The organism is Ameyamaea chiangmaiensis (genome assembly GCF_013376175.1).
Classification (GTDB): domain Bacteria; phylum Pseudomonadota; class Alphaproteobacteria; order Acetobacterales; family Acetobacteraceae; genus Ameyamaea; species Ameyamaea chiangmaiensis.
In genome coordinates this window covers 1-47,737 of the sequence record NZ_JABXXR010000009.1, presented here as the reverse complement: position 1 = coordinate 47,737, position 47,737 = coordinate 1, and the positions used below count along the sequence as shown (strand labels likewise).

General features: G+C 62.1%; 58 protein-coding genes. 35 read left to right on the top strand and 23 right to left on the bottom strand.

What is annotated here, in order from left to right; genetic code table 11:
* Positions 1-139: 139 nt before the first annotated feature.
* From HUK82_RS02760 to HUK82_RS17310, 5 genes are all read right to left on the bottom strand, one after another.
* Entirely contained in the window at positions 140-1,909 is a 1,770-nt protein-coding gene (locus HUK82_RS02760; RefSeq protein ID WP_176612490.1) for a recombinase family protein, read from the bottom strand.
* A 32-nt stretch (positions 1,910-1,941) separates the two neighbouring features.
* The gene (locus HUK82_RS02755; protein WP_176612489.1) at positions 1,942-2,286 is read right to left on the bottom strand and encodes a type II toxin-antitoxin system RelE family toxin; all 345 of its coding nucleotides are present in this window, start codon (positions 2,284-2,286) and stop codon (positions 1,942-1,944) included.
* On the bottom strand, positions 2,279-2,542 hold the full coding sequence (locus HUK82_RS02750; RefSeq protein WP_075624185.1) for a type II toxin-antitoxin system RelB/DinJ family antitoxin: 264 nt from the start codon (positions 2,540-2,542) through the stop codon (positions 2,279-2,281). Before HUK82_RS02750 ends, HUK82_RS02755 begins: the two co-directional genes overlap by 8 nt.
* Before the next feature lie 107 nt (positions 2,543-2,649).
* Positions 2,650-2,898, bottom strand: coding sequence for a hypothetical protein (locus tag HUK82_RS02745; protein ID WP_075624186.1), 249 nt, complete (start codon positions 2,896-2,898; stop codon positions 2,650-2,652).
* 520 nt (positions 2,899-3,418) lie between these two features.
* On the bottom strand, positions 3,419-3,520 hold the full coding sequence (locus tag HUK82_RS17310) for a YXWGXW repeat-containing protein (protein WP_124296136.1): 102 nt from the start codon (positions 3,518-3,520) through the stop codon (positions 3,419-3,421).
* A 160-nt stretch (positions 3,521-3,680) separates the two neighbouring features.
* On the opposite strand from HUK82_RS17310, the gene HUK82_RS02735 reads away from it, so the two are divergent.
* Together HUK82_RS02735 and HUK82_RS02730 are read left to right on the top strand one after the other, a co-directional pair.
* Positions 3,681-3,962 carry a hypothetical protein gene (locus tag HUK82_RS02735; protein ID WP_086646694.1) on the top strand — a complete coding sequence of 94 codons (282 nt, stop codon included), beginning with the start codon at positions 3,681-3,683 and terminating at the stop codon, positions 3,960-3,962.
* Between the two features lie 35 nt (positions 3,963-3,997).
* A complete protein-coding gene (locus HUK82_RS02730) occupies positions 3,998-4,480 on the top strand; it encodes an Hsp20 family protein (RefSeq protein ID WP_176612488.1) in 483 nt (160 codons plus the stop codon).
* Positions 4,481-4,946: 466 nt separating this feature from the next.
* On the opposite strand, the gene HUK82_RS02725 is transcribed toward HUK82_RS02730, so the two are convergent.
* On the bottom strand, positions 4,947-5,504 hold the full coding sequence (locus HUK82_RS02725; RefSeq protein WP_077931518.1) for a phosphate-starvation-inducible PsiE family protein: 558 nt from the start codon (positions 5,502-5,504) through the stop codon (positions 4,947-4,949).
* An 81-nt stretch (positions 5,505-5,585) separates the two neighbouring features.
* Between HUK82_RS02725 and HUK82_RS02720 the strand changes: the two genes are divergently transcribed.
* Entirely contained in the window at positions 5,586-5,780 is a 195-nt protein-coding gene (locus HUK82_RS02720; RefSeq protein ID WP_176612487.1) for a hypothetical protein, read from the top strand.
* A gap of 45 nt (positions 5,781-5,825) precedes the next feature.
* Here HUK82_RS02720 and HUK82_RS02715 read toward each other — a convergent pair whose 3' ends face one another.
* The 5 genes from HUK82_RS02715 to HUK82_RS02695 form a co-directional block, all read right to left on the bottom strand.
* Positions 5,826-6,203, bottom strand: a complete 378-nt coding sequence (locus tag HUK82_RS02715) for a hypothetical protein (protein ID WP_176612486.1) — start codon at positions 6,201-6,203, stop codon at positions 5,826-5,828.
* Entirely contained in the window at positions 6,200-6,469 is a 270-nt protein-coding gene (locus tag HUK82_RS17305; RefSeq protein WP_246495744.1) for a hypothetical protein, read from the bottom strand. Before HUK82_RS17305 ends, HUK82_RS02715 begins: the two co-directional genes overlap by 4 nt.
* 1,109 nt (positions 6,470-7,578) lie before the next feature.
* Positions 7,579-8,136, bottom strand: a complete 558-nt coding sequence (locus HUK82_RS02705; RefSeq protein WP_176612484.1) for a hypothetical protein — start codon at positions 8,134-8,136, stop codon at positions 7,579-7,581.
* Between the two features lie 151 nt (positions 8,137-8,287).
* A complete protein-coding gene (locus tag HUK82_RS02700) occupies positions 8,288-9,313 on the bottom strand; it encodes an SDR family oxidoreductase (RefSeq protein ID WP_176612483.1) in 1,026 nt (341 codons plus the stop codon).
* 25 nt (positions 9,314-9,338) lie between these two features.
* A complete protein-coding gene (locus HUK82_RS02695; RefSeq protein WP_176612482.1) occupies positions 9,339-10,226 on the bottom strand; it encodes an SDR family oxidoreductase in 888 nt (295 codons plus the stop codon).
* Positions 10,227-10,320: 94 nt separating this feature from the next.
* Between HUK82_RS02695 and HUK82_RS02690 the strand changes: the two genes are divergently transcribed.
* A complete protein-coding gene (locus HUK82_RS02690) occupies positions 10,321-11,169 on the top strand; it encodes a helix-turn-helix transcriptional regulator (RefSeq protein WP_176612481.1) in 849 nt (282 codons plus the stop codon).
* On the opposite strand, the gene HUK82_RS02685 is transcribed toward HUK82_RS02690, so the two are convergent.
* Entirely contained in the window at positions 11,145-12,380 is a 1,236-nt protein-coding gene (locus HUK82_RS02685; protein WP_218061500.1) for an FAD-dependent monooxygenase, read from the bottom strand. The genes HUK82_RS02690 and HUK82_RS02685 overlap by 25 nt on opposite strands.
* Positions 12,381-12,470: 90 nt before the next feature.
* Here HUK82_RS02685 and HUK82_RS02680 point away from each other — a divergent pair, with 90 nt between their 5' ends.
* The 4 genes from HUK82_RS02680 to HUK82_RS02660 all read left to right on the top strand — a co-directional run bounded on the left by HUK82_RS02680 (position 12,471) and on the right by HUK82_RS02660 (position 17,309).
* Positions 12,471-13,070, top strand: coding sequence for a TetR/AcrR family transcriptional regulator (locus HUK82_RS02680; protein WP_176612479.1), 600 nt, complete (start codon positions 12,471-12,473; stop codon positions 13,068-13,070).
* Between the two features lie 298 nt (positions 13,071-13,368).
* Positions 13,369-13,845 carry a DUF2840 domain-containing protein gene (locus tag HUK82_RS02675; protein ID WP_176612478.1) on the top strand — a complete coding sequence of 159 codons (477 nt, stop codon included), beginning with the start codon at positions 13,369-13,371 and terminating at the stop codon, positions 13,843-13,845.
* Between the two features lie 1,085 nt (positions 13,846-14,930).
* Positions 14,931-16,712, top strand: a complete 1,782-nt coding sequence (locus HUK82_RS02665; protein WP_456304193.1) for a relaxase/mobilization nuclease domain-containing protein — start codon at positions 14,931-14,933, stop codon at positions 16,710-16,712.
* 162 nt (positions 16,713-16,874) lie between these two features.
* The gene (locus tag HUK82_RS02660) at positions 16,875-17,309 is read left to right on the top strand and encodes a ribbon-helix-helix domain-containing protein (RefSeq protein ID WP_176612475.1); all 435 of its coding nucleotides are present in this window, start codon (positions 16,875-16,877) and stop codon (positions 17,307-17,309) included.
* 1 nt (position 17,310) lies between these two features.
* Here the strand turns inward: HUK82_RS02660 and HUK82_RS02655 are convergent, their stop codons facing one another.
* Positions 17,311-18,894 carry an FAD-dependent oxidoreductase gene (locus HUK82_RS02655; protein WP_176612474.1) on the bottom strand — a complete coding sequence of 528 codons (1,584 nt, stop codon included), beginning with the start codon at positions 18,892-18,894 and terminating at the stop codon, positions 17,311-17,313.
* Positions 18,895-18,948: 54 nt separating this feature from the next.
* Between HUK82_RS02655 and HUK82_RS02650 the strand changes: the two genes are divergently transcribed.
* The gene (locus HUK82_RS02650) at positions 18,949-19,401 is read left to right on the top strand and encodes a MarR family winged helix-turn-helix transcriptional regulator (RefSeq protein WP_176612473.1); all 453 of its coding nucleotides are present in this window, start codon (positions 18,949-18,951) and stop codon (positions 19,399-19,401) included.
* A 201-nt stretch (positions 19,402-19,602) separates the two neighbouring features.
* Here the strand turns inward: HUK82_RS02650 and HUK82_RS02645 are convergent, their stop codons facing one another.
* Both HUK82_RS02645 and HUK82_RS02640 read right to left on the bottom strand, forming a co-directional pair.
* Positions 19,603-19,902: an EVE domain-containing protein gene (locus tag HUK82_RS02645; RefSeq protein ID WP_176612472.1), complete on the bottom strand. Its 300-nt coding sequence runs from the start codon at positions 19,900-19,902 to the stop codon at positions 19,603-19,605.
* Between the two features lie 221 nt (positions 19,903-20,123).
* Positions 20,124-20,567 (bottom strand): MarR family winged helix-turn-helix transcriptional regulator, encoded by a 444-nt coding sequence (locus tag HUK82_RS02640; RefSeq protein WP_218061499.1) that lies wholly within the window; start codon positions 20,565-20,567, stop codon positions 20,124-20,126.
* Positions 20,568-20,610: 43 nt separating this feature from the next.
* On the opposite strand from HUK82_RS02640, the gene HUK82_RS02635 reads away from it, so the two are divergent.
* Positions 20,611-20,997 (top strand): VOC family protein, encoded by a 387-nt coding sequence (locus tag HUK82_RS02635; protein WP_212648159.1) that lies wholly within the window; start codon positions 20,611-20,613, stop codon positions 20,995-20,997.
* A gap of 263 nt (positions 20,998-21,260) precedes the next feature.
* On the opposite strand, the gene HUK82_RS02630 is transcribed toward HUK82_RS02635, so the two are convergent.
* Both HUK82_RS02630 and HUK82_RS02625 read right to left on the bottom strand, forming a co-directional pair.
* Positions 21,261-22,931: a recombinase family protein gene (locus tag HUK82_RS02630; RefSeq protein WP_176612470.1), complete on the bottom strand. Its 1,671-nt coding sequence runs from the start codon at positions 22,929-22,931 to the stop codon at positions 21,261-21,263.
* A 12-nt stretch (positions 22,932-22,943) separates the two neighbouring features.
* Positions 22,944-23,138 (bottom strand): hypothetical protein, encoded by a 195-nt coding sequence (locus tag HUK82_RS02625; RefSeq protein ID WP_176612469.1) that lies wholly within the window; start codon positions 23,136-23,138, stop codon positions 22,944-22,946.
* A gap of 392 nt (positions 23,139-23,530) precedes the next feature.
* Between HUK82_RS02625 and HUK82_RS02620 the strand changes: the two genes are divergently transcribed.
* Positions 23,531-25,588: a ParB/RepB/Spo0J family partition protein gene (locus HUK82_RS02620; protein ID WP_176612468.1), complete on the top strand. Its 2,058-nt coding sequence runs from the start codon at positions 23,531-23,533 to the stop codon at positions 25,586-25,588.
* A gap of 94 nt (positions 25,589-25,682) precedes the next feature.
* Here the strand turns inward: HUK82_RS02620 and HUK82_RS02615 are convergent, their stop codons facing one another.
* A complete protein-coding gene (locus HUK82_RS02615) occupies positions 25,683-26,405 on the bottom strand; it encodes a hypothetical protein (RefSeq protein WP_176612494.1) in 723 nt (240 codons plus the stop codon).
* A 338-nt stretch (positions 26,406-26,743) separates the two neighbouring features.
* Here HUK82_RS02615 and HUK82_RS02610 point away from each other — a divergent pair, with 338 nt between their 5' ends.
* The 6 genes from HUK82_RS02610 to HUK82_RS02585 all read left to right on the top strand — a co-directional run bounded on the left by HUK82_RS02610 (position 26,744) and on the right by HUK82_RS02585 (position 33,367).
* Positions 26,744-27,301 carry a helix-turn-helix domain-containing protein gene (locus HUK82_RS02610; protein ID WP_212648160.1) on the top strand — a complete coding sequence of 186 codons (558 nt, stop codon included), beginning with the start codon at positions 26,744-26,746 and terminating at the stop codon, positions 27,299-27,301.
* A gap of 518 nt (positions 27,302-27,819) precedes the next feature.
* Positions 27,820-29,100, top strand: coding sequence for a hypothetical protein (locus HUK82_RS02605; RefSeq protein WP_176612467.1), 1,281 nt, complete (start codon positions 27,820-27,822; stop codon positions 29,098-29,100).
* A 254-nt stretch (positions 29,101-29,354) separates the two neighbouring features.
* Positions 29,355-30,551 (top strand): DUF932 domain-containing protein, encoded by a 1,197-nt coding sequence (locus tag HUK82_RS02600; protein WP_176612466.1) that lies wholly within the window; start codon positions 29,355-29,357, stop codon positions 30,549-30,551.
* An 83-nt stretch (positions 30,552-30,634) separates the two neighbouring features.
* Positions 30,635-31,063 (top strand): hypothetical protein, encoded by a 429-nt coding sequence (locus HUK82_RS02595; RefSeq protein ID WP_176612465.1) that lies wholly within the window; start codon positions 30,635-30,637, stop codon positions 31,061-31,063.
* The gene (locus tag HUK82_RS02590) at positions 31,063-32,109 is read left to right on the top strand and encodes a DUF7146 domain-containing protein (protein ID WP_176612464.1); all 1,047 of its coding nucleotides are present in this window, start codon (positions 31,063-31,065) and stop codon (positions 32,107-32,109) included. Before HUK82_RS02595 ends, HUK82_RS02590 begins: the two co-directional genes overlap by 1 nt.
* Positions 32,110-32,437: 328 nt before the next feature.
* Positions 32,438-33,367 carry a DUF2493 domain-containing protein gene (locus tag HUK82_RS02585; protein WP_176612463.1) on the top strand — a complete coding sequence of 310 codons (930 nt, stop codon included), beginning with the start codon at positions 32,438-32,440 and terminating at the stop codon, positions 33,365-33,367.
* 9 nt (positions 33,368-33,376) lie between these two features.
* Here the strand turns inward: HUK82_RS02585 and HUK82_RS02580 are convergent, their stop codons facing one another.
* Positions 33,377-33,586, bottom strand: coding sequence for a hypothetical protein (locus HUK82_RS02580; protein ID WP_176612462.1), 210 nt, complete (start codon positions 33,584-33,586; stop codon positions 33,377-33,379).
* A gap of 164 nt (positions 33,587-33,750) precedes the next feature.
* Here HUK82_RS02580 and HUK82_RS02575 point away from each other — a divergent pair, with 164 nt between their 5' ends.
* The 7 genes from HUK82_RS02575 (at position 33,751) to HUK82_RS02545 (ending at position 37,243) form a co-directional block, all read left to right on the top strand.
* Positions 33,751-34,191, top strand: coding sequence for a hypothetical protein (locus HUK82_RS02575; protein ID WP_176612461.1), 441 nt, complete (start codon positions 33,751-33,753; stop codon positions 34,189-34,191).
* Between the two features lie 601 nt (positions 34,192-34,792).
* Positions 34,793-35,119, top strand: a complete 327-nt coding sequence (locus HUK82_RS02570) for a DUF736 domain-containing protein (protein ID WP_041249219.1) — start codon at positions 34,793-34,795, stop codon at positions 35,117-35,119.
* Positions 35,120-35,460: 341 nt separating this feature from the next.
* Entirely contained in the window at positions 35,461-35,613 is a 153-nt protein-coding gene (locus HUK82_RS02565; RefSeq protein WP_173363360.1) for a hypothetical protein, read from the top strand.
* Positions 35,614-35,770: 157 nt separating this feature from the next.
* Complete coding sequence (locus HUK82_RS02560; protein WP_176612460.1) at positions 35,771-36,055, top strand: helix-turn-helix domain-containing protein; 285 nt, start codon at positions 35,771-35,773, stop codon at positions 36,053-36,055.
* Between the two features lie 11 nt (positions 36,056-36,066).
* A complete protein-coding gene (locus HUK82_RS02555) occupies positions 36,067-36,345 on the top strand; it encodes a DNA -binding domain-containing protein (protein ID WP_176612459.1) in 279 nt (92 codons plus the stop codon).
* A gap of 132 nt (positions 36,346-36,477) precedes the next feature.
* Positions 36,478-36,777, top strand: coding sequence for a transcriptional regulator domain-containing protein (locus HUK82_RS02550; RefSeq protein WP_246495749.1), 300 nt, complete (start codon positions 36,478-36,480; stop codon positions 36,775-36,777).
* A complete protein-coding gene (locus tag HUK82_RS02545; protein ID WP_264802143.1) occupies positions 36,728-37,243 on the top strand; it encodes a DUF2285 domain-containing protein in 516 nt (171 codons plus the stop codon). The genes HUK82_RS02550 and HUK82_RS02545 overlap by 50 nt, the downstream gene beginning before the upstream one ends.
* Positions 37,244-37,331: 88 nt before the next feature.
* Here the strand turns inward: HUK82_RS02545 and HUK82_RS02540 are convergent, their stop codons facing one another.
* Complete coding sequence (locus tag HUK82_RS02540) at positions 37,332-38,180, bottom strand: NYN domain-containing protein (RefSeq protein WP_176612458.1); 849 nt, start codon at positions 38,178-38,180, stop codon at positions 37,332-37,334.
* Positions 38,181-38,317: 137 nt separating this feature from the next.
* Here HUK82_RS02540 and HUK82_RS02535 point away from each other — a divergent pair, with 137 nt between their 5' ends.
* The 10 genes from HUK82_RS02535 to HUK82_RS02490 all read left to right on the top strand — a co-directional run bounded on the left by HUK82_RS02535 (position 38,318) and on the right by HUK82_RS02490 (position 45,309).
* Positions 38,318-38,611 carry a helix-turn-helix transcriptional regulator gene (locus HUK82_RS02535; protein ID WP_012222350.1) on the top strand — a complete coding sequence of 98 codons (294 nt, stop codon included), beginning with the start codon at positions 38,318-38,320 and terminating at the stop codon, positions 38,609-38,611.
* Entirely contained in the window at positions 38,611-39,666 is a 1,056-nt protein-coding gene (locus HUK82_RS02530) for a replication initiator protein A (protein ID WP_176612457.1), read from the top strand. Before HUK82_RS02535 ends, HUK82_RS02530 begins: the two co-directional genes overlap by 1 nt.
* Positions 39,663-40,301 (top strand): ParA family partition ATPase, encoded by a 639-nt coding sequence (gene parA, locus HUK82_RS02525; RefSeq protein ID WP_176612456.1) that lies wholly within the window; start codon positions 39,663-39,665, stop codon positions 40,299-40,301. Before HUK82_RS02530 ends, parA begins: the two co-directional genes overlap by 4 nt.
* Entirely contained in the window at positions 40,298-41,041 is a 744-nt protein-coding gene (locus HUK82_RS02520; protein WP_012222353.1) for a DNA-methyltransferase, read from the top strand. Before parA ends, HUK82_RS02520 begins: the two co-directional genes overlap by 4 nt.
* Positions 41,038-41,280, top strand: a complete 243-nt coding sequence (locus HUK82_RS02515; RefSeq protein ID WP_041249222.1) for a ribbon-helix-helix protein — start codon at positions 41,038-41,040, stop codon at positions 41,278-41,280. The genes HUK82_RS02520 and HUK82_RS02515 overlap by 4 nt, the downstream gene beginning before the upstream one ends.
* On the top strand, positions 41,277-41,741 hold the full coding sequence (locus HUK82_RS02510) for a DUF2840 domain-containing protein (protein ID WP_012222354.1): 465 nt from the start codon (positions 41,277-41,279) through the stop codon (positions 41,739-41,741). Before HUK82_RS02515 ends, HUK82_RS02510 begins: the two co-directional genes overlap by 4 nt.
* Positions 41,738-42,280, top strand: coding sequence for a S26 family signal peptidase (locus tag HUK82_RS02505; RefSeq protein ID WP_176612455.1), 543 nt, complete (start codon positions 41,738-41,740; stop codon positions 42,278-42,280). The genes HUK82_RS02510 and HUK82_RS02505 overlap by 4 nt, the downstream gene beginning before the upstream one ends.
* Position 42,281: 1 nt before the next feature.
* Positions 42,282-42,620, top strand: coding sequence for a DUF736 domain-containing protein (locus tag HUK82_RS02500; protein WP_176612454.1), 339 nt, complete (start codon positions 42,282-42,284; stop codon positions 42,618-42,620).
* Positions 42,607-43,308, top strand: a complete 702-nt coding sequence (locus HUK82_RS02495; RefSeq protein ID WP_176612453.1) for a lytic transglycosylase domain-containing protein — start codon at positions 42,607-42,609, stop codon at positions 43,306-43,308. The genes HUK82_RS02500 and HUK82_RS02495 overlap by 14 nt, the downstream gene beginning before the upstream one ends.
* 246 nt (positions 43,309-43,554) lie before the next feature.
* Positions 43,555-45,309: a relaxase/mobilization nuclease domain-containing protein gene (locus HUK82_RS02490; protein WP_176612452.1), complete on the top strand. Its 1,755-nt coding sequence runs from the start codon at positions 43,555-43,557 to the stop codon at positions 45,307-45,309.
* A gap of 58 nt (positions 45,310-45,367) precedes the next feature.
* On the opposite strand, the gene HUK82_RS02485 is transcribed toward HUK82_RS02490, so the two are convergent.
* The 3 genes from HUK82_RS02485 to pdxA are packed head-to-tail and all read right to left on the bottom strand — an operon-like array spanning position 45,368 to position 47,426.
* A complete protein-coding gene (locus HUK82_RS02485) occupies positions 45,368-45,730 on the bottom strand; it encodes a cupin domain-containing protein (protein WP_012553955.1) in 363 nt (120 codons plus the stop codon).
* A gap of 14 nt (positions 45,731-45,744) precedes the next feature.
* On the bottom strand, positions 45,745-46,425 hold the full coding sequence (locus tag HUK82_RS02480) for a type 1 periplasmic-binding domain-containing protein (protein WP_012553954.1): 681 nt from the start codon (positions 46,423-46,425) through the stop codon (positions 45,745-45,747).
* Entirely contained in the window at positions 46,422-47,426 is a 1,005-nt protein-coding gene (pdxA, locus tag HUK82_RS02475) for a 4-hydroxythreonine-4-phosphate dehydrogenase PdxA (RefSeq protein ID WP_176612451.1), read from the bottom strand. The genes HUK82_RS02480 and pdxA overlap by 4 nt, the downstream gene beginning before the upstream one ends.
* A 75-nt stretch (positions 47,427-47,501) precedes the next feature.
* Here pdxA and HUK82_RS02470 point away from each other — a divergent pair.
* The coding region (locus HUK82_RS02470; RefSeq protein ID WP_176612450.1) for a helix-turn-helix domain-containing protein at positions 47,502-47,737 on the top strand (236 nt) is incomplete at its 3' end.

Genomic DNA, 47,737 nt, shown 5'->3' with positions numbered 1-47,737 from the left:
GGGCGTCGTGGGAGAAGTGCGTCTGATCGAAAGGCAGTTCGGAGTTTACACATTCTGAACGCCCGAAATCTCCGGGGCCCTGCCGCTTATTCGAGAATTTGCAACAGAGCCATCGACCTTCGTAACGCAATCCATATCATTAAGTGAACGGTATTGAAGCTAGGGCAGAAAAGATCTTTTCAAAACAATTATCTAAACCCGCTTTGTTCTCACCTGGCGATTGTCGCAACTTGAGAAGCAATCCTGTCCCCGCAATATCCCATGACGACACTCCCGAAGCTCCGGCTTCGGGAGTGTTTTTCTTTTGGGCTAGTTTTCCGTGACTACGGGAAGCAGCGAAATCCAATAGCGTGCCAAGCTCGCCATGCAGCGTGGCGTGCATCTCGCCCCGAACCTTGCCCGGTGTGACAACGATCTTTTCGATCAGCGCACGGATGGCCTCGGATGCCTCCTGCCGGTCCTCGGGATGGTTCAGCGTTTCGGTCAGGCGTTCGACTTTCTGTTTAAAGATCGCCGCGACATTGGGATGGATATCCGGCACGTCCTGCGACTGGGCGGTGAGCAGGGCGACCAGTTCATCCTCGCGGGCTTCCATTTCGCGCATGCGCTCGACCATGCCGCGCGTGTAGCCGCCATCCTCGATGACCTGGAGCATCTGTTTCAGCCCCTTGCGCAGCTTCGTCAGTTCCGCCTGCCAGCCCGCCGTGCTGCCGCGGCGCTCATGATTGGCGCGGTTGGTTTCCTCGACATAGGCGCGCATGGCCTCGGCGGCGGCTTCCGGCGTCATCAGCCGGTCTTTCAGACCGGACAGCACCCGGTCTTCGAGTTCCGGGCGGCGGATCGTCGTCTTGTTGGTGCAGGAGCGGTTGTCCATGTGGGTGGAGCAGGCGAAGCGGTCACCACCCCGGATCGAGCAGGGGCCGCCGCACACGCCACAGAATACCAGTCCCGACAGCAGGGATTTCGGGCGGCGCTGGCCATTCAGCTTGTTGATCGACGCCCGGATACCCGCGCTGATGTTCGCGCTCTTCTCGGCGATCCGTGCTTGTCTCACTCGGACGGCCTGCCACAGGTCATCATCCATGATCCGCAACTCGGGAACGTTGGTGATGATCCATTCTGACTGTGGATTTAGCCGCGAGACACGTTTGCCGGTCTGAGGGTCTTTCAGGTAGCGCAGCCGGTTCCAGACCAGTCGTCCGATATACAATTCGTTATTGAGGATGCCAGTCCCACGCAGGGCGTTGCCGCGCAGGGTGGTGTTGTTCCACTTGCCGCCGGTAGGACTGGGGATGTTTTCATCATTCAGGCGTCCAGCGATGGCAAGCGCGCTGCGTCCGGACGCGAACTCACGGAAGATGCGGCGCACGATCTCCGCCTGAACGGGATCAACCTCGCGCTCGCCCCGGATCAACTCCCCCCGCGCGTCCATCTGATGCACGACACGATAGCCGTAGCACAGGCCGCCGCCGGACTTGCCGGCCTCGACCCGGCCCCGCAGGCCGCGATGGGTCTTCATCGCCAGATCCTTGAGGAACAGCGCGTTCATCGTTCCTTTGAGGCCGACATGCAGTTCGCTGATTTCGCCTTCCGCCAGGGTGACGATGGTTACTCCTGCGAATTGCAGCCGCTTGAACAGGGTGGTGACATCGGCCTGATCGCGGGAGACCCGGTCCAGCGCTTCGGCCAGCACGATGTCGAACTGCCCGGCCTGAGCATCGCGCAGCAGGGTCTGGATGCCGGGGCGCAGGATCATGCTGGCCCCGGAGATCGCAGCGTCACGGTAGTAATCCACCACCTGCCAGCCCTCGCGCGTGGCGCGTTCCTCACAGAGGCGGAACTGGTCCTCGATCGAGGCCGCCCGCTGGTTGTCCGAGGAATAGCGGGCATAGAGCGCGACACGGGTCATGGCGAAACTCCTGGCAAATGATTTCGTACGGTTTACCTTATGCGACGTTTACCGCTGGATGGCTTTGTCCGATCGGCTGGCGTCTCCGGGACGCGCCCGGTTGCCGCCATGTAGATTTCATTATCTTCACGGCGTCCTACTGCAATGATGAAGATGACGATCCGCTGTTCCACAATCTGATAGACGAGGCGGTAGCCGTCCTGGCGCAGTTTGATCTTGTAGAATCCGGCGAGATCGCCGTGCAGTTCGTTACCGGGAGAATACGGGTTCAGAATCAGTTTTTCGAGTTTCTTCTCGAACTTCCTGCGAATGCTGCCGTCCAGCCCATCCCACTCGCGGAGAGCGCGATCGTCGAACTCGATCGCGTATTCAGTCATCCGGATGGCGGGCCTTCAAGTCCGCCAGCGTCATGCGGTGGCGGGGGGCGGGATTGGCGAGGCGTTCGCGGACGATTTCGATCAGCCTTGCATCCTCGTCGGTCACAAGCCGCCGCTTGACCGGCGGTTGGCCGGTCTCTGCGATATAAGCCAGCGTATCGCGCAGGACATCGGAGAGAGAAAGGCCGTGCGCGGAGAGTTTTGCGACAGCGGCGGATTTGAGGGCGTCATCGACGCGGAACGTCACGGCGGACATGGCTTCCTCCTGATTGCATGACAAATGTAATACATTCGTACGAATAAAGGAAGCGCAAAACAGGTGATCCCGACGTGCCTGAAGTTACGCCCTGGTCGGGACACGCCTCACTCATCCGGTTCCTCTCGACTTGGTGTACTCCGGTTCGACGGATCGTTGTCGTTGGCGGCGTCCATCTGACCCAGCCGCCGTTCGAATTCCTCGCGGGCGATCTGGCGTCCCAGCATCCTGGCGAGGATGAACACCAGTTCGTCCATCCGCGCTTTCATCGCCGGATCGGACACGGTTCCCGGTGGATTATTATCGTTGGCCGGCGCGATCGGCCCGGCCTTCGTCCTGCGGTCCTTGTCCGTCATCGTCCTGCCCTTTCCGTCTGGAGAGAACCAGATCATGGGGCATAAAAAACGAATACCTCAAGGTGAGCACATTGTACTTTGGAGGTGAGACAATAGTACTGGTGTCGGCAATTGTCGACGTGTGCGTACTCTGGCGTATCCGGGCGTAATCCGGCGTACGACAAAAGGAGAACGTTCGGTGATATGATGAATAACTATTAATTATTCTGATATTTTTGTGAATGAGGTGAGGCGTCAGAAGCACAGACTCTTCCGTTGGGCGCCGCATAATTCACGGCGTTGCTACACCTGCTTTTGCCATGGGGCCGGATCGTGACGGGGCAGGCAAACCCCTTCGTTTTCCTGCCCCAAAACGCCGCCTGAAGACCAGGTAAGCCGAGCGCCGTGCTGGGCGTGGCCCAACTTGCATGCGATGCGGTCGCTCGCGTTGGTAGATGTTCCTCTCCGTTACGCGAGGCTCTTCATTCCGGAAAGCATGCAAGAGTTCGCCGGGTCGTCGCGGCATCACAGACGGCAGAGTTCACCAGCGCCGCCACCAGCCTCTTCGCCAGATGTAGCCGCGCGGAGTCCAGAACCAGCGGCCCGGCTCCCAGACATAGCCTCGGCGTGGCAGGGGCACCATTTCGTAGGGTGGCACCGGTGGTGGGGGGCGAATGATCGTGACGGGAGGTGGTGCAATCACGACAGGCGGAGGTGGCGGCGCGACCACGACTGGTGGTGGAACGACAACTGGTGGTCCAGCATAAATCCACGGCCTGGCCTCCGCCGGAGCCGCACTCAGCATGGTCGCGGCGAAAGCCACGGCCAGAAACTTCCATCTGACGCTATCAGGCATTGTTCTGGTCCACTCTGAACACGCGATGATGCTTTATAGCATGATGCTCGTGAAATGGGCATCGGTCCGTCTCACTCGCGAAGACGCGCAGGCAATGAAGACGCGAACGATAGAGGACGCCCAAACCTGCCCTTCTGCATTTTTGATGCCTCTTGACACCATGCATGGAGTTCCCAGATTGAATTTGCCGACCGCCGAAGGGGTCGGCAGACAGAACTATCAGTTTTGATCTTGTGTCCATGTTGCTCAAAGGAGGATATGGCTATGAGAGCCACCGTTGATTTTGCTCCCCTGTTCCGTTCGAGCGTGGGCTTTGACAGAATGCTCAATGCCGTTGATCTCGCCGGTCGAATTCCGACGGCCGATAACTGGCCACCTTACGATATCATCAAGACCGGTGAGGATGATTACCGCATCGACATGGCGGTTGCCGGACTTGCCGAGAACGACCTAGCGATCACCCAGGAGCGCAATACTCTTGTCGTGACAGGACGAAAGGCACCGGAGCCGCAAAGCGCCGCCGAATATCTCCATCGGGGTATTGCGGGCAGAGAATTCGAACGCCGCTTCGATCTGGCCGAGCATATGAAAGTCACCGATGCGCACTTCGAGAACGGACTTCTGTCCATTACCCTGAAACGTGAGATACCCGAAGCGATGAAGCCGCGTCGTATCGCGATTACGTCCTCTACGACACGCGCGGAGGAAGCCGTGCCCCAGATCGAGGCGCGGAAAGAGGCAGCCTGATGGCGTGACGAAACCTCTCCCCCGGCCATTCATCCGGCCGGGGGAGAGTCTCGAAAGGTCATGAGCATGAAGAGGATGAAAATATTTCTGCCGTGCGCTGCTCTGGGCTTGTCTCTACTGGGCCAGTCGGACGCACATGCTGCTGATCTTGCACGGGCGGCTGCAACATCGTTCGATGCGAGGGCGACTGAGGGAACGTCCACAATCCCCAAAACCGGAGCTCGCACTCATTACGAAGACGGCACAGGTGATATGCTGGTCGACAGCTTGAACGCAAGCCAGTTGGATCAGAATTACAAGGGGCCGGTCTATTATCCCGGACAACCCATTCCGCCGTTCCGGCCCATCGACACAGATCATCTGGCGCCGTCAGGGCCAGAGACGACGAAGAACACGCCCTCATCGCACGGGACGTAATGGGGCTTTGAGTAAAGGCGGCGTTAGAGACCGCCTTTACCTCGATTCTTCAGGATGAAGACCGTTCAGGCTCACAGCGGGCCGCAGGATTATCTTCGAGAGGCGCCTGTTCCCTGGCGTCGCGCGCGACACGCGCATCCTGCTCGCGAACCAGCCAGTAGACGATGCCCAGAGCCAGAACAGCCGCCGAGAGAGCGAACAGTTCCATGGCAGTCACATCATGCAGATCCAGCAGGATGAATTTGCGGGCAATCGCCAGGAGGGCGATCAGGACGATGGTTCTCACCCGGATAACGTTCTCATGCTGGGCAAGAACGACCAGCAGGGAGTGTTTGAACTCAAGAGCGATGATAACAGTAAAGATCGCGCCAAAAATCGCCTGGAAGATCGTCTGGTTGATCGGATCGATCCCGACATCGACGACCAGATGCCATACCGCGCCGATCAGATGAATCGTCGCGATGGCGGTTACCAGCATGATGAGCGCAATCAGGGTCAGAATGATCGCCTGTTCAAAACGCTCGTAGAATGTCAGGCCCCTGAACAGCTTGATGAGGCGGGACCAGTCCCTGCTCTGCCAGGAACGTTTCATGGAGAGGTCTTCCATAGCCGTTTTCCCATCTATGAATTGCGTTATAGTTCCCACGTCCTGGGTCTGGTTTTTCTTTTAGCGATGGAGAATGTCCCCATGCAGGACACGTTACGGATCACGGGCGCTCACCGCCCGTTCGAACCGCCTCCGCTTCCTTCTCGGGAGAAGGAGCAGCGCCCGCATCCGGCGCTTGCACCTGACGAAGAGGAGCCACCAATCGATCCGGACAAGGAAGGACTGGTCGAACCGCTCGATCCCTCGGATGTGGATGCGGACCCACATGCGGACTGAAACAGTCTGCGGAAAGACACGTGGTCGTTCCGGCGCACATCCGGGTCAGAGCCGGTGCCAGCGTGGCAGACGACAGGACAATGTTCTGGCATGATCTCGCACGGCCTTTGGCAAGGCCGATGTCAGCTGGTTTTCGAGGTCTCCCAACGACCAGCCCAGGGCCTTGGCCATGTGCGCGCGGTCAGCGACAGGCAGGAGTTTTCGGACCACGGCGACGGTCGTTGCTTCCGGGGCTGACGCGGTTCTCCAGCGAGAAACCCGATCGTAAACCCGGTGGTCAGCCGCCCGACGCATGAGGCCGTCATATCCCCGATCTCTTTCCTCGTCGCCAAGATAGTCGGCCAGCAGGACCGCCAGTTCTGTGCCGATCTGAACGGTCGGAAGCGACATAATTCTGTTCGGCCTGTCCGTGTGAAGAGTCATGATGCAGTCCTCAGGCTGGCGCGCGTGTCGCCCGATGTCAGAGCCGTCGCATCCAGAGGGCTGACGCTCAAGCCCGAAACAGTGGCGGTGACGTCGACATGCACGGACCCGAACAGATGGAGGAGGGCGCCCTGAGGCGTATAGGTGCCCTTGACGGCTGCCGAGGTCCGGCCGTCCATAAGGGGCGGGTCGACAAGGACCGGGCACCCGGTCTGCCGGCCCAACATCTCGATGGCGCGGGCCAGTGGCATGGATGGAATGTTCACCGGCTGCTTTTCTGTCTCGCACGACAGCACATCATGCGGCGCATGAGCTGATGTCGGCGAGGCCATTCCGACCAGCAGCATGAGGACGAGACCGACAGCGACGTGTGGTCTCTCCCTCTGCCGAAGGCGCCAAGGTTGCTTGGCCGTCTGTTCCGCTCGCTCCGTCTCTCCGGCGGAATGCGACCAAACTGGCCCCATCGTCACAAGTGAACGGGGCAAGGAGGGATGGTTATTCCAATAGTCCTGAAGCGCCTTCAGGTTGAGAAAATGGATAAAACTCGACATCTCCCTGTTCTCTCTGCTTTCGACCTCACCTTCAGAGACGCGGGGCCTCCGATGGAAGGCCCCGCTCCACCCTCTCATTCGTGCGGTCGTTCCAGAAAAGACGGCGTTTCCGCTCGGAGAAGGCGTTTCTGATCTACCCGGCGCGGTCAGTGCCTTACGCCGCGACCGGAACTGGCGGTGCGGCTCTTGCCCGCATGGGGAGACGGAACGCGAGATCAGAAGCCAGGGGATCACACCCGGCAGGGGCGACCGCGCCCGCCTGGACCAGGCGTTCCAGCGTGGAGCGAAGTCTGATCCCCGGTATACCGGTATGGGCCACCAGAGATGTTAGCGTCACGCCACGTCCGTCATGACCCAGGCGGCGGAGCACGGAGAGGACACGCGGAGCTAGCGGATCGTCTCCGAAAAGGGGGCGCGTTACCATGATACGCCTCCCTCCAGTCGGTTGCGCCATCTCCGGGCGGCTGTGCGCAAGGAGCGGCGATAGCGGGAATAAAGTCCTTTCAGTGTCGACATCCACATCCTCCGATTAAAGCAACATGGATTCCAGTTGTCCGGCTCAGGGAGCCTATGCCGGACCCGATGGCGTCCGGCGAAAGCAAGATTGGAAGAGATGCTTGCCTCGTCAAGAGGGCACGAAATGCAGATTCTTTTTCATGAATAATTTTATTATTTATGTTTGTATTTATTTTCTGTGGCGGTGTTGCGGGCAAAAATTACATGGGTTTTGTTGATTTTCGTTAACCATCATGGCGATGATCGCAGAAAATCAATATATTTTCCTTCTATGATGGTGGCCTGGGATTTTTGGGCCACCACCTGGCTTATAGAGCGCTTCCAGCGTGTCCGTTCGTCGGGACTTCCGTCCGCATCTCGACGGCGGGGGTGAGAGCCTTGGAACCAGTCTTTTGATCTCCGAGATTGTCAACTGCCATCGGCGCGGGGAGCGTCGCACAGGACTTGCTTCCGGTGCGTGACACATGAACGATTGGCGCCGCCTGACCGTTCGATGTGATCGTGATCGTCTGCATACAGGCGGTGGGTCCACCGGTGCTGACCGTTTCGAAACGCTGCCAGGACATGCTCTGCTTCGGGAGGTCGTGACCAACAGCCGGAACGGCGCGCAGGACGCCGTCCAACTGCGAGGCCAATGTCCGATCGGCCGCCTCCATGAGAGCCATATTGCGTGCCATCATGCGATCAACGGCCTCGAACATGTCGATATCGGGCATTGCCGCTGTCGTCGCGATGCCCTGGACCGGGACCAGGATACCGACCTGGTGTCCCCGTGCGTCAACGACGCGCAACGCATCTTGAGCCTGCGCAGGCAGTGCAGCCGCGCAGCAGGCCAGTGTAGCAACAAAGGCGCCGGCCTGAATCATACGAGAAAAATGCATTTTGGAATCCTCCGTGTCTGTTAAGCAGTGTCGGACGACGGCAGGAATATGGGCTGGGTAAATAGCGCCAGCAAGAGGTGGAAGAAGACTGCATTGATTGTCTGATCCGGGTATGAGCGTGTATCGTGACAGGGCCTCAAACGGCTCCGATCGTGATCAGGCTACGACCGCAATCGACGACCGTTTCTTCCAGCGGCCGGGCCTTCCAGCCGAGGACGGACTGCGCCTTCGCCGAGGAATAGGTATATCTGTGCCCCAGATAGCCGTTCATCGCACCGAGATCGCGATCGAAGAGGCCCACAAGGCGCAGCACGAAATCCGGTAAGGCGCGCGTCGGAACCTTGGCTGCCTCCGGCCCAAGCGCAGCTTTCAGGACTCTGGCAATGTCCGCCATCCATGCAAATTCGCCCGCGCCGATGAATCTCTGACCCGCCGCCGCCGGGTTGGTCATGGCCCGAAGATGCAGATCAGCAAGATCGCGCACATCAACGAATTCGAAGCCGAGCCGTGGCAGGCCCGGCACCTTGCCCGCCAGCAACCGCTGGACGAGCCCGATGGACGGGGAAAAGTCGCGTCCGAGCACCGGTCCCAGAATGACCGACGGATTGACGACGGCCAGCGTGGTCGCCCCGCCCTCCGCGCCGATGATCTCCCAGGCCGTGCGCTCGGCGATCGTCTTCGAGCGCGTATAGGCGTCCACACCGGGGGCATCAGGATCGGTCCACACGGTCTCGTCGTATTCGCAGTCCGGGCCGCCGACCCTGCGGCTTGCCGCCGCCACGGAGGACGTCATCACCACGCGCTCCGCACCCGCCCTGATCGCGGCCCGCAGCACCCGGGCTGCACCGTCGCGGGCCGGTCTGATCAGAACGTCCGGGTCTTTCGGCGCACGCACCAGCACGGGTGAGGCGACATGAAGGACGTAGCGCACGCCCTCGGCCGCCGCGTCCCAGCCTGCGTCGGCGGTCAGGTCGGCGGCGCAGACACTCAGGCGGTCGCCGGGATCGATTTCCTTGGCGACCATGGCGCGGACCTCGGGTTCCCGGCGGATATCCCGAACCGTTGCCCGGACAATGTAGCCGCGTTCCAGGAGTGAGATGATGCAGCGCGCACCGACATAACCTGAACCGCCCGTCACCAGCACCGTTCCCGTTTCGGTCATAAACCCTCGTCCTTCTCCGTAGGCATCAGTCGCCGACTTCAAGCTGTTCAAGATCGGTAATCAGTCCCGGACCCACAGCTTCCCATCCCAATGCCTGGCGCGTCAGTGCGCTGGAGGCACGCATGTCGAAGCCCGCGAACATCGCGAACTGCCCGAAAAAGGCGGCCGCTTCGTCCGGCGCGATGGAGCGGACCGGCAGATCCAGACGGCGGCCGAGCGTCTCGACGATATCGCGCATCGCCACACCCTCTTCGGCCACCGCATGCCAGGCGGCGCCCGTTGCCCCCTTTTCGATGGCCAGCCTGTAAAGACGGGCGACATCAAGCACATGCGCCGCCGGCCAGAGATTGCTTCCATCGCCCACATAGGCACAGGTGCCGTTCTGGCGGAACGTCTCGATCAGCGGCGTGATAAGCCCCTGCTTGGCTCGGTCATGGACTTGCGGCAGACGCACCACCGAAGCGCGGATACCCTGCGGGATCAGCGCCAGCGTCGTCTGCTCGGACACGCGCGGGAACGGAAAATCCGGCGGAATCACATCCTTTTCGGTCGCCACCTGGCCAGGTGGCGCCAGTCCCGCCAGTCCTCCCGTGGCCAGGAATGGTTTATCGGAACCGGCAAGCGCGGACCCGATCGCTTCGATGGCACGACGATCCGTTTCGCAACTCGCCGTGAAATTCGACCAGTCATGGATAAAGGCCAGGTGAATGACGGCGTCCGACGTTGATGCACCTTTTTGAAGGATCTCGGACTCCTGGATCGACCCGTGCAGTACCTCCGCGCCGACGGCGGCGAGCGATTGAGCCCCTTCCGCCGAACGTGCCAGGCCGAGCACCTCATGGCCGGCGGCGATCAGTTCCCTTACGGTCGGCATGCCGATGAATCCGGTGGCGCCGGTGACGAATACACGCATGAGCGAAGTCTCCCGCTTTCTGATGACGACAAATCTCGGTCCATGCCTTATTCTGGTAAAGTAGTGACTTTATCGTATTATAAAGACTAACAGGATGAGCGAGCACCAGCACGTCGAGAAGCGGCTCGGCACCTGGCTGAAGGACCGTCGCGCAAAGCTTGATCCGACTGCCTTCGGCTTTCCGTCAGACCGCCGCCGCACGCCCGGCCTGCGGCGTGAGGAGGTCGCGCAGAGGGCCAATATCAGCCCGACCTGGTACACCTGGCTGGAACAGGGGCGTGGTGGTGCTCCGTCAGCAGACGTGCTGGATAGGATTGCCCGCGCCCTCATGCTGACCGACGTCGAGCGTGAGCATCTTTTTTTGCTCGGCCTCGGCCGCCCACCTGATGCGCGGTATCGCAAGGGCGGCACGGTCACGCCGCGCCTTCAACGCGTGCTCGACGCGCTGGATCCCAGTCCGGCGCTAATCCGGACCGCGACCTGGGATGTGCCGGCCTGGAACCGGGCGGCGACCATCATGCTGGGGGATTACGGCGCCCTGCCGCCAACGGAACGCAACATCCTGCGGATCATCTTTCTTGACCCGCGCTCCCGCGCCATGCAGCCTGACTGGGAAAGCATGGCACGCTACGTAGTTGGCGTCTTTCGCATCGAGACGACGCGCGCTGGCGCGGCGGACGAGGTTACCCCCCTGGTGACCGAACTCTGCCGGCTCAGCCCCGAATTTCACACGATGTGGCATGAGAACAGCGTCACCGAGGCACCGGTCGACATCGTCAAACACATCGACCATCCGGTCCTCGGCTCCTTCGCCTTCGAACATTCGACGTTCTCGGTTGATGGTCGGCCGGATCTGACCCTGGTCGTCTACAACCCGGCAACGCCGGCAGACGCCGAAAAGCTCAGAACCGTCCTGTCTTACCGTAGCGAAGCTGACGCGTAGTCCGGCAGACGCAATGCGCTATGTACCGCCCGTTTAGTGTCGTCGAACATGCTGGCTGTCCCGTTCCGCGCGATTTCGGCGAGGATACGGTCGCGCATCTCGATATCTTTCTGCGTCCTAGGCAGGAAAAACGCCCCGTTGCCATCGGTCGCCAGCGCCTGGTTCGCCTCGACAAAGGGCCGCGTGAGACGTTCATAGGCGGCAAATGCATCTTCCGGGTTGTCATGGGTGGCCAGTTCGCCTGCCAGCACATACGCGCCCACAAGCGCCAGGCTGGTGCCCTGTCCTGACCGGAAAGACGGCGCGAATGCGGCATCGCCGACCAGCGCCACGCGCCCTTTCGACCAGCGCGGCATCCGGATCTGGCTGACGGAATCGAAATACAGATCGTCGGCCTGCGCCATCGCATCAAGCAGATGCGGAACCTCCCAGCCCATGCCGGCAAAGGCGGTCCGCGTACGCCGGATCTGCTCCTCCGCGTCCCGGATGGCGGAAACCGACGCTTCGTCCGTCGCAAAAGCAAGAAAACCGAAAACCCTTGGGCTGTCCTGCACCGCCCAGATACCGGCCGTCCGTCCTGGTTCGGCATGAACGATCCCGCCATGCGACAGGCCTTTGTCGTTGGGCATAGAAAAGAGATTGAAGCAGAAACCGAGGGAATGGTTGAACGGCTCCTCGGGGCCGAAGACCAGACGGCGCGTTCGCGAGTGCAGCCCGTCCGCGCCGATGACGATATCGTATCGTGCCTGCCGACCGCTGGCGAACCCGATATCGACGCCTTCACCATCGTCATGCAGCGTGTCGATCGAATCGTTGTAACGATAGCCCACGCCGCCGTTTCGTGTCGCGTCATGCAGTAATGTCGCCAGGGTGCCGCGCGGCAGTTCGACATCGCGCTCGGTGTCGCTGCCCATCGCCTCGTAGATCGGCACGCTGCCGATGACCTGCCCCGTTCGGTCAACGAAAGTCATCGCGCGGGAGGCGATATGGGCGGCACGGATCTGCAGCAGCAGACCCATCCGCTCCACCACGTCGATCGCCGTGCCGCGAACGTCGATCGGGTATCCGCCGGTGCGGATCGTCGGCGCCCGCTCGACCACCGTGACGTCGAAGCCATGACGGTCGAGCCAGAAGGTGAGCGCCGGACCTGCGATGCTGGCGCCGGAGATGAGGACGGACCGGCGGCGGGCTGGAATCGTTGGCGTGCTCATGATATCCACTCATAGATAAGATTCCTCTCGCATCTTATAGGGGACGCGAAGAGAAGCAATAAGATTCGCAATGCATCTTAACGGAGTGTCATGAGAGTTCGGGGACGAACGCGGCGGCGCGGGGCGGCGCTGGAAGAGGCGATCCTTGAGGCCGCCTGGGCCGAAGTAATGGAACGTGGTTACGAGGGCCTGACGATGGAGAATGTCGCCCGGCGCGCGGGAACCAGCCGCCCGGTGCTGCATCGCCGTTGGACGAGCCGCACGGCGCTCGCGACGGCCGCACTCGCCCAGCAATTCGCGCGGGCGAACATCGTCATTCCGGATATGGGCAGTCTGCGGGAGGAACTTTGTGTTCTTCTCCGCTGCATGTCGGATCGCGCCGGGTCCCGGGATCTGCAACTGTTCTTCGACATGCAGAAGGATCTTGTCGCCGAACGATCGAGCTTTGCCGATATACGGGCGCGCATCGTAGATGGCAGTCAGTTTCATGCCGTCCTTGGACGGGCCATCGAACGGGGCGAGATCGATCCGGCCCGTCTTACCCCCCGGATCGCATCGCTTCCGCTCGATCTGGCCCGGCACGAGATGCTGATGACGTTCCAGCCGCTCTCTGACGACACGATCCGTGAGATCGTCGACGACATCTTCCTGCCCTTGGTGTGCCGCGATAAGCCGTCTTCCCAGATGTGACAACTGGCCGCATGTTCATGATTTTTACCCCATCCCAGTATCAAAACGGAGAGATTTCCCCTTCGTGAAACCGACACAAGGTTGACAATCTATGGATGAGGTTCCTGATCTTTTGTTCTTCATGCTTCGATTCAAACGACTGTCAAAGATACCTGTGGCGTTCCGTCAGGTGGTGGTCCGGCGAGATTTATAGAGCCTTACGGAACATGGTCGTAAACTCGGGGGTGCTTTCGTAGCCGAGATTGTCGACAATGCCCGTTTTGGCGCACGAGTAGGCCATGAAGATAAAACAGACGCGATGACCGATAATCCGCTCGCGCTGATCACGACGGTCGAACTGACGTGGATCGAGAAGCAGGTGCAACGCTGGCTGCGCTTCGGCCGGCCGGTCACGGACACCATTCTGGACCGTCAACGGCGCCTTCTGAGCTTCGCCCCTGGCAGCGTGTTCGCCTTCGTGCGCTGGGCCTCCAACGAGTATGGCACAGTTGAATCGCACATCGACATCGTGCGCACGGTCGGCTCCGGCGAAGACTACCAGACCGTCCTATGCGTGCGGCCCGGCGGCGAGGTATTGCTGCACCAGAATTCATGGCCGCGCGTCCAGCGTGTGCTGGAAGCGATCGACGCGGTCGAGGCGCAGGACATCGACCCGATAGAGGTCAGTCCTGATTACTGGCGTCACCTGCACCATCGACTGGAGGCGCGACAACAGCCCGACACCTACACGAAGACACGCCATCGGGCATGGCTGCGTCGTCGCGCGTTGCAGTAAGCGTGCTACCCGCCGTTGGCCGACTGATGTTTTCCCGTGCCTTTTTCCTCTGTTTCCGGCCGCTTTACCATCCACCTGTCGCGTCCGTTTTGTGCCGGGACAACGCGGCGCTTCACGCCGCGAGCGGAAGGCGTCGGCTACGCCGCCGCGTCTCTTTCGTGTCGTCTTTGGTGCTGCTTTGGACACCATTGCGGCGCACAATCCGACGTTTAGTGACACGAGTTTTCCCGCATCCAGAACACCATCTGCGTGCGATGGAAGGGCGGCCCGAATGCACGCTGACTGATGGGGCATCGTCATCGGGAGTATCATCAGTTTGACGGTTTCATGTCATGTATGGATGTCACTTTCGATCGCGTCCGACGCATGATTTTGACGTGTGTTCGGCACGCCATAAGAGACATCGAAGACAGGTCGAGGCGCAGCGTTTTGTCGTCCTGTTCGCGTGGTGTCGGGAGGCAGTTTGTGGTAGGTTTTGCCAGTCACCCCGGTCAGGCTGCAAAGGGGGTGTCAGATTCGGAAAAGTCGAATTCAGAGGCCGAAAAGAAGAAAAAACGTGAGGGCAAGATTAAAGGAACCGGCACTCTGGCCGGCCCAGCCCTGCGGTTTTCTCTGTCTGCACATGGGGTTAGGGAAAGTTTGAGTGGCACTCTGGATTTCTGGCGTCTGAGCCGTCACTTTTCAGGAGCGAGGGTTTCCGGCCGTTTCTGACGGCACTGCCCCCCGAAAAGCCCTGTTTTCGCGAGGTCTGGCCCATGGCGCAGGATGATGACACCGCGTTCCGTCCCAGAGTTGGACGCCTCCGCGCGGAGGGCGGCCCGGAGCGCGGTCGCACCGACTTTCTGGCGAGCATCCGCACACAGGTTCGGCGGCAATCCCTGTCCCCCGGAAAGAGGGGCGGCAGCGGGTCGGGCGGCGGCAGTGGCCGCCGCTTTTCTTCTGAGTCTGTTGCGTCTTCGCGTGCGGGGAGCACGTCGCGTTCCGGTTCCACCCGTGGGGTGGGTCGCGGGCGTGGCGCGTCCTTCGTCCGGGCGCGCGGGATCGCTGGCTGGCGGCATCAGCTATCCGGTGCCCGGCGTGTGACCGTGAAGGCGCGTGTGGTGCGTCAGGCCGGGAAGGGAGGGGGAGCCGCCGCCCACCTGCGCTATATCCAGCGTGACGGCACGTCCCGTGACGGCGAGCGTGGCGTGCTGTATGGCGCGGAGACCGACCGCGCCGACGCGAAAGCCTTCCTCGAACGCGGGGTGGGGGATCGGCATCAGTTCCGCTTCATCGTCTCGCCGGAAGACGCCGACCGGCTGGAGGATCTGACGGACTTCACGCGCGAGCTGATGACGCAGATGGAAGCCGATCTCGGCACACGGCTGGACTGGGTGGCGGTGAACCATTTCAACACCGCGCATCCTCATGTCCATGTCGTGATCAACGGTCGCGATGACCAGGGCAAGGACCTCGTCATCGATGGCGGCTACATCACGCACGGCCTCCGCGAACGCGCCTCCGAATTCGTGACGCTGGACCTCGGTCCGGTATCCGAGATCGAGCAGCGGCAGAAGCTGGAAACCGAGATCGACCGTGACCGCTTCACCAGCATCGACCGTGCCCTGCTGGATCAGGCAACAGAAAACCATCTCGACATGCGCCCCGGCAGCGACACACCGACTTCTGATCTGGTGGACCGACGGCTGCGCCTGTCACGTCTGGCGAAGCTGGAGCGCATGGGACTGGCCAGTCCGACAGCGCCGGGCGGATGGACGCTCGATGACCGGCTGGAAGAGCGTCTGCGCAATCTGGGCGAACGGGACGACATCACGAAGCAGATGCACCGCGCCCTGAAGGCGCGCGACAAGGGAACAGCGCCGACACGCGACCCGGCGCATTTCCGCTTTCACGGCGAGGTGCCCGAGAAACCAGTGACCGGGCGGCTGGTGGATAGACATCTGACCGACGAACTCGGGGAAAAACTGTCGCTCGTGGTCGATGGCCTCGACGGACGGGTTCATCACCTTCGCGGCTTCGATCCCGCCCAGATGGAGGACATCCCCAGGAATGCGATCGTGGAGATCTGTGCCGCCCCGGTGCCCGACAAACCGCGCCCGTCCGACCGGGCGATCCTCGCCCATACGGGGGACGGGATCTATCACCCCTCGGCCCACTTGGAGCGGATGCAACTCGACCGCTGGAGCCTCAAGGGCACGCCGGAAGATCTGATCAAGGGGCATGTCCGCCGCCTGGAGGCGCTACGCCGGGCGGGGATCGTGGAGCGGCTAGACGCCGCCCGCTGGCGCATCCCGGAAGATTTCCAGCAACGCTCCATCGCCTATGACGCCGCCCGTGCCCCGAAGGCGACGGTGCGGCTGCTGTCGGCTTTCGATCTGGAGGCGCAGATCGGCTCCGATGGCGCGACCTGGCTTGACCGGCGTCTGGTGGCCGGAGTCGGTCGGGAGGGCGACCGGGTGGAGGCCGGGTTCGGGGGCGAAGTCGGCGACGCCCTGGCCAGACGGCAAAAAGCGCTGCTCGACCGTGGGGATGCCAGCCTGACCTCGGAGGGCATGGTCCGCTACCGGAAGAATCTGCTGGCGGCGCTGGAAGCGCGGGAGGTGGAACGGGTCGGACAGGCCATGGCTGCCAAGCGGGAAAAGTTGTGGCGGCCGCTTGATCGCTTCGAGACCATCCAGGGCACGCTGAAAGGTCCGGTCGATCTGGCCAGCGGGCGGTTTGCGGTGCTGGAAAGCGGACATGAATTCTCGCTGGTGCCCTGGCGACCGGAGATCGGAAAACAGCGCCAGAAGGAGATGACCATCTCCATGGACGAGCATGGCGGAATCTCGTGGGAACTGGGTCGGGGCAGGGGGCTTGGCTTGTAGTGCGGTACCCCTACGAGTCGTTGCGGAATGCAGACAAACACCGACAAAAGCCGCCAATTTTACGCCAGGCTACGCCCCGGTACCATGCCAATCGAACAAGGGCTTGCGTCAGGGAATTTTCAGCTCAATCTGTCATCACACCTCCAAACCAGGGGAACGGCGATGACCAGACGGCAGCGGATGAACGTGTATTTCGAGCCGGGCCTGCTCAAGCAGGTCGAGGCGCTGGCGGAGCGCCGGAAGGTGTCGAAATCGGCGGTGATCGAGGCGGCGGTGCTGTCGCTGGTCTCCGGCGAGGACGATGAACGCCGGGATGCTGCGCTGTCCAAGCGTCTGGACCGGCTTGGACGACGGATCGACGATGTGGACGAGGCCGTCGCCGTGCTGGGGGAGGCATTCGCTCTCTATGCCCGGAGCTGGATGACGCACCAGATCCCCATCCCCGCCAACGAGAACGAAGTCGCCAGGGATCGGGGTGCGGAGATGTATGCCCGGTTCAACGAGGTGCTGGTCCGGCGGCTGGCGAGGGGGCAGCGGTTTCTCAATGAACGTGTGCGGGATGTCGCAGGACAGAAAGAGGCACATATGGGAACATAGGTTATTCGCTGCGCACTTCCCGTGTATTGACGAGAACAGTCAGCAAATCTTCTTCAGAGAAAGTCGTTGTCCGCACGGCCTTCCACAGGACGAACCCGTCGGACCGGACAAGAACGACTCCGCTTGCGGAAATCCCGTAGGCCGCCAGAAACAGGGCGTCGGGATCCTTCACGTCACACCCCACAACATGACTGGACATTGGAATTTCGTGCTGCTGGCATAAAGCCTCCGCCTCCCGGCACCAGTCGGCCGCATCTGTCCCCGCCAGCAGCACAAGCCCGTCGCCGAACAGGTCGAGGCTGGAGAGACGCACGCCGTCCCGATGCAGCCAGATATGCGGCGCGCGTGTTCCCGGCTCGGCATGAAGGTTGCGCAGAGGCACGGCGATCGGGTTGGGCACGTTCCCGGCGTGGGGCAGGATCGGATAGCGATACCCCATGCTGATCGTTTCCTCGTCCAGAACCGGCTGAAGCGCCTCAAGGGGAAGCCGGACGTCCGAACGCTGCGCCAGTCGGGCCGTGGCCTGGGCGACAGCCAGCCGCACGACCGGCCCCCGCTCCACCTCATAAAGATCGAGCAGCGAGTCCGGCGCGCCGTGCCTGATCACGGAGACGAGCTTTAACGCAAGGTTATGGGCATCGTGAATGCCGGTATTGGCGCCGAACCCGCCAAGCGGCGGCGTGCTGTGAATGGCGTCACCAGCCAGAAAGACCCGACCTTTCCGAAAGCTGTCTGCATACCACGACGACAGACACCAGGGATGGATATCGACCACCTCGATCCGATCCGGCGGCATTCCAAGGCAGGAGGCCGCAAGCGACCGGCAGTTTTCCGGCGTGAAGCGCGCAGCATCGTCCGCGTCCATCGGGTTATACTCGACGCTCAGCACGACCGAGGTGAGATCGGTGCTCCATGACAGGAAAGCATTGATCCCGGCCTGCCGCACCCATGCAAAGCTGAGAGGCCGCCCGCACAGGGCGTCCCGAATGTCGCAGCGGAGCGTGATGCTCATGGAATGGACGAGATCACCCAGCCCTTCGGTCCGGATACCGAGACGATCGCGCACCATGCTCTTGTTGCCGTCGCATCCGATCGCGTAATCGGCGTGGAGTGTGGTCTCGGTCCCGTCGCCGGACCTGACGGTCGCGATCGCGCCATCAGGGTACGGGTCGAGCGCCGTCAGCGCATGATCGAAGAAGAGACGCGCCCCCAGACGCTGTGCCGTGTCCCGCACGATGCACTCCAGATCCTGCTGCTTGATGGACGAGGCCACGCAGGGCGAAGCCGCCGTCCCTTCAATGGCCGGAAGCGTCCAGCGGCGGATTTCCTCTCCTGCCAGGGAGTGGACGATCGCGGCATCGGTCAGCATGCCGGAAGGCGTTGCGATCTCCGGCTCGATGCCGAGCGAGCGATAGAGTTCGATTGTTCGCGGATAGAAAAACTTCGCACGCAGACGTTTCGACGGTGATGAGCGCCGTTCGACGAGCACGGCGTCTACGCCGTGTTTCGCAAGAAAGGCGGCAGCCGTCAGGCCGACGATGCCGCCACCGACGATGAGGACGGTGCAGGATGAGGGGATCGACATGGCGCGCACGATTCCTTAGAATATCTAACAATATACTTAGGATATCTAACCATAATGCCCGATAAGTCAAGCGACCGCTTTACGCGTTATGTCCCGACGATCCAGCTTTTTGCGGCCCGTCTCGTGCTGTTCCATCAAAAAGTGGCTGAACGCCTCGGCCTGACGGCGACCGAATTCAAATGCCTGCGGCTGATCGCGCTTCTGGGGCCGTTGCCAATGACGACACTGGCACAGGAGGCAGGGTTGCAACTCGGAACCGTGTCCGGGCTGATCGAAAAGATGGAGACACAGGGTTTGGTCGAGCGCGCGCGTGACCTATCCGATAAGCGCCGGGTTCTGCTGAAGACGAGCGGTTCCATTTCAGAACAGGCATCTACGCTCTATCGGGAACTGGGCGGCATGATGAGGCAGGAACTGGAAGGTTACAGTGAGAGCGAATTCGAGCTCATCATGCGCTTCCTCACCCGGACCGGAGACGCACTTGCAACGTCGATCAAGGCCCTCTGAACCGGGAGCGGAGACAAGGAAAAGCGTCGCGACGTTTTGCGTGAAATCCATCGTGCCCTCCTTCTCTCCTGAAGTTGGGTGCCAGGCCTGACGAAAGAAGCAGATGGGTAGAAGTCGCCATCATTGCGACCAGCAACTACGAGTTTCCAACTCCCCGAAAGCCATTGCCAGCATGGAGCATCCTCCCGCTCTCAGCAAATGTTAGCCCTGCAAATGTTCGAACTCCGCGAGGACGCCCATCGCTTCCGCGATCAGCCGTATGTCTATCTCGTCCAGGCGGCGTTTCGGTCCGCGCATCGCGATACCCCAGTTGGTTCCCTGATTGCGGGTCAGCCGGAGCCTGTCCAGCAGAGGTTTGATCGGAGCGGGCTGAGCGTTCTTCAGATAATCCACGTCAACCCGATATGGATGGAAGTTCATCGCCTGTTCGGCTCGATAAGGGGCGTCCGACGTCACGCGGCCGATGGTTGTGAATGCCTGAACCGTCTCCCCTTCACCCATGCTCCCAAACGGGCTCCAGACCCTCGGGGGGGACGGGCTCCCTTCCACCGCCCACTTTCGCACATCACCAACAGACAGGGGGGGAGTAGTAGACGATCCAGTCGCCCTTCCGGAGAGACTTCACCGCGATATGTTTGCCGTGCCCAAGTTGTGCAAAACCACCATCACGTCCGCCGCGCGCATGCTGTGCCGATGCGACACCCATCCAGAACGACATGATGTCAGGCCGCCTCAAGCGCGTCAGCGCAGCGCCGCAGCAGATCACCCAGCAGTCTGGCTTCGTCGTCGGTCAAGCCGATGAGCATCTGCCGCTCGACAGTCTCGGCCGCGATTATGCCAGCCTGTGCCGCTGCTTTGCCCTTTTCGGTCAGCTCCGTCATGATGATCCGCCCATGTTCGGGATGCGGCGTGCGCACGATGAACCCGTCTCGCTCCAGCGTGACAAGCATGCCCTGCATGGATTGCGGTGTCACGAAGGCAGCTCGCGCCAAAGAAGCATTCGAGATTTGCGGATTATTGCTTATGGCGAGCAGAACCGCATTCTGAGACGCGGAGACACCAATCCCGGTCAGTTCTGCCTCCAACCGTTGGCGCAGACGATGTTGAGTGATTTTCAGACTGTAACCGATCCAGGCCTCTCCGCTCGACGGATTCATTTTACGCATTGACATGTAAGGAGCCTGATATAAATATAAGGAACCTGATAATATGCTGGAACGCACAACAATGGCAATTCCAATCGGACCATCCTTCATCGCTCTGCAGGTTCGCGACCTCGCCGTGTCCGCCGCGTTCTACAGGGACGTGTTCGGTTTCACAGCAGGGGACCGAAATACGCCCGGTGCCGTTGTCTTCACCACCAAGCCCATTGCGCTGGCACTGCGAGAACCGCTGCGACCTCTGCCCGAGAATGGTCCCTTGGGAACTGGCATGGTGCTGTGGGTTGCCTGCGACGACGCAGATACGTTCCACGACTTGGTCGTCCAGCGTGGCGGGAAGGTGCTGACCGAGTTGCGCGATGGCCCGTTCGGCAGATTCTTTGTGGCCAGCGATCCCGATGGCTACGCCATCACGTTCCACACTGCGCAACGCTGAACTTTGGCGGTTAAGTGCCGTCCCGGCGACACGATCGCACCGGATGCCAGCACAAGAACCCGACGCCATGTCGGCGTCGTGAAGGCCGTCCGGAACCGTGCCAGCCACGAGGCTATCCCGCTGAACCCAACATTGTTGCCGCCTTCTCCCTCCATTGGTCATATCTTGCTTTCTTCGCAGCAGTGTCTCGCCCGCCCCAAGATGCACAGGAATCCTATGCGTCTTCACATCCGATTCATCGCTCAAAACTGCTTAAGTCCAGCTTAGACGGCAATGTGGAGGGAATGTCGGTATCGGCCAGACCGTGTCCCCGCAACCAACGATATTTGCGATACGAACGTATCAAGAACGCCACTGTCCGGATGGACCGTGGCGTTTTTCTTGTGCGCCGCGAACCGCAGGATCACCGCCAGGTCGCCGCGCAGGATGATCGCCAGTTCGCCGTCGGCCGGCTGAAGCGTGATCTGCGAGACGAGTGTGCGCAGGCGCTCGGCCGCCTCCGTCTTCGTCTCCTCGGCCTGAAGGCTTTCATAGAGAGACGCGATCCGCTGCTGATAAATCTCCGCCATGTTCGGATGGAGAAGGGGAGGCGGTTCCTCTGCATCTGTCAGAAGATGCATCAGCTCAGTCTTACGAGCTTCGAGGGATTCCATTTCCGCCTTCATGGAGGATTGGTACATGCCGTCCTTGATGGCCGTGATGATTCCCCTGATCTGCTTTTCGACCCTGACGAGTTCGTTACGACGCGCCGCGAGGTCCGCACCGTGCTCCATGCGCAGTCGGTTCACCTCGCGGGTAAACTCGTTGCAGAATTCCTTGAACAGGTCGGGTTCCATCAGATGCGTGCGCAGCCCGCTCAGGACCGAGGCCTCCAATGCATCGCGACGAATATTCAGGCGGTTGTCGCAGGTGCCCTTGTTGCGGGCCGTCGAACAGCCGAGCAGGTCTTTCGAGATCATGCTGTAACCACCGCCACAACAGCCGCAGCGGATCAGACCGGCAAAGAGATGGCGGGGACGCCGACGCTCACTGAGGGCCTCGTTTCCCCGTTCCGGCTGGCTGAAGGTTGTTTCGGCTTGGCGGGCCTTTACAGCATCCCACAGATCCTGCTCGACGATCCGCAGTTCCGGTACGTCCTGGATCACCCAGTCGGATTCAGGATTGAGGCGTGACACGCGCTTGCCGGTATCGGGATCCTTTAGATAGCGCAGCCGGTTCCAAACCAGACGGCCGATATACATCTCGTTGTTGAGGATGCCGGTGCCGCGTTCCCGATTGCCGTGAATGGTGGATGGGCCCCATTCGCGTCCCTGCGGGCCTGGAACGCCATCCCGGTTCAGTTCCATCGCGATCGTGCGCGAGGATTTGCCGCGCGTGTAATCGGTGAAGATCCGTCTGACCGTGCGGGCCTCCTCCTCATTGATGGTCCGGTCGCCCCGGATGCGCTCGCCTTTCGCATCGAACTGGCGCACCACGTCATAGCCATAGGAATTGCCGCCGCCGGACTTGCCGTCCTCGACCCGGCCACGCAGCCCTCGCCGGACCTTCTCGGCGAGATCCTTGAGGAACAGGGCGTTCATGGTGCCCTTGAGGCCGATATGCAGGTGTGTGACGTCGCCTTCGGACAGGGTGATGATCCGCACACCGGAGAAGGTCATCCGTTTGAACAGGCCGGCGATATCTTCCTGGTCGCGCGACAACCGGTCCATGGCTTCAGCCAGCACGATCGTGAAGCGGCCGCGCGTGGCATCCTGGATCAGTTCCTGAATGCCGGGGCGGAGCAGGGAGGCACCCGAGATCGCTCGGTCCGTGTAGCTGTCGACGATCGTCCAGCCCTGCTTTTCGGCGTGAAGCCGGCAGAGGCGCAACTGATCCTCGATCGAGGCATCACGCTGGTTTTCGGACGAATAGCGGGCGTAGAGCGCGACTTTCACAATCCCATCTCCCTAATCCTGGAGATCGCGTCGCCTCGTGGCCTCCACTTCAGCGTTGACGAAATCCCGTGCGGCCTGACGGGCCAGAAGCCGGACCAGACTGACCAGCCGCGGATCGGCTCCACTGCGCAATGGTGTCACGTTGGCGTCCGGGGCGTCGAGAACGAGCCGCAGCTTGCCAGCTATCGTATCGCGTTGGGGTGCCATCTTCCCGTCCTTTCTGCATGGACCTGTACCTGGCTCTGAGGGCACTGTGGATGTCGGACGGGATGGGCGTGAACAGAAAAATACACGGAAACAAAGGGATGGGTCATAAGAAGAGGGCTTCGGGATAGTCGCGAACACGCGCGGCTATCGCCGTCGGCACTATCACAAATTGGTGATGTCGCGACTATAATAGTCGCCATTTATCGCAGTGTGCATCGACTCGCAGGTTGGCTGGCACGGACCTGCGTTCCGTAAAGCCGTCTCTACGCGGTTCCGTGGAGGCGATCCGGCGTCTGGTGGGGCCGGAAGAGAGGAAGAGGGAGGTGGGGTTTTCGTGACGGATTCAGGGGTGGGAGAGAGGCTTCCGCCCGTCCGTCACGGAGTGTCCCGCCATGGCGAGCGCCATCCAGAAAATCGCTCTCAATGCGTCCCGTGATATCCCCTTCAACAAACTGGTGCTGTCGCAGTCCAACGTGCGGCGCGTGAAGGCCGGCCTGTCGATCGAGGAACTGGCCCGCGATATCGAACGTCGCGGGTTGCTGCAGAGCCTGCACGTCCGCCCCGTCCTGAACGGGGAGGGGGCAGAAACCGGCACCTATGAGGTGCCTGCCGGTGGCCGCCGCTTCCGTGCGCTCGAACTGCTGGTGAAGCAGAAGAAGCTGGCGAAGACCGCCCCGGTGCCCTGCGTCGTGCGCGAGGCCGGATCGGCCATTCTTGCCGAGGATGATTCCCTGGCCGAAAACGTCCAGCGCGTGGCGCTGCATCCGCTGGATCAGTTTCGCGCCTTTCGCGACATGCTGGGGAAAGGCATGTCCGAGGAAGAGATCGCCGCCGCGTTCTTCGTCGTGCCAGCCGTGGTGAAGCAGCGTCTGCGGCTGATGACCGTGTCCGACAAACTGCTCGAGATCTACGAGCAGGACGGCATGAAGCTGGATCAGTTGATGGCATTTTCCATCAGCGACGATCACGCCCGTCAGGAACAGGTCTGGGAGATTATTGCCCAGAGCCATAACCGCGAGCCCTATCTGATCCGCCGCATGTTGACCGAGAAAACCGTCCGGGCATCGGATCGCCGCGTGCGTTTCGTCGGGCTGGATGCCTATCTTGCTGCCGGCGGTCCCGTCATGCGCGACTTGTTCGAAGCAGACGATGGCGGCTGGCTGCAGGATCCGACCATGCTCGACCGGTTGGTCATGGAAAAGCTGTCGTCAGCCGCAGAGGATATCCGTGCCGAGGGCTGGAAATGGGTCGAAACGGCACTGTCTTTCCCGTGGGGACACACGCGGGACTTCGTGGAGATCGAGGGCACGCCTGTTGCGCTTTCGGACGAAGAAACCGCCCGTCTGACTGCGCTGCACAGCGAGCAGGAAACGATCGAGGCGGAATACGCGCAGGCCGATGAGTTCCCGGAGGAAATCGACGCGCGCCTTGGTGAGATCGAGCTGGCCATCGAGGCGCTGGAGGAACGCCCGGTATCCTTCGATCCGGTGGACACGGCGCGGGCTGGTGCCTTCGTCAGCCTGGATACGGACGGCACGCTGCTGGTCGAACGGGGTTTCGTCCGGCCGGAAGATGTGCCGGCGGAGCCCGAGGACGGCCACGGTGCTCCCGAGAGTGATGATGATGCGGTCGTCTATCACAGCGTGGGTGACGATGGCGAAGGGGGCCTGCGGGAAAGTGGTCCGGACGCCGAGCCCGAGGAGGAAGACGGACTGAAGCCGCTGTCCGATCGCCTGCTGACGGAACTGACGGCCTGGCGCACGCTGGCGCTGCGCGATGCGTTTGCTGGCAATCCGCACATCGCGCTGACCGAACTGCTCCACACGCTGGTGCGTGACGTCTACTGGCAGGTCTCGGGCGTGGACTGCCTGGAAGCTTATGTCCGGGAGATCCCGCTGCAGGTCCATTCCCCCGACATGCAGGGCAGCCTTCCCGCCCACGCGCTGCGCCAGCGCAACGAGGGCTGGAAGCACGATCTACCGGAGGACGAGGATGCACTCTGGCAGTGGCTCGACCGGCTGGACGACACCAGTCGCTTGGCTCTGCTGGCGCATTGCCTGTCCTTCGGGATCAACGCGCTGCATGAATCGTCCCATGGTCCGTCTCTGGCGCGTAGCGTCAGGGAGCGGCTGGCCCGCGCCGACCGGCTTGCCGCCGCGCTGAGGCTCGATCTAGCCGAAGCGGGCTGGCAGCCGACGGTGGAGAACTATCTCGGCCGCGTCACCAAGGCGCGCATCCTCGAAGCCGTGCGCGAGGCGCGGGGTAACGAGGCCGCCGACCGCATCGCCCATATGAAGAAGGGCGACATGGCGCAGGCTGCCGAGCGGCTTCTGGACGGTTCGGGCTGGTTGCCAGAGGCGCTGCGCACAAGGAACGTGGCAGGGCGGAGTGAAGGAGAGGTAGGAGCAGCTGACATGCCCGACAGCCTGGACGCGGTTGCGGCTGAGTAACATCTGTCCATTGACTGATATGGGCGGCTTCCGGTCTCCGGAAGCCGCCTTTTATATGGGAGCGATGGCGCGTCCGAATGGCTGTCGACGATGGTCAGTGACGGGTCATAGGCTGCAGGTGTCGATCTGTTTCGAGTTTGAGGGCTGCTGTCCACAATGCTGTTTTGGTATAGAAATCTCGCCTGTTGAGGCCGGTGCCGGTTCGGTGCTCGTTGAGCAGTCCTGCCCAGCACAGCGGACGCAGGACATGGACGTAAAGACTGGCGGTCAGCTTGAAATCCCGGTGACGGATATCCTCCTCTTCACCCCCGTAGAGAACCGCGCATAGCCGCTCTTCTGTGACGGCAGCCTGGGCCTCGATATTGATGACGTTGAGAAAGATATCCCAGTTGCCGAACAGCGGCTCATCGCTTCGGGTGTAAGGACTGTGGTCGACGACAAACAGGAGGTGGGTTGTCAACAGTATCCAGAGCCGGGCAGGCTCTGATTTGAGTTGTCTCGCTAGGTCGGTCAGCCGCAGGGTGCCCTTGAAATGCCGTGCGAGCTTCGCGCTGAGCAGAACCTCATGCAGGATCACCAGCGGCGGGAAATCATGCTCATTCAGGACTTTGTTGACGGCGTAGAGGTATTCGACCGTATAGGCTGGCCAGTCAAATGCCTCGGCGGCCCACGCGACAAAATAGCGCTTGAGCGCCTTGGCGGGCGTAAGGCCGATCGGGCCGTTCTCCTCAATATAGCCGATCGTCAGCAGCGCGGTCTTCAGGATGAGGGCATGCGACAGGGGAAGGTCGGTGTCGGGCGAACGAAACGGATTCATCACAGAAACAATGAACCAGCTCGGTGCGAGTTGCCAGTCTGGCTTTGCCACGCGGGGACGATCTCCGTCCCGCGTCCTTCATTGTAATTCGGTTATCGCCTTCATGCCAGCCACAAGAAACGACTTCCCTTTTCAACGGGAGCGGACATCGGCATACACGTTTTCCTCAAGCTATAAAGATGCTCTAAAAATCAGGCCTTTCCCTTCCCGCAATCTAGGCCGTGTGCAGGTTTCGCTTTCATAAATGAGAACCTTTGGGAGTTCCAAAAAAGAATCTTGACATTCCTATTGGGAACTTGATAGTGCTCCTTACTCACGAATAGAGCGAGGAGAGTCTCGTGGAGGCTTTAGAAACTAAGACCGCCTCATTCACCAACATCTGCCTCGTTCTACTGCGCGCGGTACGCATAGAGCGTGATCAGACGCAGGCTCAGGTCGCTGATATGTGCAGTATGACCCCCAGCGCCTGGACGAAGATCGAAACAGGCAAAACTCCACTATCGTTCGAGCATCTACTTCGATGGTGTGCAGGTATGTGCATTCAAGTGTCGACAATTATCGCGACCGCTGAGCGCTATACGGCATTAATGAGCGATAAGTGGCGGCAGCCGGACCGGATAAAGTGGACCATTGTTAGTTTACCTCTTGATATCGGAGAGGATGATTTTCTTACTTTTGCGCATCAATATTGGTCGTCTCCCGGATTTAAGAGCGAACGTCGCAAAAGAATTTTCTTTAACTCCGTCTTGGACGGTCCGACATACCATCTAGACGGTAGCATATCGATCGCTCCAGTATTTCAGTTTGCGCTCGATCCTAGCTTTCGTGCTGATCACCTACTCTCAGATGATGAGTATGAAAAAGCTTATCCCTCTTCTAGGAGGGCTATATGGTAAAAGGCTGCTCATGATTCACGAAAGGACGTTCATTAGAGCAGAATTGGCATCCATGCAGACGTTTTACTTAAGTATATAGAACTTAAATTCGTCTCATTGTCCTTGGGGCTGTCAGATACGTGCTCTGAACCACGCGGGGATAGGTGGTAGCGCCCGCTTCCGAGTATTCCTTTCACGGAGCCGCCATTCAGTTCTCTCTCCAAGCCGCCTGTTTGCTCCACTTGCTTAAGCGGACAGGCGGTAGTCGCCTCTTCTCCGACCTTGTAGGCGAGTTTCGCACTTCCCGAAAGCTGACATGACCGTACGGCGGGCGAAAGTCGATCTGCGCTGATCTCGGGGGGCACCTCCAAAGACTTTGTTGACGGCCTGTGGGTCTAGGAGCGCATCTCGCCGATCATGAGTGCGAGGCTATCGTCGATGCGGATTGGTGAGGTCGACCTGTCGCAGCCGATAGCTAAGTATCTCTTGAGCCCTGACGACCGTGCTCCAAATGTACACATTTCGAGGAGTATCGCGTAATGCCCTTATTTTCGGTCGACATCTTCACGAAGGATCGACACCACCGCTTAGATTTTCACGCCTGTGGCGAGTCCGACGTCGTAGCGTTCTTCGGTATCTTTGGGACGGTCAAGGATGGCCAAATAAACACCGAGGCGGTCCAGCGTGCCACCCCAGTGCTGAAAACCGCCATCGCTAACTTTTGTGCCGAGCGGCGCGCACAAGCCCCGCAGCTTGGTGCGTTCATTAAGCTAATTGGCGGGCTCGCCGACGGCGAGGGATTTGTTATCGTTCCGGCGAGGGAGTGGACATCGGAGCAGACTATCGTCTTCGAGATGTTGGTCGGGTGGTCGAATGGTACGGTGAAGGAGGAGGACATCACCAAACATGGGCAGTTGTTTGGTGGGCTTTTGAGCAAATATAATTGCTGTGTAGCGCGTACTGATCGGCGCACGCAGGTCGGCAACGCACAGATTGAGCGGCGCACTTGTCGGTTCTGTCGACGTTCCAAGGCGGATGGGGCCAAGTTCGTGAAACAAGCGCATGCAATCTCGCGCGCACTCGGGAACATTCACTTGATACTCGCAGACGAGTGTGACGATTGCAACGAGTTCTTCGGCAATGAGTTGGAGCCGCACCTTCTTGAATTTCTCAAAATCCAGCGTGCTTTCCTTGGAATTACTGGCCGCGCCGGAAACCTTCGCATAGTAAGTCATGGAGGTACCATCCTCAACGATGGCGAGAAAATGGTTGTCGCCGTGCCGACAGAGAAGCTTCGTAACGAAGACGGCGTGATCACGATTGATTTGGCTGGTGATTTGCCCATCATACCGGAACGCTGTTACCGCACATTAGCGAAGTTTGTGCTTTCGATCATTCCCGAGGACAACTTGGCCCACCTCACTCGGACTATAGATTGGGTGCGTAACGGAGTAGTGCCGTCTCCAGTCCGCGCTCTTCTACCAGTGCAGGCTGCAATCGTACCGCTTCCGCCAAATTCGTCTGCACAACTGACGGTCTACATCCGAAAGGACGAGAAGTCGCCGCTCCCGCACATCGTGGGTGAATTTCGGCTAGGTTGTTTTCTATTCGTTTTCCATCTTCCTTTCTCTGACAGGGATGTGAAAGAGCCAGATTTTATTGGAAGTCCGGTCTTTGACGATGTTTTCCAGCATTACGGAAATGTTGGGAGTTGGCGGCCATACGCTTTCGATAGCAGGGAACCTCTCGAAGGCCCTACGGTGATAAGGCTAATCCCCAATCCGAACTCGGCCCCGGCCGCCGACTCGCCTCCAGCATAGACTGAAGAGGTGAACCGCCTGAAGCGAGCGGAAACGTCTGCTTCTGAGTGGTTCCACTCGGAAAGCGGACTGCTCGGTTTTCCCCCCACCCATTGCTGTCGTGATTTCTGGTAGGCGAGGGGAACGCCGTGTTCCGGGATGAGAGGCTGGGTGTTTCTGGGGTTGGATGGGATCCCGCGTGGGAAGTGGTGATCAGAGGAAGAGGGCGGCTTCGCCTGTGCTGCCGAATAACCGGCATCAGAGGAGAGTTTTCCATGACCACCATCCTGTCCCCTGCGTCCCGTGATGCCGCGTCCGGCGGCTTCCGGATCGACCCCTCCCGTGGCGACCGCAATGCCCGCGTCTCGTCCGAGTGGTTCTCGCGCCCGGATGATGAGCGGTACCTGTCGCTGTCCGACCTGCATGCCGCCACGCTGGCGCGGGCAGACCGGGCCTCGGCCCGCACCGTGGAAAGCCGGGCCATTCGCGTGGAGGCGAGCCGCGACAATGCCGAGCGCCTGACGCTCACCGTGCCGGGACAGAACGAGCCGATCGCCCCCACCCACTGGTCGTTCGGCCAGATGTGCAGTCTGGTTGGTGCCCCGTCGTCGTACCTGCGCAATCTTCCGGCTCCCTTGGCGGCGATCAACCTGCAGCACGGGCTGCTGTCGCACCGCGCCGAACTGGTCAAAACGCTGGAAACCGAAGACGGTCGAGTGGAACTGCGCGCCGTGACCGGTCCCGATTACGGCCGCATCTGGGACCATGAACTGGTCGGCGCGGTACGCAAGATCGCCGGGGATGGCACGGGTGATACCAACTGGAAGGTGCCGGGTGTCATCGACTGGGCCACCATGACCCACAATCCCTATGTCGACATCACCAGGGAAACCACGACGCTCTACGCATCGGATCGCGATGTCTTCCTGTTCCTTGTGGACGATACGCATCCCATTGAAGCCGGCCGTCTGCCCAACGGCGAACCCGATCTCTATTTCCGGGGTTTCTATGCCTGGAACAGCGAGGTCGGTAGCAAGAGCCTCGGCATCGCCTCCTTCTATCTGCGCGGAGTGTGCCAGAATCGCATGTTGTGGGGCGTGGAAAATTTCGAACAGATCACGATCCGGCATAGCAAGTTCGCCGCATCGCGTTTCGTGCATCAGGCGACACCGGCGCTCCGGAATTTCGCCACCGCCAGCCCGGCCTCGTTCGTCTCCGGCATTCAGGCCTCGCGCAAGGCGCTGGTGGCGAAGAGTGACGAGGATCGTGAAATCTTCCTGCGTCGTCGCGGGTTCTCGAAACCGGAAACTACGAAGATCATCGAAACCGTGCTGCACGAGGAGGGACGCAAGCCGGAGAGCGTGTTCGATTTCGTGCAGGGGATCACGGCACTGGCGCGGACAAAGGCCAATCAGGACACGCGGCTGGATCTGGAAGAGAAGGCCCGCAGGCTGATGGAGCGTGCTTCCTGAAAGCCGCTTCTCTGTCTTTCCTTAAAGACGTTTTTACGAGCCCGGCCACTGAGCCGGGCTTTTTCGTTTCGGGAGTTCTTCCGATGGCCGATTTCTTCACGCATTTTTCCTGCGTTCTCGACGTGGGCACAGTGGACAATGCCGCAAAGGCGCTCGACCTCTACAACGCGTTCATGGACGAACTGGCGGCGGAAGACCCGCCGTCTGACGGTTTTATTCTGTCGATCGTGCCTGAGTATGGCGGCACGAAACTCTGGATGCACGATGAGACGACCGGCGATCCGCATCAGGTTGTGGAATTCGTGCTACGTTGCGCACGGGCATTCCGGTTGCGGGGCCGATGGGGATTCCAGTGGGCCAATACGGCGTCCCATCCCCGGATCGGCGCGTTCAGCGGCGGCGCGCATCTGCTTGACCTTGGCAGGCGCAAGACGATTTCATGGATGACCACCGATCGCTGGCTGGCGATCGCCATTGACGGAGGCAATCCAGACACAGGAGGGCAGGGGTAATGGCCTCGCATGATGCGGGCGATCTCGCCCGTCGTCTGGCGGAAAATGCGGAGGCGGTGTGCCGGCGGTATCTTTCCGCCGGTCGCCGTCACGGCAATTACTGGCTGGTCGGTGACGTGCGGAATGCGCCCGGCCGGTCGCTGTTCGTCCGGCTGCACGACACCGCCAATGGCAGGGCCGGCAAGTGGACCGACGCACAGTCGGGCGAGCATGGCGACCTGCTCGACGTGATCCGCGAAAGCCTCGGCCTGGTGGACTTCCGCGACGTGGCCGACGAGGCGCGTGCCTTCTTCAGCCTCCCTCGCCCCGATCCAGTACCGTCGTCGCGGGAGCGCCCGGTTCAGGAACGCGGATCTGCCAGTTCTTCCGAAGCCGCGCGTCGGCTCTGGGCCATGTCCGGGCCGATCGCGGGCACGTCCGTAGAAGCGTATCTCCGTAGACGCGACATTACGCTTTTGCACGGAGCCGGAGCCCTGCGCTTCCATCCGCACTGCTTTTACCGCCCGGACGAGGACAGTCCGACCGAGACCTGGCCCGCGATGATCGCCGCCGTCACCGACCTCGACGGCACTCTGACTGGGGTGCATCGCACCTGGCTGGCGGCGGAAGGGCGCGGCAAGGCGGCGGTCGATCATCCGCGTCGTGCTCTGGGGGGCCTGCTCGGCCATGCCGTGCGCTTCGGGGTCGTAACCGATGTGCTCGCCGCCGGGGAAGGCATCGAGACGGTGCTGTCGCTGCGGCAGGTTCTGCCCGACCTGCCGCTGGCCGCCTGCCTGTCCTCGGCACATCTCGCTGCCCTGATCTTTCCGCCCACGCTGCGCCGTCTCTACGTGCTGCGCGATGACGACCCGGCCGGGGATCAGGCGCTGGCGACGCTGCACGCCCGCGCAAATGACGCCGGGATCGAGATGATCGGTCTGTCGCCGCGGCTGGGCGATTTCAACGATGATCTCCGTGCCCTCGGACGCGGGGCGCTGCGGGCGATCCTGCATCCCCAACTCGCGCCAGCGGACGTGGCCCGCTTTCTGGAGGCCGCCGGCACCTGAGCGGGCCGGAAAGAGGGGCGGGCGGTTCCGTTCTTCTTTCGGCGGGTCTGTTCGGCCTCCCGTGCGACAGGTCCGCGCCCCGGCCTTTCTGGAGGGGAGCGGGCGTCAGCCGGGCCGGGCCTTCAATGGCGGGGGCCGGCTATTTTCCGTCGCGCCCCTTGGGGGGGGGGGCGCTTTACATCGCGAGGCAAAATAGCTGGCGCCCCTGCCATCCTTCGCTGCGCTGCGGCCGCGCGCGAGCGCGCGGTTCCGGCCCGTCCCTGGTCTGCCGCTATCCGCCCCCGGAAAGGTCGCGAAGGGCGCGGCCGGTATCCCGGAGGACAGCCCCATGACCCACGTGACAGACGACTTCGAACCCGACCATGCCGCATCCCCGACCGCCCATGTGCTGGCGGAACTCCAGATGTATGGCTACCGTCCCTTCGAGGACGAGCCGGACCCGAGGCCGCTGCCCGAAGCGCCGCGCATCGGGGGTGCTGTGGCCGACATCTTCGACGCCATTGCCGCGACCCTGACCGACACACGGCTGGAACCCGACCTCGAAACCCTGCTCTGGTCCACGGTCAACATCTTCCATCGCATGGTCGGCCAGGTCGAACGCGAGCTTGACCGCAACGAGGTGGCGCAAAAACGCAGTCAGCAGGAGCAGGACGGCAGCGAGATCCGCTCGGTGGAACTGGAGCGGCTGATCGCCGAAGGGCTGACCCTGATCGAGCGCCGCAACGCCTACGAAATCTTCCGCGACGAGGCGCAGGAGCAGTTCGAACGCCTGACCCTGAGCGCGTGGCGTCCGAAGGCCGGCTCGCTGGTCTCACGCCGGACCATGACGGCCTCCATGATCGACAGCCGCGATTTCCTGAATGCCCGACGCCGCGCCGAGGGCGAATTACTGGTCCCGCCCGGCCCCAAGGTGGTCGTGACCGGCGGTCTCGATTTCGACGATCATATCCTGATCTGGGATCGGCTCGACAAGGTCCGGGCCAAGCATCCCGACATGGTGCTGTTGCACGGCGGCTCGCCCAAAGGCGCCGAATTCATCGCCTCACGCTGGGCCGATCACCGCGAGATCGTGCAGATCGCCTTCAAGCCGGACTGGACGAAGCATGCCAAGGCAGCGCCCTTCCGCCGCAACGATGCGCTGCTCGACACCATGCCAATCGGCGTCATCGTCTTTCCCGGAACCGGCATTCAGGAGAACCTGGCCGATAAGGCGAAGCGCCTCGGTATCCCGGTCCTGCGGTTCGGCGGCGGCGCGTGAGCGCCGTCTTTAGCCCGGATTGCCCGTGACCGCGATCCGCGCGGAACGGGCATAGAAGGCCAGTTCGGTATCGCCGGGCACCAGAAGGTCGAGCAGGCCCTTCATGTCCTGCATGTCCGAATAGGATTGAAACGGCCCTGGTTGCCGTTCGATCGCCAGCACCGCTATGGCGAGCGCCTTTTTGACCAGATGCAGTTCGCGCCCCGTGATTTCCGCCATGACGTCTTCTCCCTGAGAGACGATAACGATGCACGTCCGCGTGCCGGACGCCAGTACGATTCTCGTTCCGTCGACACATCGTTTTCGCTATGATGCGGGTTGCGCCGTGGTGGTGGTGGCAGGCGCGACCGTCAGATCATGTCATCTTCACGGGAGCCGCCACCATGGTGATCTTCGCACCGTTCCTGATCGTCGCCGGCATCGGATTTTTCTGCTGGCTCATGTTCACGCTCGCGGTCTTCGCCTTGCCGTTTGCCGGCGGCCTGTATGCCGGGCTCTGGGCGTTTCATACCGGTGCCGGCGTGATCGGCGCCCTGATCGTGGGCGTCATGGCGGGCATTGCGACTTTCACGCTCGGCCAGATTGCACTCGCCTGCGCGCCATGGATCTGGCTGCGAGGACTGATCGTCCTGCTCTATACGGTGCCCGCCATCATCGCCGGCTTTAGCGCCACGCACGGCCTTGCCCAGATGATGATGCCGTCCGCCGTCTGGCAGCTCTTCTTTTCGGTGATCGGCGCGATTGCGGTCGGCATCACGGCGGTCGTCCGCTTTACCGGCATGGCCCCACCCGGACCAGCCGACGGAAGCATCGCGCGGGTCTGACGGCCTGCGCGGCAACCGGAGGCAGGCCTGGATCAGGCACTTCGTGGAGATGCGCGTCCTTTCGTCATGAGAAAGGCGGGGTGTGGCGATAAAGTCTGGCGCAACGTGCATCCGCCCCTGATGGTCCCTCTCGCGGGGCTGCCGGCTCAGGACCATTTTCCTGTTCTGCGCGCGTTGACAAAAACAGTGGCCGACGCAGTGTGCCCGCAGGGCACGCGCCCACGAGAACGGGTCATGGTCATGGCCGGAACGGCCCGGTGACGATGCCTGGCTTTTTCCCTGCCGGATCCTGCACGCCGAGGGGGCATCATGTCCTCCGTGACGTGCGCTCTGTCGGGCCGCGCACGCATACGGCCTCTGAAAATGGCTGATCTAGCCGGAGGGCGGCTTCGCCTCGATCGGCTATGGCGCAACAGCGGGCCATAATTTTCCTCCCCTGCCGGCTGCGCCGTCATTCCTCGCGCACCAAGAAAATTCCGTCCCGCCGTCCTCCGTTGCGCTTCGGTCCCTGTGGGATGCGCCGCCGGTCGCCTCCGTCTGTCCGATCGCCATCGAGGCCGCAATGGTGCGGGCTCGATAACAGAGATCACGGAGCAGTATCATGGCCACCATCGGCACCTTCAGGAAGACCGGCAACGAATATGTCGGCGAAATCGTCACCCTCTCGGTTCAGGTCCGCAATGTCCGTATCGTTCCCGACACCGGACGCCAGAGCGAGAACGCCCCCAGCCACAGGGTGTTCGTCAACAGGGCCGAGATCGGGGCGGCCTGGTCCAAGCAGTCCAACGAGGGACGCAGCTATCTGGGCCTCAAGCTGGATGATCCGAGCTTCAACGCCCCGATCTTCGCCAATCTCTTCAACGACGAGGACGGCGAGACCTACAGCCTGATCTGGTCCCGCCCCAACGGTCGCCGCAACGGCGACTGAAGTGCCAGCGATCCCCCGCCCGGCCGGTCCGGGCGGGGCCTTCGCATGACCGATCGGGAACTGGCGGGCGGGCCCGCAACGGTTGCGCCGTGCCCGATCCGCCGGTGTGCGGGCAAGAAACGGGAATAGGGCTTCCCTCAGTCTTCCCATTGTACCATGCCCGGCGTGAACCGCCTCAAGGACGCGCGGTCCCCCCAATTTTGCCCGGCGCCCCTGCGAGCACACCAGACAAAATCGGCTCCCCCGCGCGCCGCTGGCGCGGTCGCCGGCGGCGATCCCTGACCCGGTTCACGCGTGCATGAGGCAACGGCCTGTCTTCGAGAAACGAAAGGAGCAGGACGATGACCACGCTACACGACCAGATCCAGATGCTGCGCGCCGAACTCACCAGCTACGCACTCAGCCGCCGCGAGCGGGCACAGATCGAGCGCGAACTGAAGCAGGCATGCGCGCAATTCGCGGCGGACCGCTACGATGAGACACCCCCCGCATAGAACGGGGGGCTTTTCGTATGGTCGCCCGTACCTTCGGACATCCAGACGCCGGTTCCACTTGGCCATCATCCTGAAAGAACGATGTTGAATCTCTCTAACACGACTATTATAGTCGTATTTCTGGTGTGCATGCTCCGCGTGTCGGATGTGATCATGGATGATCACTGGCCGACAGGTTAGGGCGGCACGGGCACTTCTGAACTGGACACAGGAGATGCTCGCTGAAAAAGCCCTCGTAGCACTGACCGCGCTGAAGCGCCTTGAATCCGAACGCGGTCTCGGCGTCCATGAGGGCACGACCGACCAGGTCCGCCGTGCGCTGGAGGCGGCGGGCATCCTGTTCATCGAGTCCGGACAAGGACGCGGCGTCATGTTTCTTCACGAGACTTCCGGTAATGAAGCGCGGCAGGCTAGGGTGCGTCGCGTTCGTTCTCCGACCTGATTGGCCCCACCATGCAGAAGCCCCCGCTCGACCCGCCCGTCGCCGACAGCGCCCCGGAAGCGTCCTGTCTCACCGGCTACGACGAACAGCACCTCATCACCTATCTGCGTCTGCTGGACGCCGAGGCCGACGGTGCCGACTGGCGCGAGCTCGCCCGGATCGTGCTCCACCGCGACCCGGCGGCCGATCCCGAGGGTGTCCACCGCTGCTGGCACAGCCATCTGGCGCGGGCGCACTGGATGACCGAGCATGGCTACCAGCATCTGCTGCGCGGCGGCGCGCCCCACTGACACCCTGGATCGTTGCGTGATCCGCAAGACCTGTTGCAGGACCGGGGCGTAGCGGGCAGCGGGATGGTCTGGCATACTCTCGCCAGCAAGTGCTTGCCCTGTTCCCACCCGTTACGCATCGGAGACGACGCCATGAGCCGCGCCAACTGGCGGTCGGCGGGCGCGTACGAGGGCCTGCGGTCGCTCGACGCCCCTGCCTTTGCCTTGCAGTTTGTCAGTCGCAATCGGGACTTTATCCGTGAGCGTGCCACTCTTCAGCGCGCGTTGCGCCGGGGTGCCCTGATGCAGCCGGATGCCGAGGCCTTCGCCCGGCGCTGGGGGTTGCGATTTCGAAAGTGTGCGCACTGCGCTGAACCCGCGTACTGCCTTGTGGAGTGCCGCGGTGCTGCCGAGCGTGATCGCGCTGATGGAAGCGCCGACCGGTCTGGCTGAGCCGGATCACCCGCCGTTCACCTCTGTTTTTATCGGATTGCCGGCGGGCCAGGTTGGTGAACTCCTGCTCGAGCGCCCAGGCGTCGTTCTGCGCCTGCATCTGGTGACGTCGGGGATCGAAGCCCTCTCCGTCGTCCTGCCGCTCGACGCCCTGTTTGAGGTGCGCGTCCAGGCCGCGTTGCGGCTCTGGCGCGCGCTGGTGGGCCGGCGCTCCGGACCCGATCCCGCGACCCTGTCGCCAGATCGGGTCACTCGGCTGATCCTGGCGCTCCGTACGCTCGATGGGTTGGACGCCGGGGCGACGCAGCATGAGATCGCGTTCGTCCTTTTCGGTCAGAAGGTTTCCGCACGGGACTGGCTCTCGCACGATCTGCATTTCCGCATGAAACGGCTGGTGCGTTTCGCGCGGCGGCTGACCGCGGGTGGCTATAGACGCCTCCTGCTGCATCCGTTTCGGGGGCGATGAAGTGCCCCGGAACACTTACTTCAATTCCGGGCAAATGCGGTTAGCCGTGTCAATTGGGGTGTTTCCGACATGGGAATAAGTGTCGATTTTATGAAGGTTTTTTGCTTACTTCCGTAAGGGAGTTGTTCGTGTCGAAATAAAAACTTTTGTCTGCTTCGTCTCTTAATGCTGTGGAATAGTAACCATATTCACGGTTACTTTGTCCGAATTTAACATTGAGAATGAGTCCATTAAATTCGCATTCGCGCATCTTTTTCATCGTGTAAGAAAAGCCCCCGTCGTTCGATACCAGAACGATAAAATGGCAAGGAAAACCATCGTTCAAACACGCCATCATTTCAGTTGCGATCTGCGTATCAACATTGGTTTGGCGTGGTGGGAGGCGTATCCAGTCTCCGTCTTTAATCTCAAGGTTTAGAATTTTTTCTATTTCAAATTCGTTAGACGATTCTTTAAGAAAAATTGTGCGCGCCTGAATATAGCGCTCAATATCGAATTCCAAGGTTGTGAGCGGCAGCGCTTGAAGAAGTTCTGTACGCCGATCAGTGGAAATATTTTTACAATCTAGCTCTTTGAAAAGTGAATTTCGCTCAATCTCCTTTTCCTTCTGCCATTTTTTGATTTTTACTTCGTCAGGAACAGACAGAATCGCATCGCAATAGGATGTCTGCGTAGAAAACAGGCTATGCTGCGTGTTGTTATGGAGCCATGAACTTATCTCGCTGGAAATACTGGCGATTACCTTTCCTACTTTAGCTGCGCTAGGCCATTCCTTGTGGCACCGGTGATATCCGCTACGTAGGTGATAACCGTCCACGATAATCTTGCCGTGCATCGCCTCGGTCAGGTCAATCTCGAATGCCAATTTTTCTGATTTTTGCATTGTTACAGAATTGCCTTCCGTTTGGATGCGCGAGCCGAGATTGAGAGTCGACATAGCGCCTTTGCCTGTCAAGAACCGATCTCACCCCGTGGTGAGATCGGTCCTAGTTCCGAACATGCCCGCTCCGCCACGCTGATCCCTGCTGGCCGCATTTGTCCCGCGGCCCCAGACAGCGATCACGGAGCCTTCTCATGTCCGCCAATTACAGCGATCTGCCGCCGCGCTATCTGCGCACGCCCGACGCTTCGCGCTTCGTCGGGCTTTCCATTCGCACTCTGGAAAAACACCGGATCTACGGCACCGGCCCGCGCTACTCGAAGCTCGGTGGCCGCGTGGTCTATCGGGTCGATGAACTGCAGGCCTGGGTCGAGAGCGGGGCACGCGCCCATACCTCTGACACCACCGCCGGCACGGTGTCGGCGGCCGCGCGGCAAAGCCCGCTGATCCCGCCGACACCGGCGACTTCACGCGGGAACCGACGCTGATGTCCCCGACGGGCAGAGTGCGCTCCGAGCGCGAGCAACTGGAACTCTTCCATGCGATTGCGGGAGATTTCGCCCCTCGTGACGCGCAGGATCTGATGGCGTTCCCATTCTTCAGCCTCGCCAAATCCCCTCGTATGGTCCCGATCGATTACCGGACCCCGGACGTCACCATCCGGGTCGAGGCGTCAGCCGAACATGGCATGGCCACGATCTGGGACGCCGACGTGCTGATCTGGGCCGCCAGCCATCTCGTTGCCGCTCGCGACGCCGGTCGGCGCACGTCGCGCCTGATGGTGGCCAGCCCGCGCGAGATCCTGACCTTCATCGGCCGGGGCGACAGCGCGCGGGATTATGAGCGGCTGGAAGCGGCGTTCGATCGACTGCAATCCACCACGATCAAGACGTCGCTCCGGCAGACCGGGAAGGGGCAACTGCACCGTTTTTCCTGGATCAACGAATGGAAGCGGCACACCGCGCGGGAAGGGCGCACCCGCGTGATCGAACTGATCCTGCCCGACTGGTTCTACCAGGCGGTTCTCGATGACGCGCTCGTGCTGACCATTGACCCGGCCTACTTTGGCCTCACAGGCGGTCTGGAGCGCTGGCTTTATCGCATCGTGCGCAAGCATGGCGGTCGCCAGCGCGCGGGCTGGGCCTTCGGCCTGCGTCATCTTTACGAAAAATCCGCCAGCCTTTCCCCGTATCGCCGCTTTGCCTTCGAACTGCGTGAGATGGCGAAGCGGCAGCCCTTTCCCGGCTATCGGCTGTCGGTGCGCCCTGACCGCAATGGCAATGACACGCTGGCCTTCGCGCCTGTCAAATTATCCACAGGCACCCGTGGACAACTTGTGAATTCATCCGTGCTATCAGTTGTGGATTTATCCGTGCCATCACTGCCACGGCATCCGTGCTATCGTTTGCGGAAAACGCCGAATCACGACATCGAATCAAGCGGTTATGACACCCTTAACTTAGAATCTAACTTAAAAGAGTCTAACTTTAAGAATGTTGGCCCCCCTGCCGATCCGTGGAAAACCCCCGGAGAGGGGCCATGATCGTGGCCTTCCTCAACCAGAAGGGCGGCGTCGGCAAGACGACGCTGGCGCTGCATCTCGCAGGCCAATGGGCTCGGGAAGGCCAGCGCGTGACGGTCATCGACGCCGACCCGCAGGGCTCGGCGCTGGACTGGTCGGCGCAGCGCGCGCGGGAAGGACTGCCCCGGCTGTTCGGCGTGATCGGGCTGGCACGCGACACACTCCACCACGAAGCGCCGGAACTGGCGCAGGGGGTGGACCACGTCGTCATCGACGGTCCGCCTCGGGTGGCAGCACTGCTGCGCTCCGCCCTGCTGGCTGCCGACTTGGTGCTGATTCCGGCCCAGCCCTCGCCATTCGACGGCTGGGCCTCGGCCGAGATGCTGCGGTTGCTGGAGGACGCGCGCTTCTTCCGTCCCGGCCTGCTGGCCCGTTTCGTACTCAACCGCTGCGCCGCACGCACGGTCATTGCCCGCGAAACGCGGCTCGCGCTGGTGGGGCATGAGCCTGCCGCTCTAGCGGCGCGGATCGGCCAGCGGATTGCTTTCGCCGACGCCGCGCGCACCGGCCGCCTGGTCTGCGACCTGCGCCCGCACGGGATCGCAGCCCGCGAAATCGCCGCCCTGACGGCCGAGATCGGGGGACTGGTGCCATGACCCTCCTGACCGGCGACAGCGCGCTCCTGATGCCCTGGCACGGCCCCTACGACATGATCCTGGTCGATCCCCCCTATGGCGATACGTCGCTCGCATGGGACCGATGCGTGCCGGACTGGCCGGGCAAGGCGCTCGCCGCCCTGAAACCGAGTGGCTCGCTCTGGGTGTTCGGTTCACTGCGGAGCTTTCTTGCATCCAGCGCCGCATTCCGGAATGCGGGCTGGAAATATGCCCAGGAACTGGTCTGGGAGAAGCAGAACGGTTCCAGCTTCCATGCCGACCGTTTCCGCCGCGTGCATGAATTGCTCGTCCAGTTCTATCGCGACGATACGCCCTGGCGTGCCGTTTACAACTCGGTCCCGACCACGCCCGACGCTCGGGCGCGCACGGTCCGGCGGAAACACCGGCCGCCGCATATGGGGCAGATCGATGCCGGCCATTACGTCAGCGAGGATGGCGGCCCGCGCCTGATGCGTTCCGTGATTCCGGTCCGCAATGCGCATGGCCGCGCCATCCATCCCACCGAGAAGCCGGTGGCCCTGCTGGAGATCCTGATCCGTACGAGCTGCCCGCCGGGCGGTCTGGTGGGTGACTGGTTCGCCGGATCGGGTGCGGCCGGTGTCGCCTGCCGATTGGCTGGCCGGCGCTATGTCGGCTGCGAGATCGATCCTGTCATGGCGCAGAAGGCGCGTGACCGTATCGCGTCCGTGCTGCCGCTCGGTGAAGGAATTTCGCCATGACGGAACGTCGCACGCCGCCCGGTTTCGCCGCGCGTCCCGCCGATCCTGAGCGCTGGGTCAGGGCGCCGGAGAAGCCTGCGACCCCCAACCGTTTTACCGCCCGGCTGACCATCGACGTTACGCCGGCGCTCCGCGCCCGCCTCAAGGTCGCGGCGTTCCAGCGCGGCATCACGGTCGCCGACATGCTGCGCGTGCTGCTGGCCCGCGAGTTCCCCGATACCTCTGGAGATGTGCCATGAACGACACCCTCGCTCATGTCGAACTGACCTGGATCGAGAAGCGCATCGAGCACTGGATCCGCTTTGGTCCAGTCGCCCATGAGCAGATTCTTGATCGTCGCCGACGGATACTGAGCTTTCCTCCGGACGCCGTGTTCGCCTTCCTGCGCTGGGCAGCGAACGATTACGGCACGGTGGTGTCCTGCATCGACATCGTGCGCGTTACCCGTCCCGGCGAGCCGTATCAGACGGTGCCGTTCGTGCGCCCTGGTGGTGAAAGCCTGCTGCGCCAGAGCGGCTGGCCGAAGGTCCGGCTGGTGCTCGAAGTGATCGATCGCATCGAGGCGACCGGTATCGACCCAGTCGACGTGGCCCCCGAGCATTGGCGGCATCTGCACAATCGGATGCTCGCCGGGCAGGCACCACGCCCCTACACGCGCGACCGCCATGATGCCTGGTTGCGCCGGAGGGCGGTATCATGACGCGCTTCGGCTGGTTCTTCACCACGTATTTCGCAGTCCTCGGTGCCGGCACGTCATTGGCGATCCATCCGGCGCCCCGCCTGATCTGGAATGCCACCGCCAGCACGCCGGTCGGGCTGTATCGCCTGCAATCGGCCCGCTCATTGCATGTCGGCGACCTGATCGCGATCCGGCCACCCTCCGACATTGCCACGATGCTGGCGCACGGCGGCTATCTGCCGCTCGGTGTGCCACTGCTCAAGCCGGTTGCGGCACTGCCGGGGCAATTGGTCTGCCGGATCGGCACCGTCGTTTCGGTCGATGGCACGGTGCTTGGCGATGCGTTGGCCCGCGATCATCGCGGCCGTCCGCTGCCGGTCTGGCAGGGATGCCGGCACGTCCTGCCCGGGCAGATTTTCGTCATGAACCCGGCAGTCCCGACCAGTCTCGACGGCCGCTATTTCGGCGTCCTGCCGGTCGATGCAGTGCTCGGCCGCGCCCAGCCACTGTGGCTCATGGCGTCACCGATGTCTCTCAACCCCAACCAGAAACGAGGCTGACATGGCCCAGATCGGTACTTTCACGCGCACGGCTGACGGCTTTGCCGGTCGCCTGCGCACGCTCGCCCTCGACGTTGAACTGACGATCGTGCCGGCGACATCGTCGGACGCCGAGCATGCGCCCGACTATCGCATCCATCTTGGTGACGCCGATGCCGGACCGGAGGTCGGCGCGGGGTGGAAACGCACCGGCGAGAAGGCGGGCACCTATCTCTCGCTCGTTCTCGATGACCCCATGCTGGCGCAGCCGATCCGCGCCAACCTGTTCCAGTCCGATCGTCAGGGGCGTGCCTTTCATCTGGTCTGGAGCCGCCCGGTGAAGCGTGATGACCGGCGGTAAGGCGGCGCTCCGTCTGCTCTGTATCGTGCTTCCGACCGTCGTTTCATTGACGATACCGGGGCATGTCGCGGCCGCTGATCCCTACGCCGACATGATCGCGGAAGCCGCCACGCGCGCGCGGATTCCGGCCGCATGGATTGCTGCCGTCCTGCACGCCGAGAGTAGGGGCGATGCGCATGCCGTGTCGTCGGCGGGTGCTATGGGGCTCATGCAGGTGATGCCCGGAACATGGGCCAGCCTGCACACGTCGCTCGGCCTCGGCGACGATCCCTTCGATCCGCACGACAACATTCTGGCGGGGGCGACCTATCTGCGCTGGATGCGGGACCGCTACGGCGAGGCCGGTTTTCTTGCTGCCTATAATGCCGGTCCCGCGCGCTATGACGAACATCTCGCGACCGGTCGGCCGCTTCCTGTCGAGACGCGGAATTACGTCGCATCGGTCAGCGCGCAGCTGGCTCTTCCGCCTGCCGATGACATCGCTGTCAGTGCTTCGGCTGTACCATTGTGGCAGGTTTCCTCCCTCTTTCCGGCCTCATTCCTGCGCACGGGCGAGGCGTCCCGGCCTGTCGAAAGCCCGCACGATCCGGCACGTTCATCCGGTCCCCGCCCGACTGACTGGACGGCGCTTGCCCCGCAATCGGCCGGTCTGTTCATCGCCTCAGGGCATGGGGAAGCACGTCGATGACCCCCGTTCCGGTCCATCGGGCGCTGGCGGCCTACGGGTGCCTTGGGGATGGGGTGCCGGGGGGAGGCAGGCAACGGAAGGAAGGACGGCAAGGTAAAAGCAGCGCCCGTTCGGGGCCGCATGTGGTTGGTTTGATTGGGGAATTTGTCCTCTCACGATGCAGCGCCTGCGGCTCTTCGGACAATTTCCCTAATCTTTTCAACGATCCGGGCGCCGTCAGGCGCACATCGCAGCGGAGAGCGGGCCATGGCGACGCGCGATGACAGCCTGACTGTCCGGCCCGGACGCATCCAGCATGGCAACCAGGGCGCGCGACCGAAGTCCTTCGTCGGTGAGGTCATGCGTGCCGCGAAAAGGGCCGGTCATACCGGCACCCGGTTCGGCGCGAAGGGCAGGGGAGGCGGCGGTGGTTCCCGTTTCGGGCGGGGCCGACGTGCAGCACTATCCATGCGGCTGCGCGGCAACGCCCGTCGGGTCGTGGTCAAGGCGCGCGTTGTTCGTCAGCAGGGCACGCGCTTCCGGTCGGCGCCGCTCGCCCGGCACATCGCCTATCTCAGGCGCGAGGGCGTGACCCGCGACGGCGCCAGGGCCCATCTGTTCGATGCCGGTTCCGACGAAGCGGACAGCAAGGCCTTCGCGGAGCGCTGCTCCGACGACCGGCATCATTTCCGCTTCATCGTCTCGCCCGAGGACGCGGCGCGGATGGAGGATCTGCGGGGTTTCGCGCGTGAACTGATGCAGGACATGGAGCGCGACCTGGGCACCAAGCTGGACTGGGTCGGGGTCGACCACTGGAACACCGACAACCCGCATGTCCACATCCTGGTGCGCGGCGTGGCCGATGACGGCAAGGATCTGGTGATCAGCCGCGCTTATATAAGTCAGGGCATGCACAACCGCGCCGCCGAACGGGTGACGCTGGAGCTGGGCCCGCGCAGCGAACAGGACATCCGCACCGCCCTGGAGAGGGAGATCGGCGCCGACCGCTGGACCAGCCTCGATCGCGCGCTGCAGGACATCAGCGACCAAGGGGGCGGCATCGTCGATCTGCGGCCGGGCGCGGGTGCCGAAGACCCGCAACTGCGGCGCCTGCTGGTTGGCCGGGCGACCAAGCTGGAAGGGCTTGGCCTGGCCGAACGAGTCGGGGTAGCGCGCTGGGCTCTCAAGCCGGGGCTGGAGGCGACGCTGCGCGATCTTTCCATCCGGGGCGACATCATCAAGACCATGCACCGCGCGATGGTCGGCGGCGGGGTGGAACCCGATGTCGCGGGTTTCGCGATCCACGGCGAGACGCTGGCCGATCCCGTCATTGGCCGGCTGGTCGAGCGCGGGCTGGATGACGAACTGAAAGGCTCCGGCTACGTGGTCATAGCCGGCACCGACGGGCGGACGCATCATGTCCGCTTCCCCGATCTGGAGTTGACCGGCGATGCCAGGACCGGTGCGATTGTCGAGACCCGGAGTTGGGAGGATGCCAAAGGCACGCAGTGCCTGTCACTGGCGACGCGCTCGGACTTCACGCTGGCCGAGCAGGTGACGGCACCCGGTGCAACCTGGCTAGATCGCCAGTTACTCGCAAAAGAGCCGGCACTGGCCAATGCGGGCTTCGGCGCGGAGGTCCGCGCGGCGATGGCGCGGCGGATCGACCATCTGGCGTCCGAGGGGCTGGCCCGGCGGCAGGGCGAACGGGTGGTGTTCGCACCTGATCTGATCGGCACCCTGCGTCAGCGCGATCTTGATCAGGCGGTTGCCAGATTGGCGGCGCAGACCGGGCTGGAGCACCGGCCCGCGCGGGAGGGCGAGATCGTCTCGGGGGTCTATCGCCAGCGGGTCGATCTGTCCTCCGGCCGCTTCGCGATGGTCGATGACGGGCTGGGCTTCCAGCTCGTGCCGTGGCGTCCGGCGCTGGAGCAGAAGCTCGGCCGCCATGTTAGCGGCACGATGTCGCCGGGAGGCAGTGTCGACTGGAATCTCGGCCGCAAGCGTGGACTCGGATTGTAGGTCGTCGCATTGGGCATGCGCGAAGATGGCCGAACACTACTGACCGCCCCTTTCCCAGCTATATCCGGGATAGCGTGGGCACAGTCCGGTCGTTGGTCACATTACCCGTGTTGAGGGTCGTGTTCGGCTCCAGGAGGACAACATGGCATTCATCGCCGAGGGCCTCGGGGCAATGCTCCACCCCATGTGGCACGATGATGAATTCGCCGGCTTCGATGTCGATGTCGCGATCCCGGAAATGCATGCGCAAGATCCCGGAGACGACCAGGAACAATTCATCCTCATGCTCGTGATGGTGCCAGTCGAACGTGCCCTTGAATTTTGCTAGCTTGATTTGGGAGGTGTTGATCTCACCCGCCACGCGGGGGCTCCAGTAATCGGAAAATGTCGCAAAGGCCTGCGCCAGGTTTATCTTTTCCATCAGAAGGTTCTCCATCAGATCTGGGACAGGATAGTCTGGGCATGGGCGATCTGGTCCGAAAGATCCGGCGGCGCCGGAAACGCGCCGTCGAGCAGCGCCGTGCCGACCGTGAAACCGGCGGCCCCTGCCGACGCGGCGGCCCGAATCCGTTCCGTCCGGTCGAGCGAGCCGGCGACGATGACGGGCTTGTCCGCCACGGCTTCGCAGACCCGTCGCATCAGGTTCGGCACGTCCCCAGCGAACCGATAGGCCAGCAGATCCAGTCCATGCACGCCGGGCCGAGAGGCAAGATCGACGGCGCTGCGCACGATTTCGGCTTCGGTTCCCTCAAGGATGCTGGGATGACCGCTGATTCGGCCGGGAAAAGGGTAATAGCGGATCGTCGTGCCGTCCAGCAGCGGCAACACGTCATCGACATGCGTCCCGCCCAGCAGATAATCGACACCCAGTGCGATGCCGGCCCGCACCGAGCGCAGCTCGCTCTCGCGATCGAGCGAGACGACTTCCAGATAAATCTTCGCCCCGGCCTGCCGGATCGTGGCCGCCAGCGCCTGGAGGGCCGGAAACGGCAGGCCGATATCCTTGAACCCGATATGGCGGACCCCCGCGGTTCGGGCGGTTTCGACCAGATCGGCCGCATTCTCCACCGTCCGGTCGTTGCGGGTCAGCATGAAAATGAAATCGGGTCGGATCATGTCGCGGCTCCGGTGAGGCGAAGGGCGTAATCGAATGCCGTCTCCAGGCTGGACGGATCGGCGACGCCGCGTCCCGCGATATCGAAGGCGGTACCGTGGTCGGGACTGGTGCGCACGAAGGGCAGGCCGAGCGTGATGTTCACGCCCTGCGCCAGGCCCATATATTTCACCGGGATCAGCCCCTGATCATGGTACTGCGCCACCACGACGTCGAAGCGCCTCTCGCGCGCCTGCATGAACACCGTGTCGCCGGGCCAGGGGCCGGATGCATCGATGCCCTCCCGCCGGGCCTGAGCGATGGCGGGCGCGATGATAAGGGCTTCCTCGCCGCCGAACAGGCCGCCTTCCCCGGCATGGGGGTTGAGACCCGCCACGGCTACGCGCGGACGTTCGATGCCTAGTGCCCGCGCGCCCGCGTGGGCGAGGCGGATCGCCGCCATCTGCGCGGATTGATCGGCGCGTCGGATCGCATCCCGCAGCGAGCAATGGGTGGTCACCAGCACGACGCGGATGTCCTCATTCGCCAGCATCATGGCGACACCTGCGCCACCGGCCTGCTCGGCGAGGATTTCGGTGTGGCCGGGGTAACGCAGGCCGGCGGCGGCGAGGGCTTCCTTGTGGATCGGCGCGGTGACGATGCCCCGGACGGCACCGGTTTTTGCCAGCCGGATGGCGGCAATGATTGCCGCATAGGCGGCGCGGCCGCTTTCGGCGCTGATCCGGCCTATGGGCGGCAGGGAAACGCCTTCTGATGACACCAGGACATTCAGCTCCCCGTCATCGAACCGGGCTTCCGCCGATGTTGGGATCCGGCGCACGCGCGCCGCCGGATCAAGTGCGGCCAGTGCGTGGCGCATCACCAGCGGATCGCCGACGACGATCCACCGCCGTTGCGCCGGTCGCCGCAGGAACATCCGGGCCACGATTTCCGGCCCGATCCCGGCGGGATCGCCCATCGTGATGGCCAGCGGCCGGGTGTGGCAGGAGGATGGTGCGGTCATGATGGTGAGAATAGCGGAACGGTGCCGGAGGAAAATCGATATGAACTGACCTATTTTGGTGATAAAAACTGACCAATGAAGCGATCCGATATCCCGTCGTTGGACGATCTGCGCGCCTTCGCGGCGGTGGTCCGCCTGGGCTCGGTGCGGGCGGCTGCTGTGGAACTGGCCCTGACGCATGGGGCGGTCAGCCGCCGGGTGTCCAAGCTGGCCGCCGAATTGAACCTGACATTGCTGGAACCGGACGGGCGCGGCGTGCGGCCGACCCGGGATGGCGCGCGGCTTGCACGAGCGGCGACCGACGCGCTGGG

Excerpts from the sequence above, each read along its gene's own strand:
- HUK82_RS02760 (WP_176612490.1), bottom strand. The coding sequence starts at position 1,909 with ATGACCCGTGTCGCGCTCTATGCCCGCTATTCCTCGGACAACCAGCGG.
- HUK82_RS02755 (WP_176612489.1), bottom strand. The coding sequence starts at position 2,286 with ATGACTGAATACGCGATCGAGTTCGACGATCGCGCTCTCCGCGAGTGG.
- HUK82_RS02750 (WP_075624185.1), bottom strand. The coding sequence starts at position 2,542 with ATGTCCGCCGTGACGTTCCGCGTCGATGACGCCCTCAAATCCGCCGCT.
- HUK82_RS02745 (WP_075624186.1), bottom strand. The coding sequence starts at position 2,898 with ATGACGGACAAGGACCGCAGGACGAAGGCCGGGCCGATCGCGCCGGCC.
- HUK82_RS17310 (WP_124296136.1), bottom strand. The coding sequence starts at position 3,520 with ATGGTGCCCCTGCCACGCCGAGGCTATGTCTGGGAGCCGGGCCGCTGG.
- HUK82_RS02735 (WP_086646694.1), top strand. The coding sequence starts at position 3,681 with ATGGTCGCGGCGAAAGCCACGGCCAGAAACTTCCATCTGACGCTATCA.
- HUK82_RS02730 (WP_176612488.1), top strand. The coding sequence starts at position 3,998 with ATGAGAGCCACCGTTGATTTTGCTCCCCTGTTCCGTTCGAGCGTGGGC.
- HUK82_RS02725 (WP_077931518.1), bottom strand. The coding sequence starts at position 5,504 with ATGGAAGACCTCTCCATGAAACGTTCCTGGCAGAGCAGGGACTGGTCC.
- HUK82_RS02720 (WP_176612487.1), top strand. The coding sequence starts at position 5,586 with ATGCAGGACACGTTACGGATCACGGGCGCTCACCGCCCGTTCGAACCG.
- HUK82_RS02715 (WP_176612486.1), bottom strand. The coding sequence starts at position 6,203 with ATGACTCTTCACACGGACAGGCCGAACAGAATTATGTCGCTTCCGACC.
- HUK82_RS02705 (WP_176612484.1), bottom strand. The coding sequence starts at position 8,136 with ATGATTCAGGCCGGCGCCTTTGTTGCTACACTGGCCTGCTGCGCGGCT.
- HUK82_RS02700 (WP_176612483.1), bottom strand. The coding sequence starts at position 9,313 with ATGACCGAAACGGGAACGGTGCTGGTGACGGGCGGTTCAGGTTATGTC.
- HUK82_RS02695 (WP_176612482.1), bottom strand. The coding sequence starts at position 10,226 with ATGCGTGTATTCGTCACCGGCGCCACCGGATTCATCGGCATGCCGACC.
- HUK82_RS02690 (WP_176612481.1), top strand. The coding sequence starts at position 10,321 with ATGAGCGAGCACCAGCACGTCGAGAAGCGGCTCGGCACCTGGCTGAAG.
- HUK82_RS02685 (WP_218061500.1), bottom strand. The coding sequence starts at position 12,380 with ATGAGCACGCCAACGATTCCAGCCCGCCGCCGGTCCGTCCTCATCTCC.
- HUK82_RS02680 (WP_176612479.1), top strand. The coding sequence starts at position 12,471 with ATGAGAGTTCGGGGACGAACGCGGCGGCGCGGGGCGGCGCTGGAAGAG.
- HUK82_RS02675 (WP_176612478.1), top strand. The coding sequence starts at position 13,369 with ATGACCGATAATCCGCTCGCGCTGATCACGACGGTCGAACTGACGTGG.
- HUK82_RS02660 (WP_176612475.1), top strand. The coding sequence starts at position 16,875 with ATGACCAGACGGCAGCGGATGAACGTGTATTTCGAGCCGGGCCTGCTC.
- HUK82_RS02655 (WP_176612474.1), bottom strand. The coding sequence starts at position 18,894 with ATGTCGATCCCCTCATCCTGCACCGTCCTCATCGTCGGTGGCGGCATC.
- HUK82_RS02650 (WP_176612473.1), top strand. The coding sequence starts at position 18,949 with ATGCCCGATAAGTCAAGCGACCGCTTTACGCGTTATGTCCCGACGATC.
- HUK82_RS02645 (WP_176612472.1), bottom strand. The coding sequence starts at position 19,902 with ATGGGTGAAGGGGAGACGGTTCAGGCATTCACAACCATCGGCCGCGTG.
- HUK82_RS02640 (WP_218061499.1), bottom strand. The coding sequence starts at position 20,567 with ATGCGTAAAATGAATCCGTCGAGCGGAGAGGCCTGGATCGGTTACAGT.
- HUK82_RS02635 (WP_212648159.1), top strand. The coding sequence starts at position 20,611 with ATGCTGGAACGCACAACAATGGCAATTCCAATCGGACCATCCTTCATC.
- HUK82_RS02625 (WP_176612469.1), bottom strand. The coding sequence starts at position 23,138 with ATGGCACCCCAACGCGATACGATAGCTGGCAAGCTGCGGCTCGTTCTC.
- HUK82_RS02620 (WP_176612468.1), top strand. The coding sequence starts at position 23,531 with ATGGCGAGCGCCATCCAGAAAATCGCTCTCAATGCGTCCCGTGATATC.
- HUK82_RS02615 (WP_176612494.1), bottom strand. The coding sequence starts at position 26,405 with ATGAATCCGTTTCGTTCGCCCGACACCGACCTTCCCCTGTCGCATGCC.
- HUK82_RS02605 (WP_176612467.1), top strand. The coding sequence starts at position 27,820 with ATGCCCTTATTTTCGGTCGACATCTTCACGAAGGATCGACACCACCGC.
- HUK82_RS02600 (WP_176612466.1), top strand. The coding sequence starts at position 29,355 with ATGACCACCATCCTGTCCCCTGCGTCCCGTGATGCCGCGTCCGGCGGC.
- HUK82_RS02595 (WP_176612465.1), top strand. The coding sequence starts at position 30,635 with ATGGCCGATTTCTTCACGCATTTTTCCTGCGTTCTCGACGTGGGCACA.
- HUK82_RS02590 (WP_176612464.1), top strand. The coding sequence starts at position 31,063 with ATGGCCTCGCATGATGCGGGCGATCTCGCCCGTCGTCTGGCGGAAAAT.
- HUK82_RS02585 (WP_176612463.1), top strand. The coding sequence starts at position 32,438 with ATGACCCACGTGACAGACGACTTCGAACCCGACCATGCCGCATCCCCG.
- HUK82_RS02580 (WP_176612462.1), bottom strand. The coding sequence starts at position 33,586 with ATGGCGGAAATCACGGGGCGCGAACTGCATCTGGTCAAAAAGGCGCTC.
- HUK82_RS02575 (WP_176612461.1), top strand. The coding sequence starts at position 33,751 with ATGGTGATCTTCGCACCGTTCCTGATCGTCGCCGGCATCGGATTTTTC.
- HUK82_RS02570 (WP_041249219.1), top strand. The coding sequence starts at position 34,793 with ATGGCCACCATCGGCACCTTCAGGAAGACCGGCAACGAATATGTCGGC.
- HUK82_RS02565 (WP_173363360.1), top strand. The coding sequence starts at position 35,461 with ATGACCACGCTACACGACCAGATCCAGATGCTGCGCGCCGAACTCACC.
- HUK82_RS02560 (WP_176612460.1), top strand. The coding sequence starts at position 35,771 with ATGATCACTGGCCGACAGGTTAGGGCGGCACGGGCACTTCTGAACTGG.
- HUK82_RS02555 (WP_176612459.1), top strand. The coding sequence starts at position 36,067 with ATGCAGAAGCCCCCGCTCGACCCGCCCGTCGCCGACAGCGCCCCGGAA.
- HUK82_RS02550 (WP_246495749.1), top strand. The coding sequence starts at position 36,478 with ATGAGCCGCGCCAACTGGCGGTCGGCGGGCGCGTACGAGGGCCTGCGG.
- HUK82_RS02540 (WP_176612458.1), bottom strand. The coding sequence starts at position 38,180 with ATGTCGACTCTCAATCTCGGCTCGCGCATCCAAACGGAAGGCAATTCT.
- HUK82_RS02535 (WP_012222350.1), top strand. The coding sequence starts at position 38,318 with ATGTCCGCCAATTACAGCGATCTGCCGCCGCGCTATCTGCGCACGCCC.
- HUK82_RS02530 (WP_176612457.1), top strand. The coding sequence starts at position 38,611 with ATGTCCCCGACGGGCAGAGTGCGCTCCGAGCGCGAGCAACTGGAACTC.
- parA (WP_176612456.1), top strand. The coding sequence starts at position 39,663 with ATGATCGTGGCCTTCCTCAACCAGAAGGGCGGCGTCGGCAAGACGACG.
- HUK82_RS02520 (WP_012222353.1), top strand. The coding sequence starts at position 40,298 with ATGACCCTCCTGACCGGCGACAGCGCGCTCCTGATGCCCTGGCACGGC.
- HUK82_RS02515 (WP_041249222.1), top strand. The coding sequence starts at position 41,038 with ATGACGGAACGTCGCACGCCGCCCGGTTTCGCCGCGCGTCCCGCCGAT.
- HUK82_RS02510 (WP_012222354.1), top strand. The coding sequence starts at position 41,277 with ATGAACGACACCCTCGCTCATGTCGAACTGACCTGGATCGAGAAGCGC.
- HUK82_RS02505 (WP_176612455.1), top strand. The coding sequence starts at position 41,738 with ATGACGCGCTTCGGCTGGTTCTTCACCACGTATTTCGCAGTCCTCGGT.
- HUK82_RS02500 (WP_176612454.1), top strand. The coding sequence starts at position 42,282 with ATGGCCCAGATCGGTACTTTCACGCGCACGGCTGACGGCTTTGCCGGT.
- HUK82_RS02495 (WP_176612453.1), top strand. The coding sequence starts at position 42,607 with ATGACCGGCGGTAAGGCGGCGCTCCGTCTGCTCTGTATCGTGCTTCCG.
- HUK82_RS02490 (WP_176612452.1), top strand. The coding sequence starts at position 43,555 with ATGGCGACGCGCGATGACAGCCTGACTGTCCGGCCCGGACGCATCCAG.
- HUK82_RS02485 (WP_012553955.1), bottom strand. The coding sequence starts at position 45,730 with ATGGAAAAGATAAACCTGGCGCAGGCCTTTGCGACATTTTCCGATTAC.
- HUK82_RS02480 (WP_012553954.1), bottom strand. The coding sequence starts at position 46,425 with ATGATCCGACCCGATTTCATTTTCATGCTGACCCGCAACGACCGGACG.
- pdxA (WP_176612451.1), bottom strand. The coding sequence starts at position 47,426 with ATGACCGCACCATCCTCCTGCCACACCCGGCCGCTGGCCATCACGATG.